This is a genomic window from Arthrobacter oryzae, from assembly GCF_003634095.1.
Taxonomy (GTDB): domain Bacteria; phylum Actinomycetota; class Actinomycetes; order Actinomycetales; family Micrococcaceae; genus Arthrobacter; species Arthrobacter oryzae.
The window spans coordinates 55,817-113,487 of the sequence record NZ_RBIR01000009.1 but is presented as its reverse complement, the minus strand read 5'-3'; the positions used below and the strand labels follow the sequence as shown (position 1 = coordinate 113,487).

Annotated in this window: 52 protein-coding genes (1 of these 52 cut by a window edge); 29 read left to right on the top strand and 23 right to left on the bottom strand. The window is 64.5% G+C overall.

Going from position 1 to position 57,671, the window contains the following annotated elements:
* The 3 genes from C8D78_RS16835 to C8D78_RS16825 form a co-directional block, all read left to right on the top strand.
* On the top strand, window positions 1–4 hold the 3' portion of the coding sequence (locus C8D78_RS16835) for a TIGR03086 family metal-binding protein (RefSeq protein WP_120955011.1). The gene continues 974 nt to the left of window position 1, outside the view; 4 of the gene's 978 nt are visible here — the last part of the coding sequence; the start codon falls outside the window, past its left edge; the stop codon is at window positions 2–4.
* Between the two features lie 32 nt (window positions 5–36).
* Window positions 37–474 (top strand): SRPBCC family protein, encoded by a 438-nt coding sequence (locus C8D78_RS16830; protein WP_120955010.1) that lies wholly within the window; start codon window positions 37–39, stop codon window positions 472–474.
* Window positions 475–602: 128 nt separating this feature from the next.
* Entirely contained in the window at window positions 603–929 is a 327-nt protein-coding gene (locus tag C8D78_RS16825; RefSeq protein ID WP_167467940.1) for a YciI family protein, read from the top strand.
* 221 nt (window positions 930–1,150) lie between these two features.
* Here C8D78_RS16825 and C8D78_RS16820 read toward each other — a convergent pair whose 3' ends face one another.
* The 3 genes from C8D78_RS16820 to C8D78_RS16810 are packed head-to-tail and all read right to left on the bottom strand — an operon-like array spanning window position 1,151 to window position 4,604.
* A complete protein-coding gene (locus C8D78_RS16820; RefSeq protein ID WP_120955008.1) occupies window positions 1,151–2,212 on the bottom strand; it encodes an NAD-dependent epimerase/dehydratase family protein in 1,062 nt (353 codons plus the stop codon).
* Window positions 2,209–3,090: an MTAP family purine nucleoside phosphorylase gene (locus tag C8D78_RS16815; RefSeq protein ID WP_120955007.1), complete on the bottom strand. Its 882-nt coding sequence runs from the start codon at window positions 3,088–3,090 to the stop codon at window positions 2,209–2,211. The genes C8D78_RS16820 and C8D78_RS16815 overlap by 4 nt, the downstream gene beginning before the upstream one ends.
* A gap of 50 nt (window positions 3,091–3,140) precedes the next feature.
* On the bottom strand, window positions 3,141–4,604 hold the full coding sequence (locus C8D78_RS16810; protein ID WP_167467939.1) for a glycosyltransferase family 87 protein: 1,464 nt from the start codon (window positions 4,602–4,604) through the stop codon (window positions 3,141–3,143).
* Between the two features lie 111 nt (window positions 4,605–4,715).
* On the opposite strand from C8D78_RS16810, the gene C8D78_RS16805 reads away from it, so the two are divergent.
* Together C8D78_RS16805 and C8D78_RS16800 are read left to right on the top strand one after the other, a co-directional pair.
* Window positions 4,716–5,888, top strand: coding sequence for a molybdopterin-dependent oxidoreductase (locus tag C8D78_RS16805; protein WP_120955005.1), 1,173 nt, complete (start codon window positions 4,716–4,718; stop codon window positions 5,886–5,888).
* A complete protein-coding gene (locus C8D78_RS16800; protein WP_120955004.1) occupies window positions 5,885–6,385 on the top strand; it encodes a hypothetical protein in 501 nt (166 codons plus the stop codon). The genes C8D78_RS16805 and C8D78_RS16800 overlap by 4 nt, the downstream gene beginning before the upstream one ends.
* Here C8D78_RS16800 and C8D78_RS16795 read toward each other — a convergent pair.
* From C8D78_RS16795 to C8D78_RS16760, 8 genes are all read right to left on the bottom strand, one after another.
* Window positions 6,325–7,029, bottom strand: a complete 705-nt coding sequence (locus tag C8D78_RS16795; RefSeq protein ID WP_120955003.1) for a class I SAM-dependent methyltransferase — start codon at window positions 7,027–7,029, stop codon at window positions 6,325–6,327. The genes C8D78_RS16800 and C8D78_RS16795 overlap by 61 nt on opposite strands.
* Window positions 7,029–7,697, bottom strand: a complete 669-nt coding sequence (locus C8D78_RS16790; RefSeq protein WP_244208456.1) for a TIGR04282 family arsenosugar biosynthesis glycosyltransferase — start codon at window positions 7,695–7,697, stop codon at window positions 7,029–7,031. Before C8D78_RS16790 ends, C8D78_RS16795 begins: the two co-directional genes overlap by 1 nt.
* Before the next feature lie 8 nt (window positions 7,698–7,705).
* Window positions 7,706–8,422 (bottom strand): glycosyltransferase family 2 protein, encoded by a 717-nt coding sequence (locus tag C8D78_RS16785; protein ID WP_208641996.1) that lies wholly within the window; start codon window positions 8,420–8,422, stop codon window positions 7,706–7,708.
* Between the two features lie 156 nt (window positions 8,423–8,578).
* Window positions 8,579–9,256 (bottom strand): hypothetical protein, encoded by a 678-nt coding sequence (locus C8D78_RS16780; protein ID WP_120955001.1) that lies wholly within the window; start codon window positions 9,254–9,256, stop codon window positions 8,579–8,581.
* A gap of 683 nt (window positions 9,257–9,939) precedes the next feature.
* Window positions 9,940–10,287 carry a DUF6510 family protein gene (locus tag C8D78_RS16775; protein ID WP_244208455.1) on the bottom strand — a complete coding sequence of 116 codons (348 nt, stop codon included), beginning with the start codon at window positions 10,285–10,287 and terminating at the stop codon, window positions 9,940–9,942.
* Window positions 10,284–11,021: an FAD-binding oxidoreductase gene (locus C8D78_RS16770; protein WP_120955000.1), complete on the bottom strand. Its 738-nt coding sequence runs from the start codon at window positions 11,019–11,021 to the stop codon at window positions 10,284–10,286. The genes C8D78_RS16775 and C8D78_RS16770 overlap by 4 nt, the downstream gene beginning before the upstream one ends.
* A gap of 10 nt (window positions 11,022–11,031) precedes the next feature.
* The gene (locus C8D78_RS16765; protein ID WP_482762624.1) at window positions 11,032–11,535 is read right to left on the bottom strand and encodes a molybdopterin-dependent oxidoreductase; all 504 of its coding nucleotides are present in this window, start codon (window positions 11,533–11,535) and stop codon (window positions 11,032–11,034) included.
* Window positions 11,536–11,829: 294 nt separating this feature from the next.
* Entirely contained in the window at window positions 11,830–12,426 is a 597-nt protein-coding gene (locus C8D78_RS16760; protein WP_120954998.1) for a CGNR zinc finger domain-containing protein, read from the bottom strand.
* Window positions 12,427–12,530: 104 nt separating this feature from the next.
* Here C8D78_RS16760 and C8D78_RS16755 point away from each other — a divergent pair, with 104 nt between their 5' ends.
* From C8D78_RS16755 to C8D78_RS16735, 5 genes are read left to right on the top strand one after another with little or no spacing between them, the layout of a single operon-like run.
* Entirely contained in the window at window positions 12,531–13,400 is an 870-nt protein-coding gene (locus C8D78_RS16755) for an alpha/beta fold hydrolase (RefSeq protein WP_120954997.1), read from the top strand.
* A 15-nt stretch (window positions 13,401–13,415) separates the two neighbouring features.
* Entirely contained in the window at window positions 13,416–14,348 is a 933-nt protein-coding gene (locus tag C8D78_RS16750; protein ID WP_244208454.1) for a pyridoxamine 5'-phosphate oxidase family protein, read from the top strand.
* A 12-nt stretch (window positions 14,349–14,360) separates the two neighbouring features.
* Window positions 14,361–14,648 carry a DUF1348 family protein gene (locus tag C8D78_RS16745; RefSeq protein ID WP_120954996.1) on the top strand — a complete coding sequence of 96 codons (288 nt, stop codon included), beginning with the start codon at window positions 14,361–14,363 and terminating at the stop codon, window positions 14,646–14,648.
* A gap of 5 nt (window positions 14,649–14,653) precedes the next feature.
* The gene (locus tag C8D78_RS16740; RefSeq protein ID WP_147429630.1) at window positions 14,654–15,310 is read left to right on the top strand and encodes a DNA-3-methyladenine glycosylase family protein; all 657 of its coding nucleotides are present in this window, start codon (window positions 14,654–14,656) and stop codon (window positions 15,308–15,310) included.
* Window positions 15,307–15,720 carry a nuclear transport factor 2-like protein gene (locus C8D78_RS16735; RefSeq protein ID WP_120954994.1) on the top strand — a complete coding sequence of 138 codons (414 nt, stop codon included), beginning with the start codon at window positions 15,307–15,309 and terminating at the stop codon, window positions 15,718–15,720. Before C8D78_RS16740 ends, C8D78_RS16735 begins: the two co-directional genes overlap by 4 nt.
* 600 nt (window positions 15,721–16,320) lie before the next feature.
* Here C8D78_RS16735 and C8D78_RS19995 read toward each other — a convergent pair.
* A complete protein-coding gene (locus tag C8D78_RS19995) occupies window positions 16,321–16,464 on the bottom strand; it encodes a hypothetical protein (RefSeq protein ID WP_244208453.1) in 144 nt (47 codons plus the stop codon).
* Complete coding sequence (locus tag C8D78_RS19990) at window positions 16,465–16,611, bottom strand: hypothetical protein (protein ID WP_244208452.1); 147 nt, start codon at window positions 16,609–16,611, stop codon at window positions 16,465–16,467. It abuts the gene before it with no gap.
* A 1,058-nt stretch (window positions 16,612–17,669) separates the two neighbouring features.
* On the opposite strand from C8D78_RS19990, the gene C8D78_RS16720 reads away from it, so the two are divergent.
* Complete coding sequence (locus C8D78_RS16720) at window positions 17,670–19,058, top strand: FAD-binding oxidoreductase (RefSeq protein WP_120954992.1); 1,389 nt, start codon at window positions 17,670–17,672, stop codon at window positions 19,056–19,058.
* A 1,017-nt stretch (window positions 19,059–20,075) separates the two neighbouring features.
* On the opposite strand, the gene C8D78_RS16715 is transcribed toward C8D78_RS16720, so the two are convergent.
* Window positions 20,076–21,194, bottom strand: a complete 1,119-nt coding sequence (locus C8D78_RS16715; RefSeq protein WP_120954991.1) for an alkaline phosphatase family protein — start codon at window positions 21,192–21,194, stop codon at window positions 20,076–20,078.
* Entirely contained in the window at window positions 21,187–21,609 is a 423-nt protein-coding gene (locus tag C8D78_RS19850; RefSeq protein WP_208641994.1) for a S8/S53 family peptidase, read from the bottom strand. The genes C8D78_RS16715 and C8D78_RS19850 overlap by 8 nt, the downstream gene beginning before the upstream one ends.
* Window positions 21,610–21,813: 204 nt before the next feature.
* On the opposite strand from C8D78_RS19850, the gene C8D78_RS16705 reads away from it, so the two are divergent.
* From C8D78_RS16705 to C8D78_RS16690, 4 genes are all read left to right on the top strand, one after another.
* The gene (locus C8D78_RS16705) at window positions 21,814–22,596 is read left to right on the top strand and encodes a C1 family peptidase (protein ID WP_120954990.1); all 783 of its coding nucleotides are present in this window, start codon (window positions 21,814–21,816) and stop codon (window positions 22,594–22,596) included.
* 54 nt (window positions 22,597–22,650) lie between these two features.
* Window positions 22,651–22,971 (top strand): protease inhibitor I42 family protein, encoded by a 321-nt coding sequence (locus C8D78_RS20150; RefSeq protein WP_120954989.1) that lies wholly within the window; start codon window positions 22,651–22,653, stop codon window positions 22,969–22,971.
* Between the two features lie 521 nt (window positions 22,972–23,492).
* A complete protein-coding gene (locus C8D78_RS16695) occupies window positions 23,493–24,254 on the top strand; it encodes a hypothetical protein (protein ID WP_208641993.1) in 762 nt (253 codons plus the stop codon).
* An 881-nt stretch (window positions 24,255–25,135) separates the two neighbouring features.
* On the top strand, window positions 25,136–29,665 hold the full coding sequence (locus tag C8D78_RS16690) for an nSTAND1 domain-containing NTPase (RefSeq protein WP_120954987.1): 4,530 nt from the start codon (window positions 25,136–25,138) through the stop codon (window positions 29,663–29,665).
* A 531-nt stretch (window positions 29,666–30,196) separates the two neighbouring features.
* Here C8D78_RS16690 and C8D78_RS16685 read toward each other — a convergent pair.
* Window positions 30,197–31,102, bottom strand: coding sequence for a DUF4231 domain-containing protein (locus tag C8D78_RS16685; protein WP_120954986.1), 906 nt, complete (start codon window positions 31,100–31,102; stop codon window positions 30,197–30,199).
* Complete coding sequence (locus C8D78_RS16680) at window positions 31,099–31,809, bottom strand: hypothetical protein (protein ID WP_147429624.1); 711 nt, start codon at window positions 31,807–31,809, stop codon at window positions 31,099–31,101. The genes C8D78_RS16685 and C8D78_RS16680 overlap by 4 nt, the downstream gene beginning before the upstream one ends.
* An 861-nt stretch (window positions 31,810–32,670) precedes the next feature.
* On the opposite strand from C8D78_RS16680, the gene C8D78_RS16675 reads away from it, so the two are divergent.
* Window positions 32,671–33,186, top strand: coding sequence for a bacterial transcriptional activator domain-containing protein (locus C8D78_RS16675; RefSeq protein WP_244208451.1), 516 nt, complete (start codon window positions 32,671–32,673; stop codon window positions 33,184–33,186).
* A gap of 32 nt (window positions 33,187–33,218) precedes the next feature.
* Here the strand turns inward: C8D78_RS16675 and C8D78_RS16670 are convergent, their stop codons facing one another.
* The 3 genes from C8D78_RS16670 to C8D78_RS16660 form a co-directional block, all read right to left on the bottom strand.
* Entirely contained in the window at window positions 33,219–33,464 is a 246-nt protein-coding gene (locus C8D78_RS16670; RefSeq protein ID WP_208641992.1) for a hypothetical protein, read from the bottom strand.
* A gap of 786 nt (window positions 33,465–34,250) precedes the next feature.
* Window positions 34,251–35,231 carry an aldo/keto reductase gene (locus C8D78_RS16665; RefSeq protein ID WP_120954982.1) on the bottom strand — a complete coding sequence of 327 codons (981 nt, stop codon included), beginning with the start codon at window positions 35,229–35,231 and terminating at the stop codon, window positions 34,251–34,253.
* 83 nt (window positions 35,232–35,314) lie between these two features.
* Entirely contained in the window at window positions 35,315–36,196 is an 882-nt protein-coding gene (locus C8D78_RS16660; RefSeq protein WP_120954981.1) for an aldo/keto reductase, read from the bottom strand.
* Between the two features lie 167 nt (window positions 36,197–36,363).
* Between C8D78_RS16660 and C8D78_RS16655 the strand changes: the two genes are divergently transcribed.
* The gene (locus C8D78_RS16655) at window positions 36,364–37,263 is read left to right on the top strand and encodes a helix-turn-helix transcriptional regulator (protein WP_120954980.1); all 900 of its coding nucleotides are present in this window, start codon (window positions 36,364–36,366) and stop codon (window positions 37,261–37,263) included.
* Between the two features lie 686 nt (window positions 37,264–37,949).
* Here C8D78_RS16655 and C8D78_RS16650 read toward each other — a convergent pair.
* Together C8D78_RS16650 and C8D78_RS16645 are read right to left on the bottom strand one after the other, a co-directional pair.
* Window positions 37,950–38,711: a phosphotransferase gene (locus tag C8D78_RS16650; RefSeq protein ID WP_244208450.1), complete on the bottom strand. Its 762-nt coding sequence runs from the start codon at window positions 38,709–38,711 to the stop codon at window positions 37,950–37,952.
* Window positions 38,712–39,938: 1,227 nt separating this feature from the next.
* Entirely contained in the window at window positions 39,939–40,085 is a 147-nt protein-coding gene (locus tag C8D78_RS16645; RefSeq protein WP_120954979.1) for a lmo0937 family membrane protein, read from the bottom strand.
* A gap of 400 nt (window positions 40,086–40,485) precedes the next feature.
* On the opposite strand from C8D78_RS16645, the gene C8D78_RS16640 reads away from it, so the two are divergent.
* The 11 genes from C8D78_RS16640 (at window position 40,486) to C8D78_RS16590 (ending at window position 52,924) form a co-directional block, all read left to right on the top strand.
* On the top strand, window positions 40,486–41,235 hold the full coding sequence (locus C8D78_RS16640) for an IclR family transcriptional regulator (RefSeq protein ID WP_120954978.1): 750 nt from the start codon (window positions 40,486–40,488) through the stop codon (window positions 41,233–41,235).
* A gap of 114 nt (window positions 41,236–41,349) precedes the next feature.
* Window positions 41,350–42,540 (top strand): 4-hydroxybenzoate 3-monooxygenase, encoded by a 1,191-nt coding sequence (locus tag C8D78_RS16635; RefSeq protein ID WP_120954977.1) that lies wholly within the window; start codon window positions 41,350–41,352, stop codon window positions 42,538–42,540.
* Between the two features lie 165 nt (window positions 42,541–42,705).
* Entirely contained in the window at window positions 42,706–43,500 is a 795-nt protein-coding gene (locus tag C8D78_RS16630; protein ID WP_120954976.1) for an IclR family transcriptional regulator, read from the top strand.
* 153 nt (window positions 43,501–43,653) lie between these two features.
* Window positions 43,654–44,931, top strand: coding sequence for a cytochrome P450 (locus C8D78_RS16625; protein ID WP_120954975.1), 1,278 nt, complete (start codon window positions 43,654–43,656; stop codon window positions 44,929–44,931).
* 5 nt (window positions 44,932–44,936) lie between these two features.
* Window positions 44,937–46,130 carry a PEP/pyruvate-binding domain-containing protein gene (locus tag C8D78_RS16620; RefSeq protein WP_120954974.1) on the top strand — a complete coding sequence of 398 codons (1,194 nt, stop codon included), beginning with the start codon at window positions 44,937–44,939 and terminating at the stop codon, window positions 46,128–46,130.
* Between the two features lie 68 nt (window positions 46,131–46,198).
* The gene (locus C8D78_RS16615) at window positions 46,199–48,085 is read left to right on the top strand and encodes a PEP-utilizing enzyme (RefSeq protein WP_116765385.1); all 1,887 of its coding nucleotides are present in this window, start codon (window positions 46,199–46,201) and stop codon (window positions 48,083–48,085) included.
* A gap of 22 nt (window positions 48,086–48,107) precedes the next feature.
* Window positions 48,108–48,881, top strand: a complete 774-nt coding sequence (locus C8D78_RS16610) for an SDR family NAD(P)-dependent oxidoreductase (protein WP_091255243.1) — start codon at window positions 48,108–48,110, stop codon at window positions 48,879–48,881.
* A gap of 59 nt (window positions 48,882–48,940) precedes the next feature.
* The gene (locus C8D78_RS16605; RefSeq protein ID WP_120954973.1) at window positions 48,941–49,261 is read left to right on the top strand and encodes a 2Fe-2S iron-sulfur cluster-binding protein; all 321 of its coding nucleotides are present in this window, start codon (window positions 48,941–48,943) and stop codon (window positions 49,259–49,261) included.
* 2 nt (window positions 49,262–49,263) lie between these two features.
* Complete coding sequence (locus C8D78_RS16600; RefSeq protein ID WP_120954972.1) at window positions 49,264–50,601, top strand: NAD(P)/FAD-dependent oxidoreductase; 1,338 nt, start codon at window positions 49,264–49,266, stop codon at window positions 50,599–50,601.
* A gap of 32 nt (window positions 50,602–50,633) precedes the next feature.
* Window positions 50,634–51,410, top strand: coding sequence for an HD domain-containing protein (locus C8D78_RS16595; protein ID WP_120954971.1), 777 nt, complete (start codon window positions 50,634–50,636; stop codon window positions 51,408–51,410).
* On the top strand, window positions 51,407–52,924 hold the full coding sequence (locus C8D78_RS16590) for an aldehyde dehydrogenase family protein (RefSeq protein ID WP_120954970.1): 1,518 nt from the start codon (window positions 51,407–51,409) through the stop codon (window positions 52,922–52,924). The genes C8D78_RS16595 and C8D78_RS16590 overlap by 4 nt, the downstream gene beginning before the upstream one ends.
* Window positions 52,925–52,955: 31 nt before the next feature.
* Here C8D78_RS16590 and C8D78_RS16585 read toward each other — a convergent pair whose 3' ends face one another.
* Window positions 52,956–54,404 (bottom strand): DUF2252 domain-containing protein, encoded by a 1,449-nt coding sequence (locus C8D78_RS16585; RefSeq protein WP_244208449.1) that lies wholly within the window; start codon window positions 54,402–54,404, stop codon window positions 52,956–52,958.
* Between the two features lie 917 nt (window positions 54,405–55,321).
* On the opposite strand from C8D78_RS16585, the gene C8D78_RS16580 reads away from it, so the two are divergent.
* Window positions 55,322–57,671, top strand: a 2,350-nt coding sequence (locus tag C8D78_RS16580) for a beta strand repeat-containing protein (RefSeq protein ID WP_208641991.1), incomplete at its 3' end; no start/stop codon positions are given.

The following is a 57,671-nucleotide window of genomic DNA, read 5'->3' as shown; positions in this document are numbered from 1 at the left end:
CTGATGCTCCGCCTTCGCCAGCAGAAGGAAAAGACAATGGTTGACGTACTGACAGAGATTGTCATCCACCGGCCGCGCGGGGTTGTGGCCAGCTATGCCTCCAACCCTGAGAATGCCCCCGAGTGGTATACGAACATCAAGGCGGTCGACTGGGAAACCGCACCGCCCCTGACGGTCGGATCCCGGGTGGCTTTCCGGGCTCACTTCCTGGGCCGGGACCTGGACTACGTTTACGAATTCACCGAGCTGGACCCGGGCGCGAGGCTGGTCATGCAGACAGCCCAGGGCCCGTTCCCCATGCAGACCACCTACACCTGGGCGGACGCAGACGACTCCTCTACCCGCATGGCACTGCGCAACACCGGCAAGCCAGCGGGATTCTCCGCCGTCGTGAACCTCGTCATGGCCCCGATGATGCGCCGGGCGATGCAGAAAGACCTCGCCAAGCTGAAACAGATCCTGGAGGCCGCCTGACTGCCATGCGTGCGCGCACTACACGGCCCGCCCCGAGGAAGCCCTGCCCGGTATGATTCGCGCCGGCAGGCAGGCCGAAGCCCAGCGCCAGGCCTTACGAACAGCGAACAACGATGAAAGGACATGTCATGAGCAAGTTCATCTATCTCTACAAGGGTCCGGCCACACCGATGGACCAGTTCACCAAGGAACAGTCTGAGGCACAGATGGCCGCCTGGGGCGCCTGGATGGAGAAGACAGGCCCAGCCCTGCTCGAGGCGGGTGCGCCGTTCGCGCCATCCCGTACCGCTTTGGTAGACGACGGCACCGTGGCGGAAGCCTCGGACCTCAATGGCTACTCGATCGTGGAAGCAGAAAGCCTCGCGGGGGCCAGGGCACTGGCTGACGGCCACCCGTTCCTGTCCGACGGGAACGGAAAGTTCACCTTGGAGATTTTCGAGCTCGGGGAGATGTAGTCTCACAGCCGACCTGCCCCGCCGTCCGGGACGAATGCGGGAACCGCCGTCCCCGACGGCGCCCAGGGGAAGCCCCACGCTGGATCCGGGATCGGACCCCTCAATTGCGGCTTGGTGGATCCACCGCTAATGGCGCCGCACTGACAGCCTCACAGAGTCTGAAAGTGCGTCGTCATTCGAGGTTGGGCCCATGAGGCGGCGTATCGCGACACAGGTCCTTGTCAGCCGGGTTCGCCGCGCAGGGGAGCTGTGGCGAATTCACGCATGCCTGATTCAAAGCCAATGGTCGGTTCCCAGCCCAGTTCGGCCTTGATCCGCTCCGAGGACGCGGTGATGTGGCGAACGTCCCCCAGCCTGTATTCGCCGGTCACGATCGGGGCCGGTCCGGCGCTGAAAATACTCAGCGCCGTGGCAACATCGCCTATGGTGTGCACTTCGGAGGCGCCGACGTTGTAGGCCCTGAATGCGGCAGCGCCGCCCGCCGACAGCGTCTCGGCGGCGACGATGTTCGCGGTGGCGACGTCCCTGACGTGTATGAAGCTGCGCCGCTGGGCGCCGTCTTCGAAGACCCGGGGCGCCTTACCGCGGGCCAGGGCGGAGCGGAACAGCGACGCGACGCCGGCGTAGGGTGTGTCGCGGGGCATCCGGGGACCGTAGACGTTGTGGTAACGCAGGGCGATCGCTGCGCCACCGGTGCTGCGTGCCCACGCGGCGGCGAGATGCTCCTGGCTGACCTTTGATGCCGCATAGACATTCCGCGGATCCAGAGGAGCGTCCTCGGTGACCATGGCCGGATGAAGGATCGCGCCGGACACCGGGTTACGGGGGTCGTAGATCCCGGTGCGCAGATCGGCCTCGGCGCGCGGTCCTGGTCTGACCGCCACGCCGGTTTCAGAGTCGGTGTAGGCCCCCTCGCCGTAGACCACCATCGAGGAAGCAAGGACCAACCGGGGGATGCCTTGACGTTCCATGGCGGCGAGCAGGACCGCGGTGGCGTAGTCGTTGTTTCGGATGTAGTCCGGCGCGTCAGCGAAGCTGATGCCGAGCCCGACCTTCGCGGCCTGGTGGCAGACGGTGTCGATCCCCTCGAGTGCACGGTCCGCCGTGTCCGGGTCCGTGAGATCGCCAGTCAGCAGCTCCACCCGCGGGTCAAGGGCCGGCGGCCCCGGGTGGAGGCCCGGGTCCAGGGAGTCCAGGACCCGGACAGACCATCCCCGGGCGAGGGCGGCGTCGACGATATGCGAACCGATGAACCCGGCACCGCCGGTGACGAGGAGCCTCACCGGGCGGATACGGACTCGCGTGCGGCCGGGAGTGCCATGATCCTGGCGACGGCGGTTCGATCCATCAGCGGGCGGGGGGCGTAGTCCTCGCTGATCGCCGCGATGGTGTCCTCAAGCACGGCGAGGATGCCGCGCTGGGCCTCCTTCAGCCGGGCAAAGACGGCCTCGGCGGTCACCGGTTCCGATCCGTCGTGACCGGTGTCCGAATCCGTGATGAAGGCCAGATTGGCAAAGCCCATGTTCAACTCTGCGGCCAGCACGGGTTCGGGGTATTGGGTCATGCTGATGATGTCGGCACCGCCGCTGACGTACCACTGCGACTCGGCCTTCGTGGAAAAACGGGGTCCGTTGATCACCACCACCGTTCCTTGCGGGGCGTAGGGGAGACCGCGTGCCGCTAGCGCTGCCTCCAGATGCGAACGCAGCGTCGGGCAGAACGGTTCCGAGGCCGGCAGATGCTGAACGCCGGCCGGGGGGACGCCGTCGGTCACCGTGCCGTCGTAGAAGGTATCGGCGCGTCCCCAGGTGCGGTCGATCAACTGGTCGGTCACGACGAAGGTCTCAGGACCAAAGCCTTCCCGCAGCCCGCCCACCGCCGAGGAGGAAAGCACTGCCTGGACGCCGAGGCTCTTGAGCGCCCAGAGGTTGGCCCGGTAGTTGATCTTCTGGGGCGGGAGCGAGTGGTCGCTGGCGTGACGGGGAAGGAACGCCACGGTTCGCCCGCCCACGTCGGCCAGCGTCACAGGACCCGACGGCGGCCCGTAGGGGGTCCGGACGTCGAGGGTCGCGCGCACAGTTGCCCCGGCGAGCTGGTAGGTGCCCGAACCGCCGATGATGCCGATGCGGGCGTGGTCCGTCCCGGGAATTGGTGTGTCCATGATGTAATCCTGCCATTCCTCGGAGTCTGTACGTGACGGTCCTGTGCCGGTCACCGGGCTGCGGGGTCCGGTGCCCCGGTCGTGAGTCCGGTGACGGCAGCCAGCCGCAGCTCGTCGCGGCGCCGCAGCCAGGTACCTCCGGCGATGGCCGCGGCGGCCAGGAGCAGGGCGCTCTGGTTAAGTGGCTCGCTCCAGGGGCCGGCCGGGACCATGTAGATGACGTCCAGGGCGAGGATCACCCCCACGTACTCCCACCGCCGGCTCAGAACGATGAACGGCAGCAGCATGAGCCCGTACCAGGGGTAGTTGGGGCTGACAATGAGCAAGGTCAGCCCGATCATGACGGTCTGCTGTTCCCAGACGCTCCCCGCACGGGTGCGCCGCAGCACCGCCAGAGCGACGACGGCCAGGGCCGCGGCGCTGAGCACCGGCGGCCAGGGGCCGGCGGAGACAAGCTGTGCCAGACCGAATCGGATGCCGCCGCTCTGGCTGTAATTCTCCTCCTTGAGGTAGCCGGGCAAAAAGCCCAGGACACCGGCCCCGGCGATCGCCACGTAGGGAACGTAGAGCAGCACGAATGTGGCCAGCGCCGCTGTGATGAACCTGGCCGGGCGCCGCCACAGCAGCGCGGGGGCGGCAACTACCGGAATGAGCTTCGTTGCGACCGCGGCACCGAAGGCTGCCCCCGAGCGGATCGGTTTGCCGCCCAGAAGCAGCATCCCGGCGGCAAGGATCAATGCTCCGCCCAGCACATCGACGTGCGCGTTGTTGACCGCTTCGAGCTGCACGAACGGGCTCCACCCCCACACGGCAGCCAGGTACGGCGGTGATCCGCGGCTGGCCAGCGAGCGGAGCAGCATCAAGGCAACCGCTACGCTGATCAGCAGGCCGCCCAGCTGCAGCGGCAGATATCCGACCGTGTCCGGAACGGTGGCGCGGACGCCCAGAAAGTACAGTTCGGCCGTGGGCGGGTAGATCGTGGGAACGTGTGGGCGGTTGATTGCCGTGCACAGCGGGTCCCCGGAAGGATAGCCGGATGCGGCGACGGATTCCGTCCCGAACAGGTCCCTGGCACACACGGGCTTGCCGTCGGGGCCCGTGGAACCCGGGGCGAACAGCCAGCCGGGACGAAGCCTGCTGAGCGTTTCATCGATGGGCACATACGAGTAGGGGGAGATTCCCGCTTTTTGAACGATGCCGTCCCACGCATACCGGGCCGAATCGTTGCTGGTCCGGGGCGGGGCGCTCACGGCAACGAGGCCGAGCAGGACCGTTCCGGCGATGATGACGGCCCCCACTTGACGCCGCGGAACGTGCCGCAGCAGGCCGACGGCGGCAATGAGGGTCAGCCATGAGAGGCAGGTTGCGATAATCTGCGCCGTTTCGAGCGGGTTTCCGGGGACCACCATCCACCACAGCAGGGCCGCACCTGTGATGAACACGAGCGGAAGGAGCACGAAGACCTTCATGCTGCTGCCGGTTGTCCGGATGGGTTCTGTTGCAATGACGCTCACTCTCCGATCCTGCCCCATATCTGACGCCGCACTTGCATCCGACAGGAGGTTTTCCGCGAATCGTAAGGTCTGGCGGCACCCTGCGACCCGAATTGATGATGTGATCTACCTATGGAAAAGCTCACCAACGCGCTGGCCGCCAGGTTCGCCTCGCCCACGCGCAGTACCCGGCTCACCGTGGTCCTGGGGCGCTGGCTGGGGCTTAGCTTCACTATCTGTTTCCTGACCGGGCTCTTCAGCCACGGGCTGCAGGAGCCGCCGTCGTGGATGTTCTTCCCCACCAGCCCCGTCTGGATCTATCAGCTGACGCAGGGAATCCACGTCACCACGGGCATCGCTGCCATTCCGTTGCTGCTGGCCAAATTGTGGTCGGTCTATCCGGAGCTGCTGAAATGGCCGCCGGTCAAGTCCGTGGCGCACGGCTTGGAGCGGGCATCCATTGCGTTGTTCATCGCCTCTTCGCTGCTGCAGCTGACGACGGGCCTGATTAACACCTATAAGTGGTATCCGTGGCCTTTCCCCTTCCGTCAAACCCACTACTGGCTGGCCTGGGTGATCTGGGGGTCGCTGCTGCTCCATATCGCCGTGAAACTTCCTTTGATCATCGAGCATTGGCGTACCCGGTCCGGGACCGCCGCCGGCGCCTCTGCACCGGTGACTGACGACGGCGGGGCACCCCAGGAGCCTGGCCGCTGGTCCAGACGCGCTTTCCTGGCCGCCGTCGGCGTCACCACGGGCGCCGTCGTGCTCACGACGGCCGGGCAGTCCTTTTCCTGGCTGGACCCGTTCAACCTTTTTGCACCGCGGAAGATGGGAACCGGCCCGCAGGCCGTTCCGGTGAACCGCACCGCCGCCGATGCCAAGGTCGCCGACCTGGCCGGGGCAAAGGACTGGACGCTCACGGTGAGCTATCAGGACACCAACCGCAGCCTGAGCCTCGCGGAGCTCCTGGCCCTGCCCCAGTATGAGCACGAACTTCCCATCGCCTGTGTTGAGGGCTGGAGCCAGACGGCCATCTGGCGGGGCGTGCGTATCCGGGACCTGGTCGCCTTTGTCGGCGCGCCGCCGTCCTCCTCCCTCCGGGTCACAAGCCTCGAACCGGAGGGCGCGTACCGGACGATGGACATGCCCGCAACGTACGCACAGGACGAACGGACCCTGGTGGCCCTGGAACTGAACGGACAGACGCTCGATCTGGACCATGGGTATCCGGCGCGCATCATCGCCCCCGGACGCCCCGGCGTCCTGCAAACAAAGTGGCTGAACACTGTGGAGGTCCTGTGAAACCCGAGATGCCGACGAAAGCCGAAAAAACCGCCGGGGCCGGAAACGCCGTGAAGATCTTGAGAATCGTCCTAGGCGCCGCGGGTGCGGCGTTGATCGGCTACGGGCTCCTGGGCCTGCCGACCCAGCTTGGACCCCCGCAGCTGCTCGGGCTCCTGGTGTGGATGGCGGTGGCCGTCCTTTTGCACGACGGCGTCATCGTGCCGGTCTCCACCGTGGCCGGTGGGGGCCTCACCCGGCTGGGGTCGGGGCTGCGCCCGGCGTCTGCCGCCGTCCTACGCGGCGCCCTGATGACCGGGGTCGTGGTGACCGTGATCGCGGGGATTTTGTTGAAGGCGCAGTCTGTGGCCCGCAATACCAGTGCCCTGGAAGGGGACTATGCCGCCCACCTGCTCTGGTTCTGGGTGGTTCTGGCCGGCCTGGCCGCCGTCCTTGCCTACGGGATCGAACGGACCGGCCCCGGCCGGGGCGAGAGGGAGCAAAAAACGCGGCCTTGAAACCGCCGGATGGCTGTGACGGACCAGCCGCCGGCCTGCGCCCGGGATACCAGGCCGGCCGTGCCCGTCCGAGCCCAGGCGAACGCCTCGCTTCGGTTCCCGTGCTGGTCTTCGAGCACGGCCGAGTAGGCGGTGTCGATGTGTTCGTCGGCTTCGACTTCGACCAGCAATGTCCCGGTCAGGGCGATGAGCTGCCGGCAGCGGCCTAACAGGGCGCCGACGTTTCCCCCGATTCCGATGTTGCCGTCGAGCAGGATGACGGACTGCCAATGGCCCGACTGCGGAACCGGGGCGAATATGGACTGTTCGAGGGCGCGGGCACCCCGGTCGCGCGCCAGGCCGACCGCTCCGGCGCTGGTGTCGATGCCCAGGGCGGCCAGGCCGAGCGTCCGGGCGGCGGCCAGGAGCCGTCCCGGCCCGCACCCAACGTCGAGGACCGGGCCCCGAAGGCTCTGCAGCAGCGACAGCTCCGCCGTGCTGGCGTCCTCGCACCAGTTGCGGACATCAAACGTCACCGGCTCGTCCGGATCGTGTCCGCTTTCCGGACGGAGGGTGAGGGTTCCGGTCCCGGTCAGCAGGGCACGCGCGTAGGGCTCGCTTTCGCCCTGGCCGAAAGAGGCGGCCGGCGCCTCAGCGGTGGGCATCACAGCAGGGCCTGCGCTTCTTGCCGGGGGCGCTTCACCCAGGCGGCTGTTTGGGCCACCGCTTCGGCGAAGGCGCTGCCCGGAATCTCGGCCGCGATCTGCAGGGCGTCACTGAAGTGGTCCATGTCGCGCAGTTCCGGAAGAATTCCGACTGTGAGCCCGGCCGCTGTGAGCCGGGCGAGCTGTCGGGCCCCGGTGCTCGCCGTTGACATAGGCACGCCCCGGATCAGGTTACCGTCCGGCCGGCGCAGCGCCAGTGCCCAGAATCCGCCATCGGTTGCCGGGCCGATCCAGGCCTCGTGCCGGGCGTGCGTGGTGGACCAGTCATCGAGCAGCGGCGCCAGATGGTCCGGGGAGAATTGCGGGGTGTCCATGCCGATAATGAGCAGTGGACCGCTGACGGCGTCGCAGATGGCGGCCAGCCGCTCATCCAGGCCTCCGGATGCCTGCGGCAGAACCGTGAATCCGGCGGCGTTCTGCGCGGTGGGCGTGCCGTCGATCACCAGCAGCTGGCGGCCGGCCGGGAGGCTGCGCACCGAATCCAGGGTGCGGCTGAGGCTCAATTGCGCCAATTGAGCCGCGCCTTCGGGCGGCAGCGGCGGACTGAGCCGGGTCTTGACCCGTCCCGGCACGCACTCTTTGGCGATTACTGCCACTGTCAAGTCCATGCTTATCCTCATATACGTTCTTCGCGGCGGCCGGTCATCCGGACCGGTCCCGATGGCAGCAACGATTTTGCCGCCCTGAGCTGGGCAGACATGTCTTTCACCGCGGTAACCGTTCCGCGGATGGTCCCGGTGACTTTCGATTTGCCGGTCCGCGGGGCATACGGCACGGGGATCTCCGCAATCCGCCAACTGCGAAGGCTCGCCTTGAGGAACATTTCCAGGGGGTAGCCGCTGCGCCGGTCCGCCAGGTCCAGGGAAACCAGCGCTTCGCGGCGTGCTGCCCGCATCGGTCCAAGATCGGTCACGTGTTCCCCGGTCAAGCGGCGGATCCGCGAGGCCAGCACGCGGTTGGCGATGCGGGCGTGCAGGGGCCACGAGCCGGGTTCCGGCTGGCGGCTTCCCAGCACCAGATCCGCGCTTCCGTCCATTACGAGGGCGAGGAGCGCCGGGAGCCGCGCCGGATCCAGTGAACCGTCGCAGTCACAGAAGGCCACGAATTCCGCCGTCGCCGCGAGCAGCCCGGCATGGGCGGCCGCCCCGAAACCCCGCTGGTCCTCCCGGACCACGGTCGCCCCCAGGCTCTGCGCTAGCTCGCCGGACCCGTCCGTGGAACCGTTGTCCACGACGATGGCCCGGTACCCGTCCGGCAGACGGGACAGAACCCAGGGCAGGGCGCCCCGTTCGTTCAGGCACGGCAGCACCACATCAACCATGGATCCGGTCATTTCAAACACCCTTCAAGGCTACGGATCCGGCAGCGCCGCTGCGCCCCGAAATCCTTACGGTATGCGGACGGAAAAGTGCCGCGGACCCCCAAGGGAGGAGCCGCGGCACTTCCCGCCGGTGCAGAACAATCCATCCGGCAGGTTATTTCGGAGGAGTTACTTGGTGTTGACGGTGATCTTTGCGATGCCAACGAGCATGTCGGCCTTCACGGCGTCGGTCTTGAAGGTCTTGTTCAGCAGGCCTGCGGCGGTGTCCGAGACCAGGACGCGGGTGCCTTCAAGGATGGCGGTGTCCCCGGCCTTTGCCAGCGGCTTCAGGGTGGAGCCGTCCAGGTTGAAGATGTAGGCCTGCTTGGCGGCAACCGTACCGTTGACCGCAACGTCGCCGTAGAGCTTGGAGGTGCCCGGGTCGATGGTGAAGTTGGTCAGGTCAACCTTGGTGTCCCCGGAAGTCAGGGAGAAACCGGATCCTGCGTGGTTGATCAGACCCTGGACGTAGGGGCGGTAGTCCTTGGCGGGGTCGTAGTAGTCGACCTTGCCGCCGGTGATCGGGAAGACCAGGGACCCGTCGGTCAGCTTCGCGGTGCCGATCACGCCAGGGGTGAGCTTCAGGGTCTTCAAAGCCGCGGCGAAGGAGGCGTCCAACTTCACCGCGGTGGACACCCCGGTCAGGGCCGGGATGGAGGCCAGCGGCTTGGGCATCTCGGCCGCAGCCGAAGCGGATGAGGAGGCCGGCGTGCTGGAGGCATTGCTGGCCGGGCCGCACGCTGCGAGGGAGAACATGAGGGAACCGGCAGCCGCGACGCCCAGGAAAGTCTTGATTGATGTACGCATGGGAGTACTCCTATAACTTGTGGATCGGTGTGGGCCAGCCCTCCCGACCGTGGATCGGGTAGTGCATTCTTGGCGGGGGGCCGGAGGTTGTCTGTCAGGAGTACTTCGACATCGACCACCCCTCTGGATGGGTGTGTCTGGGAATGATGCCATTCCGTTACATGAAGCACGCCCGTCGGGGCCATGCATCGCCTCAGCGCCCCCAAGGCAGCAGGAGTCCCTCCCGGCCGCACGTCCACGCGAACGGCCCCATCTGACCGGAAACAAGCTTCGTGGCGATCGCGCATCCTTAGACGCGCGATCGAAGAATGTCCATCACATCTGGCGCGTCCGGGGCTGCCCCCGAAAAGTCTGGCAACCCGACTCACCGCGGGGACCTCGGCCTGACAGCGGCCGGTCTCGCCGGCCTGATCCTCCATTGCGCTTCGATGTTCTTCGAACCGCTCGTCAGCGTCCTTCCGAGGACCACGGCCGTGATCACCCAGATCAACGAGATAGGCCGGCTGCTGCGGGTGCGACGAGCCGAGGGTGTGCACCCTCCGCCGCACGCGTCCCCGGCCGCGCCCGGGCCGGGCATCTCCTGGAAGACGCGGGGCGAGGGGCCCGATGCGAATCATCAGCAGAGGCCCCTGCTGCCCCGCTATCTCAGGACGACTGCAGGGAAGCCTTCCAAGAGGTACGCGCTAGCGCTCCCGATCGATCTGCAGATAACTCAGTCCGCTGACATCGAGCCAGAATTTGGTGGGGGTCTCTACGAGTCGCAGCAGGACGCCCCCGCAGGAACTGCAGCGCACAACGATTCCCGGGGCGTCGGCATAGACCGCTGCTTCCCCGAAGACCCTGACAGCGCCACAGTTCTTGCATCGACCGATCGCTGCAACGATGTCAATGCGGAACACTTCCCACAGCGGTCCCGCCGCCGCGTTCCCGTCAAGATGAGGTATTGGATTGCCTGCCGTTCCGGCGATGTCCTGGTCCTCGAGGCGCGGGTCCTCAGGACCAGGGGAAGCCGAGCCGTTGTTACCACTCACCGGATTCCTCCCGTTCCGCCGAAGCGTTCCGTTTTGATCGAGGCGGCCGGATAGCCCGCCCCCACCAGCCATTCGGTGACCGTTTCGACAAATACTGTCTGACCACAGATGAAGACGTCGGGGGCAGTGTCCGCCGGTAGGATGCTTGCCAGCAGCGTTTCAGCGGTGAGCCGTTTCGGAGTCGTGGGCCAGCCCTCGGGCACCTTGCGTGTGTAGAAATAGTCGACGGCGAGCTTGGGAGATTCCTGGCCCAAAGTGAGCAGTTCCTCCCGATAAAACCCCGACTCCGGGGATTTGAGCGAGTACAGCAACCGGAACTGTGAAGGATTCTCGGAGGCCTCATGGGCGCGGATCATGGACATGAGCGGGACGATGCCGGATCCTCCGGCGATCAACTGAACCGGGTTCGGGTCCGTCGGCCGCCAGACGAACCAGCCGCCGACGGGGCCGCGGATCTCCAACTGGTCTCCGACCATCAGATCTCTGACCAGATAGGGGGAGACCTCTCCGCTGGCCAATTCGTCGACCGTGATTTCCAGGATTTCGTCCATGCCGGCTGTTGCCACGGAGTAGGACCGAACTGCGGTGTAGCCGTCGTCCGCCGTGAGCCGGATATCGATGTGTTGGCCGGCAAGATTGCCGTTCAGACCGTCCACGCGCAACCCGATGGTTCGGGATGATTCCGTTTCGGGAACCCCGCTGACGACATCGGCGACACGCCACAGGGTGCTCATGGTGCCGGCCTCATGAGTAGCGCTCCTCGCGCCACGGGTCGCCGTAGATGTGGTACCCGTTGGATTCCCAGAATCCGGGAACATCGTGCGGCATTAGTTCGAGGCCATTGATCCACTTTGCACTCTTCCAGAAGTACAAGTGGGGTATCAGCAGGCGCGCAGGTCCGCCGTGGGCCCGTTCCAGAGGTTCGCCGTCGAATTCCCAGGCCACCCATGCCTGGCCGTCGAGAAGGTCCTGCAGCGGGACGTTGGTCGTATAGCCGCCGTAGGAGTGGGCCGTCGTGAACTCCGACGTTGTCTCCACATCCTCGAACAAGGTGTCCAGGGACACCCCGCGCCAGGAGGTGCCCAGCTTGGACCAACTGGTCACGCAGTGAATGTCCGAGCGGATATCAACCTGCGGCAGCGCCATAAGATCATCCCAGGACCAGGTGCGGCGCTGCCCCGTCTCGGTTGTAATGAAGAATTCCCAGTCCGCCGGGGAGACATACGGTGCCGGGCCTGCTGTCAGCACGGGAAAGCTTCCCGTCTCGTATTGCCCGGGGGGTAGCGCGGGATTGCCTGTCCGCCTTTTTCCATGAAATCCAGACGAGATGATTCCCATCATGTACCTCCGATGCGGAGCTCCGCCGGTCAGCTTTGATCGGTTCCCCAACGATAGGGCAACGGCAGGGCAGGGTCCAGACTGCGAACACTCCCGGTCCCGTCAGAAGCCTCCGCGAAACCCGCCCATCAAGAATCAAGGTGACGAAGCACGTCCTTGGAGACGAGTCGCAGCCGGTGTCGTCCACACCCGGGGTGTCGATGGTTACTCCTGCGGGGTGGTCTGGCGAATGCGCTGATAGTGGCGTGCGGCGCGGGCACGATTCCCGCAGGCGATCGAGCACCACTCACGGCGGTGGTGGGTCTTAACGAAGTAGAGGACACAGCCGGGGGCCTGGCACGCACGAAGTCGATCTGCGTCCGGGCCGCCGAACAGGTTGACGGCTTCGGTTGCGATTCCAGCTAGAGCGGCGGGCACGGCGGACGTCGCAGTGCTGGTTCGACGGAACGCGTTGTTTTGGATTTGTAGCTGCGGAATAGGCAGACGCCTGGCGGCAGTGTTGAGAACATCGACCGCCCGAGAGGCGTCTGTCATGTGGGAGACCGCGGTGGGACGAGTGTCCTCGGTTTGGATGGCGGCGAGCAGCCGGAGGGAGTCACGGAGTGCCCGGGCTTCTGCCAGCTCATTGGATGTGGCGGAGGCAGTTCCCTCGTCGACGCCAACGGCCTCCATCCAAGCTTCGAGGCCGGACGCCGTCTCGAGGTCATCGTGGAGGCCGTCAGTGTCGGCCCAGATCGTTCCCATCAAGCGGACAGAGACGGGTTCCTGCGGGAGGACCCACGTACGCGCTGGTCTAGTCATGCCACCAACTTATCACGGGTAATTCGTATTGCATCCGTTAGGCGGATGTGATAGAACTTCTAACGTATCAATCATGTATTACCCGTTAGGCATGAGGAGTCATTATGACTGTGAGGTACCGTTCGGCCGACGTTGACGGCCACAACGTGTTCTACCGGGAGGCCGGGGAGCCTGGCGCGCCCAAGATCGTGCTGTTCGGCGGGTTCTCGTCGTCCTCCCACCAGTGGCGGGATCTCATCCCTGGCCTCGCCGCCCGTGGCTTCCACGTCGTCTCTCCGGACTATCCCGGTTTCGGAAACACCACGTCCCCGGCCGGATTCGACTACACCTTCGAGAACCTGTCCGAGGTGATCGAGAAGTGGCTGATCCAGATCGGATTCACTTCCTTCGGCCTCTACCACCAGGACTACGGCGGACCGATCGGCAACCGCATCGTCGGCCGTCACCCCGAGTGGCTGCAGTGGCAGATCGTGCAGAACAGCAACGCCTATGACGAGGGCTTCACCGAAGCCTGGGACGGCATCCGGTTCAAGCTCTGGACGGACCGCAACACCGAGACCGAGGACGCGCTGCGCCCCTTCCTGACCACCGAGGGCGTCAAGTCCATCTACCTCGGCGGCCACCCCGACCCGGAGCTCATCTCCCCAGACAACTGGACCGTGGACGTGGCGTTCCTGGACCTGCCCGGTCGCCGGGATGTTCAGCTCGACCTGCTGGAGGACTACAAGACCAACCCGCCCCTGTACCCGACGTGGCAAAAGGCGCTGCGCGACAACCAGCCGCGCACGATCATCTTCTGGGGCCAAGGTGACGTGTTCTTCACCCCCGCGGGAGGAGAGGCTTACCTGCGCGATCTGCCCGACGCCGAACTGCACCGCCTCGACGCCGGCCACTTCGCCGTTGAGGACCACGTCGAGTACATCGCCGACAACATCACCCGCTTCTTCCACGAACGCGTCGAGCAGTCGGCGTAACGGCAAGAGAATCAGATGAACATGCAGGACAGTCAGCTCACCGACTGGGGATTCCACGACGGTGAGTTGACCGTGCAGCAACGGGCGGGTGTTCGGGCGGATGCCGAACGTCTGACAGGGATGCTCGCACCCGTCGGGCTGCGCGGCGGAGTTGTCGGGTTCCTGGCCGACCGAACCTTCGCGGTCATCACCGCACGAGATGATGCCGGGAGCCTGTGGAGCTCACCCCTGATCGGGGAACCCGGGTTCCTGACGGTGACCTCCCCGACGACACTGCGCATCCGAACGAACGTGGCAGAAGGTGATCCGCTGGACGCGGCACCCGCCGGTCAACCTGTGGCCTTGGTGGTGATGGAATTCCCGGCCCGGCGCCGCTTGCGCATCAACGGCACCCTCACCGGCTCCGACAATGACGGCTTGACCGTGGAGGTTGAACAGGCGTACGGCAACTGCCCGCAATACATCCAACAACGCATCCTTGCCCCTATCCTGGGGAGTCGACCGGACTTGGAAGAGCCGCGCAGCGATGTAGAACTCTCGGGAGAGGATGCTGCCCAGATCAAAGCGGCCGACACCTTCTTCCTCGGCACCACCCATCCGACGCGCGGAAAGGACGCCTCACACCGCGGCGGACCTGCTGGGTTCGTCCGCCTGGAAAGCAACGACGTCTGGTGGCCGGACTACCCCGGCAACAATATGTTCAACAGCTTCGGGAACCTCACTATCGACCCCACGGCAGCGCTCCTGTTCGTGGACTTTGACAGCGGCCGGACACTGCAACTGTCCGGGTCCGCCAGCATCGAGTGGGATCACCGCGGTGAAGCCGGTGATGACGGGCACACCGGGCGTCGAGCCCGCTTCCACACCGAACGCCTCGTGGCCGGTCACCTGCCCGGCATCAGGCAAACCGAACACCGCTCCTATCCTCGCAACCCCGCAATCACCTGAAAGCAGAATCAGATGACCGAGACACGCCCACCGCTCCCACCGTTCGGGATGAACACCGCGCTGCAAAGGGTGCGGGCCGCCGAGGATGCATGGAACACCCGTGACCCGGAAGAGGTCGCCCTCGCCCACAAACCCGATTCGGTGCGGCGGAACCGCGACACCTTCGTGACCGGTCGGGTACTCGAGTTCCCGGCGCGGAACTGGGAGAAGGAGCAGGATCATGCGCTCCGCAAAGGGCTCTGGAATTTCCGCGGCAACCGCATCGCCGTCCGATTCCAGTACGAGTGGCACGACAGGTGACCACTATGACTGGCACAGACGGAAACGAGAAGCGGGTGGCCGCGTATATCGCCCTCGCCGCCAACGACCCGGTGCTGGCGGCGATGATCGAAACCCACGGCACCCCGGACCCCTTCGTGTGGAACGACGGAGGACGCACCGGCACCAGCAACTTCGCCGCAATGATGCTCCACATCATCGGCCAGCAAATCTCCATCACCGTCGCCTATACCCTTTACGACCGGATCGCCACCGCCACCGGTGGAATCCCCGACCCGGACACCGTCATCGCACTCGGTCCCGGCCGGCTCAGAGGCTTCGGGCTTTCCAATGCCAAAGCCCGCTACATCTTCGACCTCGCAGGCCGGGTGCGATCAGGGCAACTCGAGATCCAGCACATGGACGACCTCAGCGACGCAGAAGCAGTCACAGCCCTGACCGCCGTCACCGGGGTTGGCCTTTGGTCGGCGGAAATGTTCCTGATCCACCAGTTGCATCGGCAGGACATCCTGCCTGCCGGCGACATCGGCGTTCGCCGTGCAATCGCCCGCGCTTGGACCCTCAACGAGATACCGACCATTGACCAGGTTCGTCAGCGGGGACAAGGATGGGCACCGGGCCGCAGCTACGCCACCGCATTGCTCTGGCGCTCACTCACCATAACCGAAGGAACCCCAGCATGACCGACATCCCCACTGATGACTACAACGGAGCCACCCGCGTCGAATACCTCCTCGGCGCCCCCCTCCACGAGAACGCCGTCCGCCAATGGCCGCAGATGCGCGAAATCGTCCGAGGCCGCCAACTCATCGCAGACGTCGAAGGCAACTTCCCCGAACTCACCCTGGAAATCGGCCGGCGCCACCGACTGGGCACCACCACCATCGTCGTCGAATGGACCTGCAACTACGGCGACGGACGCCTCTACCGCAACGTCACCATTGGAGAACTCGTCGACGGCACAGTCACCCACATCACCGACTACTGGGGGGAACCGGTCGAGACCCCGGACTGGCGGAAGGGTATGACCGATCGGCTCGAAATGCCGGCAGATGGCGTCTGGAAAGACGCAGCCCACCTCGGCCGACACTGACTCGACAGGATCACCGGCAACCACGCCAGGTCCTTCCGCTGCTGGAGGGAGTTTAGGTCGAGACGGTCGCCCGCCCAGATGAGGGCCTCGCCGTCGATCACGCACCCGGGCGGGACCTGCTTCGCAAGGGCAGCAGCCAGGTCAGGGAACCACCGAGTCACGTCTTTGCCCTGACAGGACCACAGCCTCACGCCCGTCTCCGCGACTACGGCCGATACCCGAAAGACGTCCTATTCGGGTTCGTACCAGGAGCCGCCGGGAAACAGGTCCGGGCCGGGGACACGGTTCACGGGGTTGGCCATGGTCACGGAAGGCACGCGAAGGTCCGCCGGCCGGAGCCCTGACATGGCGGGCCGGGGAGATCAGTAGGGGCTCGAGAAAACCGGGACCTGGGCGGCCCCCCGAGTATCAGTGTCGCGTACCTCTGTCGCCGTCGCGGCGCCGGAGTCTGAGAAGACCACATGATGGGTTTGAGCGGTCGCCGTTTCGTCTGTCGCGCGAAAGGCCAGCGCTTCGGTCGTGGTCGTCATAGCCATCATTTGTACGGCATGACCGGCCGAAGCTGCCAGTCGACGCGCCCTTCCGTGTGCCGCTGAGCATCTACGTCCGCGGCATAAGGGTGAAGAACGACTTCGCATCGTCGGAGCCGAGAAGGTCGCGGTGGAAGGAGATGGCATCGACCGGGAAGGAGTTCACGAACAGGACGGCCACTGACGCGGAATGCACGACGGTGTACCGGGTCACTTATTCGAGCCATGACATCAGTCCGGTGTAGTGCTCAACGAGGAGTCCGTCGCCCAGGAGGCCGCGTTTCGCGAGTAACTCCTCGACTGCCGGCCACTGCCAATCCATGAGCTCATTGATCGCTGCTTCCACTGTTGGAGTGCTCATACCTCGATGGTGGCACCGGCTATCGACAATCAGAGGAACTCGCGCCGCGCGTGTCGTCATCCCGGCCGATCCATGCCTCAGCCCTGCTGCACTTTGATCCTTCGGCGGTCTTCCCGGGACGACCCGACGGCCCACCGGTACAACCTTCATGGCCGGAAGCGCTTGGAGCTGCATGACCCGCGCAACCGGGGGAGCGCGCTCGTGGCTGGTCCTGATCCGTCAATACGCAGCGTGATCGGCGGGACAAACGACACGGACAAGCCTCCTGATGCAGACCAATTAGTTCCGCAATTCGGTGACCCAGCGCGGCGTGTCGCTATGGCGCAACAAGGATCAGCGCACGTTGACCAGGCCAGCGGCTATGAGATCCGGGTGAGCGAAACCATGGGAGAGGGGCATCGTGATTCTCCTGATGAGACACGTGGTCCAACATGACGAAACATCGTCTATTAGCGGGATCTTCCTGCGATCGAAGGAGCTAGCGTGGGGCTTCGTCCTGATCCCGAAGCTGGCAAATTTGGGGTGGGTACAAAGTACACACTTTGGGCGTCGGACTCCGTCGTATGTGGGTCGGATCGGCCCGGATTCGTTATGTTTCCGGGTGAGCCCAGTGTTTGCGGAGGAGGGAATGCAGTTCGAGTCCCACCTCGGGCACGTGTTTTCCCTGTTCAGGGGCTTGTGAGCCGCTGAATGTGTACAAATCTCCTCTTATGGGCCCCTGCGGGGGCCCATTTTTGTTGGTTGCGACTCGTCTGGCGGCTCCTTCTCGTGGCGTGGAGAGCAGTGTGGCTGCATACTCCTTCATGACCGGAGGCGGTTGGAACTGCATGACCTGCTGAGAGCAAATCCTCGTGGTCAGCCCTGTCGGCAGCCGGAGCTCCTAGAATCTCTCGATATGTCCTCGATGTTGTCCTCGAGCATCGGGTTGGGACCGGGCGAACCGATCACTGCGCGAGCCCAATACCGATCACCGCCTCGGCGAGACCGGCGCCAAGTATCGGGCCATTGACATCTCCAGCCGACGGGCACAATATCGCCTCAACGATTGGGGGTTCACGATGCCTGAAGAACCAGACGGCAACGTTTGGGGAGCCCACGATGCGGACGTAACTCGGCGGCTCGCCGCCAGCTTCCGTGGAGAACTGCTGACCCCGGGTGATAGAGGCTATGGCAGGACCCGCCGCGTATTCAACGGCATGATCGATCGTAGGCCGTCGGTGATACTGCGGTGTTCTGGGGTGGCCGACGTGATGCAGGGTGTGCGCGTCGCGCGCGAGCAGGAATGGCCCGTTTCCATCCGTGGTGGGGGACACGGCGTGGCTGGCAACGCGGTGTGTGACGGCGGCCTGATGCTCGACTTGTCCGGTATGAAAGGTATGCACGTCGACCCTGTCCGGCGCATGGCCCAGGGACAGACAGGACTGTTGTTGGGCGAATTTGACCATGAGACCCAGGCGTTTGGGCTAGCCACGACGCTAGGGGTCGTCTCCTTGACCGGCATTGCCGGACTTACACTTGGCGGCGGACTCGGGTGGCTCAACGGAAAATACGGGCTGGCTTGTGACAATGTGCTTGCCGCCGACGTTGTTACCGCCGACGGCGAGTTCCTTACCGCGGACGCTTCCGAGAACGAGGACCTCTACTGGGCATTGCGCGGGGGCGGCGGGAATTTCGGGGTAGTGACTGCCCTGACTTATCAGTTGCACCCTGTGACAACCGTTCTCGCCGGCGGACTGACCTTTCCGGCAGAACAGGCTCATGATGCACTGCGCTTCTACCATCAGTTCGCGAGCGGGGCGCCGGACGAGTTGTCCATGGGTGGCTCTGTGTCCCGCGACCCCGAGGGTCACGTCACCGTCTCTATCACCGCATGCTACTGCGGCCCACTGGACGAAGGGGAGAGGGTTCTCAGCCCGTTGCGAGGCTTCGGGCGGCCGTTGGGAGGAGAAATCGTGCCGCTTCCGTACGAGGCACTCCAGTGCGGAGCGGACGTCAGTTTTCCCCGCGGCCGCCAACACTACTGGAAGTCCAGCTACCTCCGTGATCTCACGGACGAAGCGATCGACGTACTGCTGGACTTCGCGGCGACGATCCCGTCGCCCTTTACCGGGATCGGGCTGCAGCAGATGACCGGTGTGGCCAGCCGGGTGGATCCACGGGCTACCGCGTTCGCCCACCGCGACCGCCAGTATGATTTCCTGATCCTGTCCCAGTGGGAGGATCCAGTCGATTCTGACCGCAACATCGAATGGACCCGCCGCTTCTTCGAAGCGATGAGCCCGCACCTCAAAGAAGCGGTGTACGTGAACAACCTCGGAGACCAGGAACACGACCGGGTTCGGGCCGCATACGGTGTCAATTACGACCAGCTGGCCGCCGTAAAGGCACGCTATGATCCCGAGAACATCTTCCGCCTGAACCACAACATTGCCCCGGCGGTCCGATAGCCGCGAGCCAGGAACTTCAGTGACCGGTGCCTGACAAGCCTGTCGGTGCTCTGTGCTTAGCCGAGCTCGTGGCGCACCGAAGATCGCTTCAACTATTGGGCCTTTGATCAAGCGTTTCTGGCTGTTGCTATCCTCAGCGTTACCTAGGGTCCAGTATCGGCTGGCACTTCAAGGCATCGAAGGCGATATGGCATGGCGTCGTCGGCAGGCAAATTTGGGGTGTGTACATTGTCCACATTTGGGGCCTCGGATCGGATCGTATGTGGGCCGGACTGGGCCGGATTCCGCACATTTTCGCGGGAGTCCAGTGTTTGTGGGGGAGGGAATGCAGTTCGAGTCCCACCTCGGGCACGTGTTTTCCCTGTTCAGGGGCTTGTGGGCCGCTGAGTGTGTACAAAGCTTTATGGGCCCCTGCGGGGGCCCATTTTTTTGGTGGCCGTTGCGGTCTGGCGGCTCCTTCTCGTGGCTTGGAAGACAGCGGTGTTGCTGCGTACTCCTTCATGGCTGGGAGCGCTTGGAACTGCCTGACTAGCGGTGACTTGGGATAAAGCTCCCCTGGTCATTCCCGTCGGCAGCCGATTCTTGGGAAACTCTCGTCATGTACTCAAGCATCGGGTGGGGACCGGTGTCAGCCTCAGGAGTGTTGGACGATGGCCCGCGCCCGGGAAGCGCCGGTGCTTCGGTTCGTGCGGGCGGGTATGTCGGTCGTGGTAGTGGACTCGAACATTGCCTAACTCCTCTATCTTTTGAGTGATTTCCAGATCGGAAAGCGACGAGTTCTTCTGCCGGTGCCAGCACGATACCGGCTCCGGTCCCAGTGATGCCCGTGTCGAGGCCATATCTGCCAATACGCCGGATAACGTTCTTAGCCGCGAGTCGACTGGCTGCCACCAAGCCAGGAACGACCACCAATCAGTCCGTCCGTGGGTGCCGCCCCCATGAGCGCGGATGACGCGGGCTTCCGCGTGCCGTTGGGCCGGCTGTTCCTGCTCTGTCTACTCGGATGCACGGTGGTCCTCAAAGGGTTACGTCGTTGGGCGGCGGTAGAGTTGATCCGTTTCGCAGCAAGACGCGGCCGACCGGCTCGGACGGGCCGGGCGAGGGAGGGAGCGGCCGGGGCTGCGGTGTCGGATTGGGCGGATCTGGCAGAGTGATTCTTGACCCGGGTGATGGCGGCGGCGGTTGCTGGAGCGCGAGGTCTGTGACGTCCGCGAGGCCTTCGCTGGAGTCCACGCGGGGAACGCCGAGCGCCGGCAGGCCCAGGAGTTGAATGACGGTTTTGGGGACGTCCACGTGGGAGGACCATCGGCTGTCGATTACTTGCTTCACCTGCCCGCCGAAAACCAGCAACGGCACGCGGGGCCCATAGGCCAGCTGCACGCCGTCGCTGGTGTGCTCGACATTCGGGGTAGCCACATGGTCATCCCAGCCGCCCCAGTCGTCCCAAGTCAGGAAGAATACGGTCTCCTGCCAGCCGCCGGATTGGACGACGGCATCGACGCTCTCCCAGATCTTGGTCATCCCGATCGAGACGTCGGCAAGGGGATGCTCGTCTTCGGGGGAGTTGTGCCAAACGTAGCTGAGGGCCGGCAGTTCCCCGGCTTGGGCGTCACGGACGAAGTGTGATGACGGCATCAGGTTGGGTGAGCCCTTTAGCTGTTGGTAGAAGCCGGCAGGGTAGTCGCTGCTGCCGGTATAGCACCTCCAGCTGAGGCCATTCTCGTTCGCGAGCCCGGGCACCGACGGCAGATCCCACAGAGGTGGAGGCTGCCGACGGGAAGGGTTCTTCAGCGTTGGGCTCTGTCCTCCGACCAGCAGCAGATGATTGGGAGTCGAGTTCGTACCGAATCCCGAGCAATGGTTTTCGAAGAATGCACCGGTCAGCGCCAGGTAAGCGTAGAAGGGCAGGTCTTTGACCGTATCGAACTGAGTGTGGCTCGCTGTCTCTCTACCAGTCAGCCACCGATCATAAGAAACGCGGTCGTGGCGGGGATCCGCCAGCGGCGGGTTGGACTGGACCGGCCAACCAGTGGCGACATTGGCGCCGTACGGGGCAAGGCCACCGAAGTAGTTGTCGGTCGTGTGGTTCTCCTGGATGAAGACAACCACTCTCTTGATACGGGTGGGGCTACTCATTGTTTGTCCTCTCACTTGTGACCCCTAGTGGAGGCTCGCTGGCGAGCCAAGGCCCGTGCACGCATCCCATCCGGGACCCGGTGTCGTAACCCGCCGTCGCTTCTATTGCGCCGGTGGCGGCGATAGCGTTGGAGCCCTCGGTTATGTCCTGGAGCGCCGAGTCGTCCAGAGAGTAGAGCCATTCGTTGTCTATGCGCTGAGGGCCACCGGGGAGTTGAAGGAGTCTTGCCGCAAGGCTGCTCCACAGCGGGGCTACAGCGCTCGTTCCGCCGACGACGGCAGGGCCGCCGTTGACGTAGATCTGGTAGCCCGTCGCGATGTCGGCGTTGCCGGCGACGTCGGGGCCACCGCGACCGATGCGGCCGTCATTCGACTCATATTGGCCCAAAACTTTGAGCATGTCATCACTAAACAAAGCCCATCGTTACTTGCGCGTTACTGGACATGCAGGGTGAGAGGTGGTGCCGGTTTTTTCGAAGGAAACGTGGGCTCATCACCCTTTATCGTGGCGCGCCGTTCGCTGCTAACTGCAGGACGGTAACGTGCGCGTAACGCTCGCCTGCCTATGGTTTCAACTTGCGGCCAAAGAGGTCAGCAGAATTTCTGGAGGTAAGCAGTTATGACAGATGTAGCAGCGCCATCCGAAATAGTGAAAGGTTACGGATGGAAGCCGGACCCGCCCGACCAGCGGGATCGATTGTATGCGGCGCCTCCCCCCGTTCAAGAAACCCTTCCGGCAAGCGTGGATCTGAGGCCGCAGTGCCCTCCCGTTTATGATCAGGGTCGTTTGGGGAGCTGCACCGCAAATGGCATTGCGGGCGCCATGGCGTTTGACGCCATTAAACAGGGCATCGCCGGTTACTCGTCGCCTTCGCGATTGTTCATCTACTACAACGAGCGAGAGCTGGAGGGCACCGTTGACACCGATTCCGGCGCTTATATACGCGACGGCGTGAAGAGCGTCACGAAGCAAGGCGCCTGCTTCGAAACCGCGTGGCCGTACGACATCACGAAATTTGCTATTAAGCCTTCTGATGACTGCTACCAGAAGGCACTGGATCATCAAAGCCTCGAGTACTCCAGGGTGGCCAGGGATTTGACTCAGATGAAGGGGTGCCTGGCCGAGGGCTATCCGTTTGTATTTGGTTTCACGGTCTATGAGAGCTTTGAGAGTCCCGCTGTGGATGCTTCGGGGACGGTTCCGATGCCCCTTCACACAGAAGCGGTTCTGGGTGGGCACTGTGTTGTTGCGGTCGGGTATGACGACGCGTCGGCCCGTTTCGAGATCCGCAATTCATGGGGTACCGGCTGGGGGGATCAGGGGTACGGCACGATGCCGTACGCGTATCTGCTCTCGCGTGGTTTGGCCAGCGATTTTTGGACCATTCGGAGGGTCGAATGAGCCATCGCTAGATATCATCTCCGTCGATCGACCCTACAAGGGACCGGAGTGGCCATGGGCGACGTGGTGATAGGGAACCCCACCGACGGGTACGTGTGCAGCATGACAACGAGCGACCAGCTCGTTGTCATGCTGCCCGTCAACCCATCAACCGGTTTCCGATGGACCGCTGAGGCACGCGGTGATTTGGTCAGCGCCGGAATGTCGGAGCGGACCCAGGGCAGTCCGGGCGGAGGAAGTCCCCGGGGCTTTGTGTTTCGGGCACTGCGGACGGGAACCGCAGAGCTCGCCTTTAAGTTATGGCGTCCTTGGGAAGGGGACGCATCAACGATCCAACGGATCGGCATCACCGTCACGATCACGCCGCAACAGTAGGCCGTGTCATGGCGATCCTCGCCACACTAGTGCCGGAGTAGAACAAGGTGAATTTCAGTTGACCAAGGAGGTCGGGCAGGGCGGGCTGATCTAGAGCTATCGCGTGTGTGCCTCTTCTTTGAGGGACTTGACCGGTAGTCACTTAGGGTCGCACTCAGGCCCACTGCATTGGTGGGGCATCCCACAACTGTGGACACGACCACTCGCACCCGTGGGCAGAATTCGAGGGGTAACGCCCCAGTAACGCTCTCCGTTGTTTACTAGTTCCCTCCGACTCGCCCGCAAGGCATGGAACGGGACGTCCAGTCGTCTCCATCTTCGTTGCTGCGTCATACTTGCTCCCTGCCAGGGAGCGTACTTCTTGTCGAAGAGGATGGTGAGCTGACATGGAGAATATGGAGGAGAACACGGCTCTCGTAAAGACAGATGGACTAAAAACGTCCGGGGGCGCAGAGCGTTCTGACCGCGCTATCGCCGACCTTCCTCCGGGGGCACCGGCGGCACCCCCACCTATGGGAGCCTTGCTGCCAGCGTCGCAGGATCCCGGGGGCAAAATTCCGCGGATCAGCAGCCTTGCTTCTTCTCTTATCCTGGCATGGCTATTGCTTGCGACGACAGGTGGTGTATTAGCATTGCTGCTCCTGTGGCCCTTGGCGGAGCAGGTGCAGCAATCCGTTCGCCAGGGGCCGCCCGCGCCGCCCCTATCGGCCTTTCCACAGTCGACAGTCTTGGGCCTGACATTTTCCCTGACTCCTGACGTTTGCATAATTCTGCTCGCATTGCTCTGCGGGACGCTCGGTAGCATCGTGCATGCACTGACGAGGCTCGCGCAGGCCGCTACTGGTAAGACCGGAAAACGCAGCTTCATGCGGAGACGGGACGCCACCTGGTTCATCGTTGCACCGTTCCAAGGTGGGCTCCTTGCGTTCTTTGTCGTCTCGGCGATCGCCGCCGGACTATTCACCGCAGGTTCAACATCGGGTGCGGGCAGTCTTAGCCTCTTCACTGTCGCATCGGTCGCGGGATTGACCGGACTGTTCACCAAACGCATGACAGTGAGACTTGCCTTGCTCATCAATCGGGTGACGGACAATCAGAGCCAGGCAGAAGCGATTCAGAAGGCAGCCTCAGGGACAACCCAGCAGATCACCGGGCAGGTAAACTCTCCAGTCGGTTCCGAAGACGGCAATCACGCCCAATCGGCAAAAGGAACGGTCGTCGCGGGGCAGGCGTCTCCCGCTCCGGTCCCGCCAAACGGACAAGAGCCGGTGCGCGAACTCTAGTGCGAGCCTGCTGGCCGCACGGTTGTCGGGCGCTTCCGAGAACCGGAAAAGCAGCGGGCCGGCATTTACGGGACAGCCTGGCAGGTGGTGTCCGGGCCGCCTGGCCGGGAGGTCAGCCAACGGGTCACCCTACTTCGGGACATGAAGTGGATACGGACCCCCAGCCGCAGTTCTTCCCCGAAGAGTGTGCGCCAAAAAGGGCAGGCTCTTCAGCCTCGCCCGGGAAGGAGTCGGAACCGCCGAGCCGCTGGTGACCGCCGCGAGCGTCGCCGTGCCGCCACCTCCCCTGCGGCCGCCTCGCCACACCGCAGCTGGGGATCCTGGTTAAGGCGCCGAACGTCTGCCGATGGCAGACGTTCAGGACCGGTACGGCCAGCTAAGCTGACCGGGGGCAGTAGCGGGCAGTGACGTGCCGGGCCATCGTCCATGGAGGGCGGCGATATCCGCCATGCCTGCCAGTTACGCGCCATTTCTCGGGGTCGTAACGAAGCCGTAACGCACCTTCGCTATACCGGGAATATGGATGCTTTTTGGGAGCCACTAGGCGTTGTCGTCGGTTGCCCTCCGGCTATCGGCGGGAAGATCGTACTGCCCACTGAAGAATCCTCCGCGGCCACTCCTATTGAGCGGAAGCGCCTATATCTTGCTCGGCTTGCTGCGACCCGCCAGTTGTGGTCTCTTGCTCGGCTTGCTGCGACCCCCCAGTTGTGGTCTCTTGCTCGGTGGGCTCCTTCCTACGCCTGCGAAGACCTTGACGATCACACAACACGGTCTTCGATTTCTAACTACGAAATGCAACTGCTCGCACAACGGTTTTTTTGCCCAATATCACCTCCGAGAGCTGCTGAGGAGGAAGTGGGGACCAGCGTGGGGGAGTTCATATGTCACGCATCTTCTTGAGCCATTCGAGCCGGGACACGCGTCAGGCTGTCGCATTGAAGCGCTGGCTGGTAGAGCAGGACCCCGGCCTGACCGATGAAATCTTCTTGGATCTCGATCCGGTCACCGGGATACAGCCGGGCGAGCGGTGGAAGGAAGCACTACGCCGATCCAACGCGCGCTGCGAGGCGGTGATTTGCCTACTCTCGGCCCGCTGGGAAGCATCTTCCGAATGCAGGACCGAATTCCGTACGGCGGAGTCGCTGAACAAATTGATCTTGTGTGCCCGGCTGGAGCCCATGTCTGCAGCCGGAATCACAGGGGAGTGGCAGCGTTGCGACCTATTCGGGGACGGTCAGACCACCCAGGTCGCGATTGAGGGCACAGATAGTTTCGTCTCCTTTCAGACGGAGGGCCTGCATCGACTCCTTCGCGGTCTGCGCCGCGCCGGGATCGGCGCAGAACATTTTGTGTGGCCCCCACCGACTGATCCGGAGCGGGCTCCGTATCGGGGCTGGGAACCCCTGGAAGAGATGGACGCCGCGGTGTTCTTTGGCCGGGACGGTCAGATCGTTCGTGGCCTGGATGCGCTACGCGGGATGCGCAGTTCAGGTATCGAATCGTTGTTCGTGATCCTGGGTCCTTCCGGCGCCGGGAAGTCCTCTTTCTTGCGGGCCGGTCTGCTGCCGCGGCTACGGCGGGACGACAGACATTTTGTGGTGCTCGATATTATGCGCCCGGAACGTAACACTCTGACCGGCGAGAGGGGATTCGCGCACTCAATCCATGCACTGCGAAGCAGCCTTGGGCTGGACCGGCCAGTACTGGCAGAAATTAAGGAGGCTTGCGAAGCTACCGACGCCGAACGGCTTCGGGGGTGGCTGGCAGAGGCCAGAGAAGCTGCAGCATCCCGGCTGCCTGTGGAGGCGGCAGCGATGTCCCCGCCTACTCTCGTGTTGCCGCTAGATCAGGCCGAAGAACTGTTTAGCGTGGACGCCGGTCGGCAAGCCACTCAGTTCCTCGAACTACTTGGACTGTTGTTGCTCACTCGTGAAGGGACCGCCCCGGCCCTGATTGTGGCCGGTACTATTCGCGCCGACCGGTACGAGCTGCTGCAAACCGCGCCGGCCTTGACGGGACTTGGAAGCCGTGTCTTCGATGAACTCAAACCGATGCCCGTAGCCGAGTTCAAGGAGGTTATCCGCGGTCCCGCCGCACGGGCCACGTCAGCAGGACGCCCCCTATCTGTGCAGCCCGTCCTTGTTGACCGGCTTCTGTCCGATTCCGCCGAGGGCGCAGATACACTGCCGCTGCTCTCACTGACCCTGGCCCGGTTATATGCCGATTACGAAGGGGCTGGGGAGCTGACCTTGGACGGATATGAGGCCATGGGTGGAATGAACAGCGTTGTGCAGACGGAGATTGACTCCCTGCTTTCGGGTGACCCGGTTGTGCGCCAGTCCCAGCTGGCGCGGCTGCACACGGCCTTCATTCCATGGTTGGCGACCATCAACCCAGAAAGCGATCAGCCAATGCGCCGGGTCGCGCGCTTGAAGGACCTGCCGGCAGACGCCAGCTGGCTCATTGATACGTTGGTTGCCCGGCGTCTGCTGGTCAAAGACGAACGGGATGGCGAGATCGTCGTAGAGGTTGCACTGGAAAGTCTGCTACGCCAGTGGACGGAACTGGCCGAGTGGCTCGCCACCGAGCGGGAAGACCTTAAAGAGGCCGACAATCTTGAACGAGCCGCAGATGCATGGGAGAGAAGCGGCTGCAGCGATGCATGGTTGCTTGAAGGTGACCGGCTCGCCGCTGCGGAGTTCCTGGCCGCGAAGACGGGGTTCCGCAGCCGCTTAGACAACGCTCAGGGGATCCTGAGTGCCTCCAGAAGGCGGGAAAACGATCGAATTGCCGAAGTACACCAGCGGCAGCAAGCCGAAATTAAGGCGGCTAGGGATAAGCAAGAAGCAGCGGAGACGCACGCCGCGTTGCTTCGGAAAAGCGCCCACACGCTGAAAGCGGTCTTGACCGTTGTGGTTCTGGTTGCAATGGTTGCGGCTGCAGGATTCGTGAGGGCCTCTATCGCCGAGCATGAGGCCACGGCGCGCGCTCGTGAGGCAACAGCCCGGCGGTTGGCAGCCGAAGGCCAGTCCATGCTCGCTGGTGCGCGCCCAGGGGGAGAGGTGCGCGGCATGGAACAAATGCTTGCCGCAGAGGCTCTGATGCCGACGGCAGAAGGCGAAAGTGCCATCATCAGCGCTGTCGTAAGGCAACGATATGTCCAAAAGATCGCAGATGACGGCGCATTCGTCGGAGGGGTGGGATTCAGCCCGGATGGCCGTCAGATTGTTTCCGGAGACGCCGAAGGCAGAGTGCGGCTGTGGGATGCGAACACAGGAATGCCCCTTGGGGAACCGATGACGGGATACCGGGGTCCAGCAAACAGTGTGGCGTTCAGCCCGGACGGCTTGCGTGTCGTCTCGGCAAGCGCCGACGGGACGGTGCAGTTATGGGATGCGCACACGAGAGCATCGGTGGGGAAGCCCATGGCCGGGCACGTGGGTGCGGTGAACAGTGTGGCGTTTAGCCCGGACGGCCGGCGCATCGTTACGGGAGGTGCTGATGGCACGGTGCGATTGTGGGATGCGAGTGAGGGAGCCGCCGCCGCCAAGCCCATGACAGGGCACGTCGGCGCGGTGAAAAGTGTCGCATTCAGCCCGGACGGCCTGCATGTGGTCTCGGGAGGTGCTGATGGCACGGTGCGGTTGTGGGATGCGAATACGGGAGCGCCCGCCGGGGCACCCATGGCCGGGCACGGGGGTGCGGTAAACAGTGTGGCGTTCAGCCCGGACGGCCACCTGATCGTCTCGGCAGGCGCCGACCGCACAGTGCGGTTGTGGGACGCGGGCACCGCACTGCAGATCGGAAGACCTATGACCGGACATAGGAATTGGATATTGGCCGTCGCGTTCAGCCCGGACGGCCGGCGGATCGTGTCCGGCAGCGCAGACTACACAGTGCAGTTGTGGGACGTGGCGACCCGAGAACCCGTGGGGGAGCCGATGGCCGGCCACGGGGAAGAAGTGGCCAGCGTGGCGTTCAGCCCGGATGGCAGGCGGGTCGTCTCCGGCATGGGTGACGGCACCCTGCGGGTGTGGGATGCGGGAACGGCGCCTCCGATCAAAGACCAAGGCGCCGTGAACAGCCTGGCATTCAGCCCGACCGGCGACCGGATCGTCTCCGCGGGCGGGGACGGCATGGTGCGGTTGTGGGATGCGGACACTGGTGCCCCCGTTGGGGGGCCGATGGCCGGGCACGAGGGCGGCGTGAACAGTGTGGCGTTCAGCCCGGACGGGCGGCGGATTGTCTCCGGGGGCGGGGACGGCATGGTGCGGTTGTGGGATGCGGGCACTGGTGCGCCCGTGGGAGGGCCCATGGCCGGACATGAGGGTGGCGTGAACAGTGTGGCTTTCAGCCCGGACGGGCGGCGGATTGTCTCCGGGGGCGCCGATCGCATGGTGCGGTTGTGGGATGCCGGCACTGGTGCGCCCGTGAGGGGGCCCATGGCCGGGCACGAGGGCGGCGTGAACAGTGTGGCTTTCAGCCCGGACGGGCGGCGGATTGTCTCCGGGGGCGCCGATCGCATGGTGCGGTTGTGGGATGCCGGCACTGGTGCGCCCGTGAGGGGGCCCATGGCCGGACATGAGGGTGGCGTGAACAGTGTGGCTTTCAGCCCGGACGGGCGGCGGATTGTCTCCGGGGGCGCCGATCGCATGGTGCGGTTGTGGGATGCCGGCACTGGTGCGCCCGTGGGAGGGCCCATGGCCGGACATGAGAGTGCCGTGAACAGCGTGGCGTTCAGCCCGGACGGGCGGCGGATCGTCTCGGGAAGCGCTGACAGTACAGTGCGGTTATGGGAGGCGGGCAGCGAAACGCCTGTAGGAGAGCCTATGGCCGGACACTGGGATGCCGTGAACAGCGTGGCGTTCAGCCCCGACGGTCTTCGTGTCATGTCCGGGAGCCGAGACAGCACTATGCGATCCTGGCCGTCCCCTTTGGTGTGGTCCACCGCGCTGTGCGCCAAGCTCACCCAGAACCTCAGCCGCGAACAATGGCTCGAATGGGTGTCAATGGATGCGGACTACATCGAAATCTGTCCCGGGTTGCCCTTACCCCTTGGTCCACAGCCCTCTGAGGGAACGGTGGGGCAACCGACGCAAGGGAACAGTCCTAGTCTGCACATTGAAATTTACGACAAGATCACAGCAATGGCACCTCAGGTTCCGTATCTGCCCACTCCGAGGACCGGCGTCGTCGGCTGGGGGTTCTTGGAGCGGCGACTAGAGGCAGCGCCGAACATGGTCGAGGTCCGCCAACGACGCAACGGCTACAAGAAAGACCGATGTACTCCTTCTGCGAACTGGCGAGGTGCCCTGAGCCTGCTTTCGCACGGTACATCTTGCTCCTGGAAGGTGACTGGAGCGGTCGGGAAAAGCATAGCGCGATCCATGCCGAGGATTCCCGTTTTGTGAGGGAAGACTTCAGAGACGCAAATCGCATCCGTTGGGCCTACCAGGAACGAATGGATGAAACTGTCCAATCTTCGTGGCAGTACAAAACTGACCAGCGTGGGAAGCATATGCAACGCGCTGACCGGAGATGTCTATATTTATCCCAAAATTTGGACATTGAGTTCCGTACGTTGCGCCTTAGGGCCGTGGGTCGTTGTTTGACCCACGGCCGGTGGATCCGGACGGCAAGCGCCGGACGGGATCGTCCTCCGCGCTGCCGTTGACTGGGTCGCCGGGATCAGACGCATGCCTGCCGGATCCAGCCTTGGGGCACCAGTGCAAGAGGCCATGACCCACCGCGCCCTACCGGTCGTCCGCAACCGAACGGCAAAGCCGAATGGTTCACCCTCAGGGAGGCTGGGTCGTCAAGAACGCCCACTACTTGCTTGGACCTTTCCATACCCGTGATCCGCCATATGCTGACCCGACCGAGCCGCATGGGACTGTCTCAAGGGGAACCGATAGATGTACCGGCCTGAGCGGATTTCTTTCTCACTCGTTCTGAGGGGTGGTGCCGGTGTCGTCGGTGTTCCATCGGGTCATCCATCCCTGGTTTTCGACTGAGATGACGTTCTCGCAGGCGTCGATAAACTCCGCGTCTGTTCCCGGGGCGTCCTTGTGGCCATCACGCAGGTTTTCAAGCTGTTGGGCGGTCCGGAGGTATTCGATGATGAGGTGGTCGTACCGGGCTGCGGTTATGTGGGCAGTCAGGGACGCGCCCGCCGTGGTGGCCACGGGGACCCAAGCGCCTAGTGCGGAGAGACCGTAGCCGGTGGCGAGGGCAGAAAGGATCACTGTAGCGACGCCCAACGTCGTACCGACGGCGCGCAGACGCCGGACGCGTGTATCGTAGATCGCCGCTTTGGGCCGGTAGAAGCCGTTGATCTGAGCCTCAAGCCGTTCTGTGATGTAGTCCCCGACGTTCGCCACAGCGGGGAGGGGTTTGCGGTCAGCGGTGATCCCTGCGGTGTGATGTTGCAGGTCGGCCACATCCTCTAGAAGACGAGCGGTCCGGCTGTTCAGTTCGGCGTCCCGGTCGATGGCGTGAGCAACAGTCGAGCCACCGGCGAGGTCGGAGTAGACCTCTGTCTTGAGCTGTTCGGCGGCCGAGCGAGCCCGCGTCCAGGCCCGGACCTTATCTGTTGTGGCGCGGCGCTGGAGCATAGTGGCAAACCCGGCGCATGTTGTGGCGGCGACACCTGCGGCCCGGCCCGCCTCCGGGACTAGGGCCGACACTTGGGATGCGACCACGGCCAGCACGGCCGCCGCGAGTCCCAGGGCGAGAGCACCGGCGCGGGACCGATCCAAGCGCTGCTTTAGGCGGCTGGCGGTGAGGGACCAGATGCAATGCTGATCCCAGGCTCGTGCAAGGGCCGGACGGACGGCGGGGCCGATCATGACAGCGGGTTCTTCAGGGCCGGGTCTAGGGCGCTGGCGGTGGGATGGGCTGGGAGGACCGTGAGCAGGGCGGCGAGGCCGGCTTGGGCGTCGGCCGCGTGCCGGAGCTGGTGCCCTCTGGTGACTGACTCCGCGGGCTGGGTTATGGAGTGTGAATGTGCTCCGTCAATGCCTAGATCAAGGATCTCCCACACAACATTCTTGTCGAATGCCGTGAATGACGGACGGGCCGCGTCGGACTTTACCGTGCTTACTGACTTTGTAGCCCGCCTTCCTATCTTAAAGGGCGGCCAGATGCGGAAGGTCGCCTGTCCGGCGGGGTTCTTTTCTGCTTGGTCGAGCGACACCTGTTCACGGATGACTTCGGGTTCCGGCCACGGAAGAACGTGTTGCCGGTGTGTCTTGGACGTATTGGTCCCCTGGATGACTGACCAATTGCCGACCCGGGACTTCGCCTCATCGATCAGTTCGGTCAGCTGCGGCCGGCCCTTTTCCCTGCCGCCTTTGAATTCAAGTTTCGCATCCACGATCACACCGACGGCGTCGCAGGCAGGAGCTTCACCGCGTGGGCGGGCTGAATGATTTGCTTTTCTCTCCTGCTCGAGGATGCGAAGAAGGGGAATGGCGATGACAATCCTGTCCAAGACCTTCGCTGTGAACGAAGCACTAGTTAGATTTTCCGGATCGCCATCTGGCAATTCGTCCACGTTGATTACCCTCCTGGCTGCGATGACCCGATGATTGTGCATCAGGACCCGGGACCATCTCAGTGGACAGCATCGGCGTTACGACGGCGTTACAGTAAGCCCAATACGGCGTAGTGCCGCTTTGCGTCGTCATGGGGTTCTGATGTTGGAAGGTAACCGCTTCCGGTTCCCAGCATGAGTAGCTGCGCCCAACGGAAGGGGGCAGCGCCGGGGCGCAGGCAGTCGAGCTGGGGCCGATATGCGATGAAGCTGGGGCGGGCTCGTGCCTCAGTTGGTCGACTCCTTGCCCGGCGGCGCCGTCCCGGGGCGTGGAGTGACCCCGTCCGATGCCACGTCGGCCGTGAGCGGCGACGACGAGGTAAATCCGGAACCGGATGCCCGCGGGCAATATCCGAAGGACCTTATGTCAACGGTGTGGATTAGATAATCCGCGGCATTCGGAGCGAAATATCCTATTGATGGAGAATCGTCGTTTAACAGAGCCTCTTGGCCCGTATTCCAGGGATAGTTCAATCGGTTCGGTTGTGCCCGAGTTCTCTGAGTGCCCGTCTCGCGTGAGCTCGCTTCACAAAACGGTCAGATGCTCCGGGCCATTGACATCCCCTGCCGAAATGCGGATCCTCGTGGCTAGAACTGTTCCAGCTCGCAGTCACGCTGGATTTGGGGGTACCAATGGGAAGCGGCGACTTTTGCCATTTTCAGCTAAGCCTGTTTCAGTCGTGGAAACTCCGCAGGGACTCGTGCATTGTGCATGTTGCGGCGCGCCAGCAGCGGCTCATCACTGCCCTGGCCATTAATGGTCCCCGCCCGCGAAGCTACTTGGTCGGGCTCCTGTGGCCGGAGAGTCCCGAGAGTCGGGCCATGGAGAGCCTGCGGGTGAGCATGCACCTAGTCTCACGGCAGGTTCCGGGCCTGCTGGTGAACGAGGGCGCCGAACTTTCCCTTAGCGATTTGGTGGACGTCGACTTGCACCGGGTCCGGTCCTGCGTTCGAGAGTTAAGCCAAACCGGGCTCAACGGCAACGCCGCATGGGCCCTGAACCTGCTGCGTGATGCCGAACTGCTCCCAGGTTGGTATGACGATTGGGTGCTCTTTGAACAGAGCAGGTTGCGGCAGGATCGGCTCCACGCGTTCCACGTTATTGCCCGCGGGTCGCTGGCGCGCTGCGACTTTGAGGTTGCCTTGGAAGCATCGGAGGCAGCACTTGAACTTGAACCGCTCTATGAAAGTGCGGTTGGACTTCTCATTCAGGCTCACAGGCAGCAGGGCAACAACGCTGCCGCGCTTCGGGCCTTCGAAAAGTATCGAGCGAAGTTGAACGAGGACATGGGCCTTGCACCGTCGGAGGCCATTCAGCGCCTTGTCTCAGAAATTTAGGTACAGTCAGGCCGCAAACAAACGCGAGAGATCTAGACGTTGCCAGGAGGAAGAGGTTGGTCTAACAGCCACTGGCGTACAACGCTTAGGACCTCGTCCGGATTAGCAGTGGAGACAGTGGTCGGCTCATCGCCCGGGGCTTGGCTGTAGCTTATCCGGGCGCGAAAGTCGGGCGTCTGGTCGGGCTCGTGCCAGGTGCGGATGACCAGCGTGCCCAGGCCTGGCATCGCCGGGTCTGATTCGTCGGATATTCGTGACGGACGATCATCGTTGATCATGGCATTTGACCTTACTCTCCATCAGCGACCAACCACATGATGGAAGATCGTGGACTTTCCATGGCCGAGTCCCGTCGTTTATCAACCTCTAGCAACTATGGGCGATTCGGCCATGGAAGGCACTTAAGCACCGGAAGTCCCGGCTGCTTTGATCCTGCTGGACAGAATTCAGGAATCAATCCCACGTTTGTTCAAGATTTACTCAAGTTTGCCTAGTGAGAACGCGAGGCCACGAAAAGTCGTTCCATGGGCAGTCTGGGAAACGACACTGCTTGTCGGGCCGGGCTGACGGTCACCATAGGGAGTGGGTCAGCAATGCTCTGAACTGGCCAATTTGGCGTGGGTACATTGTCCACACTTCGGGCTTCGGGCCGGGCCATATGTGCGCCGGATCGGGCCGGATTCCGCATGTTTCCGCGGGAGCCGTGTGTTTGCAGGGGAGGGAATGCAGTTCGAGTCCCACCTCGGGCACGTGTTTTCCTTGTTCAGGGGCTTGTGGGCCGCTGAATGTGTACAAATATCCTTTATGGGCCCCTGCGGGGGCTCATTTTTGTTGGTGGTCGTTGCGGTCTGGCGGCTCCTTCTCGTGGCTTGACAGCGGTGTTGCTGCTTACTCCTTCATGGCTGGGAGCGCTTTGAACTGCATGACCTGCTTTGACTTGGGGATCAAATCTTCAAGGTCATCCCGGTCGGCCACCGCCCCACCTAGACCTGGGTTGAGTGCGGTCGTCCCGCCGCCGAACGTGTTTGGCTCGATGGCGGGACGTGGTGCTGATCGTTATCGGATTAGAAGAACGTCGGCTCGCGGGGCGTGTAGGGAGCCTCCAGCGCGGCCACTTCCTGGTCGCTGAGCGTCAGCTCGAGGGCTGCGGCCGCGTCTGTGAGGTGCTTTGCCTTCGTCGCCCCGATGATCGGGGTATTGACGACGGGGTTCTTCAGCACCCAGGCCAGCGCGACGGTTGCCATCGCGATGCCCCGTTCGGTGGCGATGCGTTCAACGGCGTCGACTATTGCTTTGTCGGAGTCGAGGAACAGCGGCCGGCCGAACTGGTCCTGGGCAGGGGTGGACGCCGCCCGGGTGCTGGATTTGTCACCCCAGGGGCGTGCGACGATACCGCCGCCGAGGGGGCTCCAGACCATGTTGCCGACGCCCTGGTCGGTGAGGAGACCGTGCATTTCGCGTTCTTCCTCGCGCTGGATCAGGTTGTACTGGTCCTGCATCGAGACGAACTTGGTCCAGCCGTTCTGCCCGGCCGCGCTCTGCATCTTGGCGAACTGCCAGGCCCACATGGACGAGGCGCCGAGATAGCGGACCTTGCCGGCCTGGACGACGTCGTGCAGCGCTTCCATCGTCTCCTCCACGTCGACCTCGGGGTCGAAGCGGTGGATCTGCATCAGGTCCACGTAATCGGTGCCGAGCCGGGCGAGGGAGCCGTCGACCTGCTTGAGGATCGCCTTGCGGCTCAGGCCGCCGCCAGTCGGGCCTTCGTGCATCGGCCAGTAGATCTTGGTCGCCAGGATTGTCTGTTCGCGGCTGCTGTATTCGCGCATGGCCCGGCCGACGATTTCTTCTGAACTGCCCATGCCGTAGACGTTCGCAGTGTCCCAGAAGTTGATGCCGAGTTCCACGGCCTGCCGGAACAGGGGTGCGGCCGCCTCGCCGTCGAGGGCCCAGTCCTGGAACTGGTTGGGAGTCCCGAAGCTCATGCACCCCAGTGTGAGGCGGCTGACTTTGAGGTCGGATGTGCCGAGTTGGGTGTATTCCATCGTGTGTTTCCTGTCAGAAGGTGGAGAAGAAGGTTGGATATATACCGGGCCCCCGAATTTCAGTTCGGGGTTGGGCATGTGGATCAGGCTTCGGGGATGGGGAAGGCGTGCTCGGTGAGGTTGATGAAGTCGGCCTCGGGTCCGCCGCGCACACCAGTGTCGAGGGCGTCGATGGCGGCGAGCTGGCCGGCGGTGAGGTCGAAGTCGAAGACGTCGAAGTTCTCGGCGATGCGGGCGGCCTTGGTCGACTTCGGGACTGCGGCGCGGCCTTCCTGGAGGTGCCAGCGGAGCATGACCTGGGCCGGGGACTTGCCGTGCTGTTCGGCGATGTCCTGCAGGGTTGCGTCGTCGAAGGTGCTCTTGGCGGCGCCGCCGTAGGAGGTGATGCCGCCGATCGGGGACCAGGCCTGGGTGAGGATCCCGTGCTTCGCGTTCAGGGCCTGGAGCTCGTTCTGCTGGAAGTAGGGGTGGAGTTCGATCTGGTTCACGGCCGGCACGACCGTCGTTGCGGCGAGCAGTTGCTCGAGGTGCTCGCGCATGAAGTTGCTGATTCCGATCGCACGGATCTTGCCGTCTGCGAGGAGCTTCTCGAGCGCACGGTAGGCGTCGATCGTGAGGTTGAAGGCCGACGGCAGCGGCTGGTGCAGCAGGACCAGGTCGATATGGTCCACGCCGAGCTTCGCGGCGCTCTTCCCGAACCCGTGCAGGGTCGCGTCGTAGCCGTAGTCGCTGATCCAGATCTTGGTCTCGATGAAGACCTCGTCACGGGAGAGCCCTGAGTTGCGGATGCCTTCGCCGACCTGTGCTTCGTTGCCGTACGCGGCAGCGGTGTCGATGAGGCGGTAGCCGGCGTGCAGGGCTTCCTCGACGGCCGTGGTGGTTTCGTCGGGCGGGGTTTGGAAGACGCCGAGTCCGATAGCGGGAAGGTCCACGCCGTTGTTCAAAGTGATCACGTTGTTGGTCATGCCTTCAACGGTAGGCAGGAAACCGGCCCGGGTGAGAGCCCCTGGTGTTATCCCCCAGGAGCTGCCGTCGACGCCGACGGGCACACCGGGGCCGCAAGGGCCCCGCGGGCCGGGGGATAACGGCAGGGACTCCCACTCCCGCCGTGGACCCGCCTAGCCTTGAGGGTATGGATACCCGCAATGACGTGCAGAAGTTCCTCACCGCACTGCGCGCCCGCATCACCCCGGAGGTGGCGGGCTTGACCGTGTTCGGCGGGGAACGCCGCGTCCCCGGCCTGCGCCGCGAGGAAGTCGCCCAGCTCGCCGGGGTCAGCACCGCCTACTACACGAGGATGGAACGCGGAGACCTGAGCGGGGTGTCCGAGAGCGTGCTGTTCGCCCTCGTCCGGGCGCTGCAACTGAACGAGGCCGAAACCGCGCACCTGTTCGATCTGGCGCGTGCGGCAACCGGGCCCCGCCGGGCACCCCGGACGAAACCCCAACCCCGGGTGTCGCCGCGGGTCGCTCAGCTGATCGACGCGATGGGCGATGTTCCCGCGATAGCGATGACCCGGCTCGGGGACCCGGTCGCGTCCAACCCCTTGGGCCGGGCACTGTTCCCGGACCTCTTCCCGCCGGGAAAACCGGCGCTCAACAGCGCCCGCTACATGTTCCTGGATGAACGCTCCCGGGTGTTCTACCCGGACTGGGAGACAACCGCACTCGAGGCCGTGTCAGGGATGCGGCTCCTCGCCGGCCAGGATCCCACCGACAAAGCCCTGATGGCACTGGTCGGTGAGCTCGCGACCCGCAGCAACGAGTTCCGCACCTGGTGGGGAGGACACACCGTACGGACCCACTCCACCGGAACCAAGCACATCCACCACCCCGTCGTGGGCGACATGACCCTCGGCTACGAAGCCCTCGCCATAACATCGACCCCCGGCCTCGTCCTCATGACCTACCTCGCCGAACCAGCCACCCCGTCCGCGGACGCCATGAACCTGCTGCGCAGCTGGACCGCGAACGAAGCCCGCACCGGGGAGACGGCCCGCACGAGCCGCAAGGTGGCCGGTGATCTTCCATGAGTTCGTGGTCCCGTTCCGTTCGTTGCCAGCCCAGTGGCATGCTGTGGTTGAGGAAGAGGCTGGCAGGCATTGGGAAGCGCTGACCACGAGCCAACGGGCGGCGGTGGCTAAAAGGGCGAGTACTGATCAGCTGACGTTCCGGGCCCGGTGATGTGGGAAAAAAGAAGTGTGTACAAAGTACACGCCTTGGGCTTGGGATCGTGACGCAAGTGGACCGGACCGGGCCGGTTTCCACATGTTTTCGCGGGAGTCCAGTGTTTGCGGGGGAGGGAATGCAGTTCGAGTCCCTCCTCGGGCATGTGTTTTCCCTGTTCAGGGGCTTGTGAGCCTCTGAGTGTGTACAAATGTCCCTTTTATGGGCCCCTGCGGGGGCCCATTTTGTTGGTGGCGGCTGGTCTGGCGGCTCCTTATCGTGGCTTGGAAGACAGCGGGGTTGCTGCGTACTCCTTCATGGCCGGGAGCGCTTGGACCTGGATGACTTGCTGAGACTTGGGGATCAAATCTTCGTGGTTAACCCGGCGGTCGCCGGGTACGGGTGGTCGATGGCGATCTACGAGCGGAAGTCGGTGCGTTGAGCCCAAGCCTCACCGGACAACAGGCGGCGGCCGCGAGTTCATCGCAGACGCCGGTTCCGTTCACACGTACAGGCCGCCGGCTTGCTGCGGCGTTGCAAGGGCTTACGGAGGCTATGCCTGAGTGGGCTGATATTGCTTTGCCCGTTCGTCGAGAACGGCGGTGGCCATGTCTAGGCGCCCGGGGCGCGGAACCAACGCCTCACGGAGCCAGAGCGAGTCCGAGTAGGCATGGAACCGGTCCGGATTGACGTGCAGTTCCTGGGCTACGGCCATCACCTGAAGGTGAGCTGTATGGTAGCATGCCCGAGACATGTGGTTCCGCCGCCTTCGCAGTTCCAAGCGCATGTCCATACTGGCCAGATCAAGGGCCGCCTCAGCCTGGGCTCCCTCGTCAAAATCCAACAACCCGAGCGGGGACCGGCCCCCGGCGACGATGATCTGTTCGCCGTGCAGGTCTCCATGGGACCACACCAGCGGATCCGGTGCCGTCCCAAGCAAATTCCTCGTCACATCCTCTGCCACGGCCCGCAAGGCACTGGCTTGCGGCGACATTTCCGGTACGTTTTCGAAGTGGCGCAGCCAGCGGTTCACGCACCGCCGCAAATCCGCCGCTTCCACCTCCGCTGAGCGGAGCGGCAGGCTGTCCAGGAAGCTGCGGGCTGCTCTGCCGTGCGGGAGGCTTAGCTGGGCGATCCACGAGCGAGCCCACTTCTCCCATTCCCACGCAAACGATTCATCGCTAGCGGCGGAGTCATTCTCACCCAGCTGGTACAGGGTCGGTCCCTGGAGCGTGCTGAGAACGAGGACATCCTCGGAGCTGCGAAGGATCCTGGGGGTGGTGAAGGCGCCGGCGGCGTCCAAGAAAGTGGCCACGTGTGCGCAACGTTCGGCGGATGCGATGGCCTGCCCTGGCCGGAAGATCTTGATGTGACAGCCCTCCGCGCGGACCACGGCCCGCCTGTGTGGCCGATAAGCAATCAGTTCGCCCTGCTGTGCTTTGGCACGCAAGGCCGGCAGTTCAGGATCGTCCGGCGGCACGAGTTCAAAGCGCCCGTGACGCAGATAGGCCCCACGGAGGGGCGGTCCCGGCCTTGGCTCAGGACCTCCAGTACGTAGTCTCCTGGTCTCCTGTCGAACCAGGCCCGGCGGACGCGCCAAGTTGTGCCGGTGGCTTCGTCGAGGTATTGCTGGACGGGTAAGTACCAACTCATCGAATCAGCTCCAGTGGTGGAAGTGCCACTTCAGATTGTGTGAGCTAGCTTGAACGAAGAGTATGAGGCCCAGATGAAGGGCGCATTAAGGAACCCTCATGAAGGGACTCGCCGTCGGATCGCCATGGCCAAGTTGGACCGGCTGCAGGGTGATTTCGATGACCGGGCCTCAGCGCGGCGACGGTCGCTTAGTGTCCCTAGAGGAAGAGCAAGTCATAGGTGGAGGAGCGACAAACCGCAGCACGAAGAGGCCTACGGCGTTGACCTGCTCATCGGAGAAATTCTGGCAGTGGTGCCGTTAGCCAGATCTAGACGCGGTGCATTGGGTGAGTACAAAGTACACACTTGGGCTTCGGATCGAGTCGTACTGGGACGGGACCGGGCCGGATCCCTCATGTTTTCGGGACTTCCCAGTGACCGCAAGGGCGGGAATTCAGTTCGATTCCCACCTCGGGCACGTGTTTTCCCTGTTCAGGGGCTTGTGGGCTGCTGAATGTGTACAAATCTCCTTTTATGGGCCCCGGCGGGGCCCATTTTGGTTGGTGCCCGTTGCGGTCTGGCGGCTCCTTGTCGTGACGAGGAGAGCGGTGTTGCTGCTTACTCCCTCATGTGGCGGGAGCGCCTGGAACTGTATGACTTACTGAAACCTGGGATGAAAATCGTCTGGATCATTCGACATGGCCGCGGGAAGGCGGAGGGATTCCGGTCTTTGGCCGGACCAGCTGCGGGCTGTGATCGAGGATCCCGCCAGGGAACGAAAAGGACCGTGGCTTCAGTTGTCACCATGCTAGAGGGCCCCGGAACGGCTGCGTTCCGGGGCCCTCTCTTCAAGCCGGCGACATACCGTTACCTTCGCACCCGCCGGCGGGGGGAAGCCCGGTTTTCATACTTAGACGCGGGACCTGCCACGGATGAAGTGGAAGACCAGTACGACCACTGCAACAACCAAGAGTATGTGAATCAACCCGCCGCCGATGCCGGCGATCAGGCCGAGAAGCCAGAGTACAGCGATAATGATGGCTATCCAGAGCAACATGAGAGTCTCCTTAGTTAGTCTGCGGATGAAAACGCTCGTCCAGCAGGAATCGATCGCCGTCCAACGGACGGCTCTCCAAGAAATACTAAGCGTACTGTCAAATTTCGTTACAGAGGCAGAGGCAGAGGCAGAGGCAGAGGGAGGCTTCAAAGGGGTCCGCACGGCGCCCGTGGAACAGCGGGTGCGAATGAGCCGAAAAGGAACTCTTCGCCCGGATGGAAAGCATCGGCCACGAGGTCGAGAGCCGCGGCACCGGTACCGGCAGCAGCCGGCTCAGGGACCAGGGCCTGACCGCAGAAGGCGGTGGTGATCGATAGCCGAAAACCTATGCAATTTGCGCCTGCCTCGCACCCTGACTCCGCTAGAATGCCCCTAAACCATTGACCGGAAGTGGGAAGGTGTGGCCAACTCGGCATCTGGGGAGTCGGTGATAGATCGGGTAGTGAGGCTCATATCCGCTTTTCCTGACGGCCCCGGCGGTCTTCAGCTGTCTGAGCTTGCGCGGCGGTCCGGCTTGCCACTCACAACAGCCCACCGCTTAGTGCACCAGCTGGCAGTCCACGGTCTGCTCGAAACCGAGCCGGGTGGATCAGTGCAACTCGGGCTGCGGCTTTGGGAACTGGTGAACCGCAACTCGCCCACTCTGGCACTCCGCCAGGCGGCTATGCCCTTCATGGAGGACATCCAACAAGTCCTGAACCAAAACGTAAACCTTGCAGTGCTCGACGGTTGGGATGCGCTCTTTGTCGAGCGACTCTCGCGGCGCGGCTCCGTCGCCAACAGGGCGAAGGTGGCCGGTCGGATGCCAATCCACATCACCTCGGCCGGGCTCGCGCTGATGGCATATCAGGACAAAGCGGTCCAAGCCGAGTACCTGGACCAGTTCTCGGACCCCGCCGGGCAAGTGACCCGTGACACCGTCCGCGCTCTCATCAGTGAGACTGCACATCAAGGCTTTGCGCAGTTGGCGGGGGTCGTTGACCCCGGCACATGGGGGATTGCTGTTCCCATACTGGACGGCAGACTGCGCGCGGTAGCCGCGCTGGGGGTAGTCGTCCCCTTGCAGGAGGTGCGGTTGCAGGCGCTCGTTCCTGTTCTGCAAACAGCGGCACGAGGCATAGCCCGGGGACTCAACGACCCCAACACGTGAACCACATTCCGTTGAGCGGAAACGGCGTTACGGAGATCCCCACCTCGGCTACAGACTGGTACCAGACGCACCCGACAGGCCGCCCCGGCCTCCGCAACGAAGCGAGAACCAGTCATGGCAGCACGCAAGACCATCACGACCCAGGTAGCCATTATGGGCGCAGGCCCCGCCGGACTGATGCTCTCCCACCTGTTGACCAAGGCCGGCATCGAATCCACGGTTATAGAAGTCCGAAGCCATCAGGAAATCTCCGAGACCGTCCGGGCCGGCATCCTCGAGCACGGCACGGTGAACATGCTGGTGGACAGCGGAGTATCCGACCGGGTGCTGCGCGATGGCGACCGGCACGACGGCATCGAGCTGCGCTTCAACGGCGAAAGCCACCGCATCGACTTCAAGGAACTGGTAGGGGAATCGGTGTGGCTGTACCCGCAGACGGACGTCTTCCTGGACCTCGCCGCGCGCAGGAGGGCCGAGGGCGGCGACGTCCGATACAGCGTCACGGACACTTCCGTCCACGACCTTGAGGGCAAACCCAAGGTCTGGTTCACCGACGACGACGGTGTGGACTACGAAATCAGGGCAGACTTCCTGGTGGGCGCGGACGGCTCCCGCAGCCACTGCCGTGCTCAGATTCCCGAGGCACGCCGCAAAAGGTACTTCCACGAGTACCCCTTCGCCTGGTTCGGCATCCTGGCGGAGGCGCCGCGCAGTTCCGATGAGCTGATTTACGCCAACTCGTCCAATGGGTTCGCCCTGATCAGCCAGCGCACCGAGACGGTCCAGCGGATGTACTTCCAGTGCGATCCCAAGGAAAACGTCGCGGAGTGGGACGACGACCGGATCTGGGCCGAGTTCCGCAGCCGGGTCAACGGCAACGGCTTCGACCTCAAGGAGGGGCCGGTCCTCGAGAAGATGGTGCTGCCGTTCCGCAGTTTCGTTCAGGCACCAATGAGGCACGGCAACGTCTTCCTGGCGGGCGATGCCGCGCACACCGTGCCGCCCACCGGCGCCAAGGGCCTGAATCTGGCCATCCACGACGTGAGAATTCTCTTCGAAGGACTCGACAGCCACTACAATTCAGGGTCCGACCGGCTGCTGGAGACCTACAGCGACCGCGCTTTGGAGCGGGTGTGGAAGGCGCAGCAGTTCTCCTACTGGATGACCACCATGCTGCACACTCCAGTCGACGCCGATGATTTTTCCCGAGCACGGCAGCTGGGCGAGCTGAACTCCGTTGTATCCTCACGTCACGGCATGGCCTATTTGGCAGAGGCCTACACGGGCTGGCCCGGAGGCCGATAGCCCGGGCCGCATTCACGGCACCCGGCAATATTTCCTGCCTGTGCCGCGCTGGAATCAGCCCTTTTTTGGCAGCGGCGCCTCCCGACGAGGGATGCGCAAATGAAATGGGCCACGTCTAAACTCAATTCGGACGCACTAAGGAGCGCCACCACTGAGGAGGTCACGATGGCCGGCGGCAGCCGCGAACCCGGACGCACCGTGACGTCCAAGGTGCTGGCCATCCTGGAAGCCTTCGAGAAATCCCGCGGCGCCCTGAGCCTGACGGACATCGCCGAGAAGTCCGGGCTGCCGCTAAGCACCACGCACCGGCTGGTCAATGAGCTGACTGTCTGGGGCTTCCTCTCCCGGGAGCCCAACGGCCGGTACCAGCTGGGCATCCGACTGTGGGAGCTCGCCCAAAACACCGGGCGGCAACTGCGCGATGCTGCCCGTCCGTACGTTCAGGACCTCTTTTCCTTGACCGGCGAGACCGCGCACCTTGCGGTGCGGGCAGGCCACGAGGTTCTCTACATCGACAGGGTCTACGGCTCCAAGCGGGTGCCGCGGGCGTCCCGGGTGGGCGGCCGGCTGCCCATGCACGCGACCGCCGTTGGGAAGGTCATCCTCGCCTTTGAGGAGGACTGGGTCCGCGACGCTTACCTGAACCGGCAGCTCGAACGGCACACTGCCCACACCCACGTTGACCCGCAGAAGCTGGCTGCCGAACTTGCGCAGATCCGGGAGCAGGGGTACGCCACCACTCTGGAAGAGGTCCGGCTGGGATCCTGCTCGATCGCCGTCCCAGTCTTCCATACCGGCAGGATCGGCGCCGCGATCGGGTTGGTGCTCCCCACCAACCAGGCCGCCACGATGACCCGCCACCTGCCGGTCCTGAGAGGCATCGCGGCGCAGATCGAGCGCGCCACGGCCCGGATCCCGCTGGAAACGCTGCTGGGCAGCCATGTCACGGGAACGCACTGAACCGGCCTCTGCAGCAGCCGGCCTTCCACGAACTAGTTTCCGCTCAGTGGAAGCCAACCCTGTCGGTCGTCAGTGATGCGGGCCACACTGGTGAGTAAGAACCCGCGGCAAGCAGTGGCGCTGCCGGCGGGACCGGAAAACCAAGGAGCCCAGATGTCATCGTCGACTGAAACGGCCGGCCGCTGTCCCTTCGGGCACGGCGCCGAAGCCCCCGCCGGGCACCACGGCTACGAGCCGTTCCAGATGAAGGATCCCTTCCCGGCCTACGCCGAACTCCGGGCCGAGCAGCCCGTCATGTTCGACGAGCGGATCGGCCTCTACGTCGTCTCCCGCTATGACGACATCAAGGCCGTCTTCGAGGACTGGGAGACGTTCTCCAGCGAAAACGCCCAGGCGCCCGTCCGTGAACGCGGCGCCGCGGCCAAGAAGATCATGGACGATGGCGGCTTCACCGCCTACTCGGGCCTCTCCGCCCGCCGCCCGCCGGAGCACACCCGCATCCGCGCTGTGGTCCAGAAGGCCTTTACGCCTCGCCGCTACAAGGCCCTGGAGCCCTTCATCCGGCAGAACGTCGTCGAGCTGCTCGAGAAGATGCTCGCGCGGCCGGAACACCGCGGCGACATGGTCAAGGACCTCGCCTATGACGTCCCCACCATCACCATCCTGACCCTGATCGGCGCCGACGTCTCCCAGGTGGACACCTTCAAGCGCTGGAGCGATTCCCGTGCCGCCATGACGTGGGGCGACCTTAGCGACGAGGAACAGATCCCGCACGCCCACAACCTCGTGGAGTACTGGCAGGAGTGCCTGCGCCTGGTCAGGGTCGCCCACGAGGAAGGCGGCGATAACCTCACCGCTGACCTGGTCAAGGCGCAGCAGGACGGCGCCGAAATCTCCGACCACGAGATCGCTTCCGTCCTTTACAGCCTGCTCTTCGCCGGCCACGAGACCACCACCACCCTGATCTCCAACGCCCTCCGCGAACTGCTGGCCCGACCCGAGCAGTGGCAGCAGCTTGTGGAGGATTCCAAGAAGATCCCCGCCGCCATCGACGAGGTGCTGCGCTACGCCGGCTCGATCGTCGGTTGGCGCCGCAAGGCCCTCAAGGACACCGAAGTCGGCGGGGTCGCGATCAAGGAAGGCGCCCAGCTGCTGCTCCTGATGGGCTCGGCCAACCGGGACGACACGAAGTTTGACGCCGGCGAGGACTTTGACATCACCCGGCCCAACGCCCGCGAGCATCTCTCCTTCGGGTTCGGCATCCACTACTGCCTGGGCAACATGCTCGCCAAGCTCCAGGCCAAAATCGCCCTCGAAGAAGTGGCCCGGCTCGCCCCGGAGCTGCAGCTGGAGAACCCGGAAGCCATCGCCTTCCGCGAAAACCTCTCCTTCCGCGTCCCCGAGACCGTCCCCGTCAGCTGGAAGGCCTGAGAAATATGCACAGCAACGAATACATCCAGTTCTTCGACGGCGGCATCGACCCGAAGCTCGAAAACCTCGGCGGCAAAGGCGCCTCGCTGGTCACCATGACCTCCGCCGGCATGCCCGTCCCGCCCGGCTTCGTGGTCACCACCGCCCAGTTCGACGCCTTCATGGAGGAAGCCGGCATCACCCGGGATATCCATGAACTCCTCGCCGGCCTGGACCCTGAGGATATGGCCCAGGTGGACAAGGTCGCCGCCGCCATCCGCGAGGACATCCTCTCCCGCCCGGTGCCGCAGGCCCTGCGCGAACTCACCGTCACCGCGTACGAGTCCCTGATGTCCCGCTTCGAGGCGCCGGTCCCGGTGGCCGTCCGCTCCAGCGCCACCGCGGAGGATCTCCCGGACGCCTCTTTCGCCGGCCAGCAGGACACCTACCTCTGGCTCGACGGCGTCAAGGCGGTCACCGAGCACATCCGCCAGTGCTGGGCCTCCCTCTTCACCTCCCGCGCCATCATTTACCGGCTCAAGAACAACATTCCCAACGAGGGCCTCTCAATGGCCGTGGTGGTGCAGAAGATGGTCAACGCGCGCGTCTCCGGCGTCGCGATCACCATGGACCCCACCAACGGCGACCGCTCCAAGATCACCATCGACTCCTCCTACGGCGTCGGGGAGATGGTGGTTTCGGGCCAAGTCACGCCGGATAACATCATGCTGGACAAGGTCACCCTGGCCGTCGTCTCCGAACACCTCGGCGACAAGCACGCCGAACTCGTCCCGGATGCCGCGGCCGGCCGTCTGGTGGAGCGTGAGGTCGACGCCGAACGCCGCGGCCGCCGCAGCCTCACCGATGCCGAGCTCACCGCCGTCGCGCAGATGGCCAAGCGTGCGGAGAAACACTACAAGTGCCCGCAGGACATCGAATGGGCCCTCGACGCGGACCTGCCGGACGGCGAAAACCTGCTCCTGCTGCAGTCCCGCCCGGAAACCGTGCACTCTTCCAAGCCGATTGCGGTCAGCCAAAGTGTCCCGTCCTCGGCCGTTGCCGGCGGCTACTTCAGCGGACTCAGCCCCGCGCCCTCCGCCGCCGCACCCGCTGCCACGACGCCGCCGGCCGGCAACGCGCCGTCGTCCGCCACGCCGTCGTCCGGTTCAGGATTCAACCTCGGCAGCATCACGGCCTCGCTGCTGAAGCCCTCTTTTTAGACGTTTTGACCCCTATAGTCCGCTCCGTCACCCAGGCTCAACGCCGAGCCCGTATTGAAAGGACCGCCATGTCCCTGAAGTCCTTCCCCAAGCCCTCCGAGCTTCCGGTTCCCGCCGGCGCCGAGGGCTGGGAAAAGATCTACCCGTACTATCTGGTCTTCCAGGACAAGCTCAAGGAACAGGAGGACGCCAAGTTCTGGTTCTGCGACAGCCAGCACTGGCCTACCGTGTTCAAGCCCTTCGAGACAATCGGCGGCGAGTTCGCGGTCAAATGCCTGGGCCAGTACAACGCCCGGCACCTGATGATTCCCAACGCGAACGGCATCGAGTTCCGCATCCACCTTGGCTACCTCTACATGTCGCCCATCCCGGTCCCGGCAGACCAGATCGCCGCCCGCGTGCCCCTGTTCGAACAGCGCGTGGGCCACTACTTCCAGAACTGGGAACAGCTCCTCAAGCAGTGGCACGTCAAGGTCAAGGGAACCATCGACGAAATGGAAACCATCTCCTTCCCCAGGCTCCCGGACATGGTCCCCATGGAGGACATCCTCTCCGGCAAGGGCAAAGACGGCTCCGAGAAGCTGCTGGAAAGCTACGACCGGCTGATCCAGCTGGCCTACCAGAACTGGCAGTACCACTTCGAGTTCCTCAACCTCGGCTACATCGCATACCTGGACTTCTTCAACTTCTGCAAGCAGGTGTTCCCCAACATCCCGGACCAGTCCATCGCCACCATGGTGCAGGGCGTGGACATGGAGCTCTTCCGCCCGGATGACGAGCTCAAGCAGCTCGCCAAGCTCGCCGTCGAACTCGGGCTGCAGTCCCACTTTGGTAACACCGACGACGTCGACGCCACCCTAGGAGCCGTCGCCGCCGCCCCCGGCGGGGACCGCTGGATGGCCCAGTACGAGGGCGCGAAGGACCCGTGGTTCAACTTCACCGTAGGCAACGGCTTCTACGGCCACGACAAGTACTGGAACGAACACCAGGAAATCCCGCTCGGCTACATCGCGGACTACATCCGCCGGGTGGACGACGGCCAGGAAATCATGCGCCCGGTCGAGGCGCTGATCACCGAACGCGACCGCATCATCGAGGAATACCGGGACCTCCTGGAAGGCGAAAACCAGGCCCTCTTCGACGCCAAGCGCGGGCTCGCCGCCACCGCCTACCCGTACGTGGAGAACCACAACTTCTACATCGAGCACTGGACCATGGGCGTCTTCTGGCGCAAGATCCGTGAACTCAGCCGCATGATGCAGGCCGAGGGCTTCTGGACCGAACCGGACGACCTCCTCTATCTGGGCCGCAACGAGGTCCGTGACGCCCTGTTCGACCTCGTTACCGGCTGGGGCGTCGGCGCCAAGCCGATCGGCCCCGACTACTGGCCGGAGGAGATCGAGCGACGCCGCGGAATCGTGGACGCGCTCAAGACCGCCCGGCCGGCCCCGGCGCTGAACACCCCGCCGGAATCCATCACCGAACCCTTCACCCGGATGCTCTGGGGCATCACCACCGAGCAGGTCCAGCAGTGGCTGGGCGCCGGAGAAGCGGTCGAAGGCGGCGGCCTGCGCGGCATGGCGGCCTCGCCCGGCGTCGTGGAAGGCCTGGCCCGCGTTGTCACCGACGCGGACCAGCTCTCCGAGGTGCAGCAGGGAGAAATCCTCGTCGCCACCGTCACGGCGCCGTCCTGGGGCCCGATCTTCGGCAAGATCAAGGCCACCGTCACGGACATCGGCGGCATGATGAGCCACGCGGCCATCGTCTGCCGCGAATACGGTCTCCCGGCCGTGACCGGGACCGGATCGGCGTCCACCACCATCAAGACCGGCCAGCGGCTGCGGGTGGACGGGACCAAGGGCACCGTCCAGATCCTCGACGCGCTGATTCCCGATACCGGGGAACCAGAGCTCCAGGTCGCCGGGCCCGGGGCCCACAGCCATAGCCATGTCTGACCAGCGGATGAATGACTCGAACATGCCTGCTGCGGAATATGACGGTGCGGGCCGGCCTGCCCGCACCGTCCTGATCACCGGCGCCGCCGGCGGCTTGGGCCGGGCGTTCGCGCTCGGCTTCGGCCGCCGCGGCTACCGCGTGGCCGTGGCGGACGTGAACCTGGATGGCGCGGAGGAAACGGCCAAGCTGGTACTGGACACCGGGGCTGAGGCGGCCGCCTTCCACGCCGACGTCACCAGCCTCGACTCCACGGAGGCCCTCGCGAAAAGCTGCGCGGACTTCGGCAACGGGAGCATCGACGTCGTACTTAACAACGCCGCCGTGTATGCGGGGGTGACCCGCAGCCCGTTCGAGGACATCGATCCGGCCGAGTGGGACCTCGTAATGAACGTGAACCTCAAGGGGCCCTGGCTCGTGACCCGGGCGGCCAGCCCGTACCTGCCCGAGGGCGGCCGCGTCATCAACCTCTCCAGCGCCACGATCTTCAGCGGTTCGGAACAGTGGCTGCACTACGTCGCCTCCAAGGGCGGCGTGGTGGCCCTGACCCGGGTGATGGCCAAGGAACTGGGCCGGCGGGGGATCACGGTCAACGCGATCGCTCCCGGCTTCACCCTCACCGAGGCCAGCTACGGGCTGATGGAGAACGCGGAGAACTACGGGGTGGACCGCGGCGCTATCAAGCGGGCCAGCCAGCCGGAGGACATCGTGGGCGCGGCGCTCTTCCTGGCCGGGCCGGACAGCTCCTACTACACGGGCCAGACCATGGTGGTCGACGGCGGCCGCCAGTTCATCTGACTCTGCCCTTTTTGCCAACTTCCCGACTTCAACCCCAAGTTCATCCCCAAGGAGGACCAATGCCAACGGTTCATTTCACTGACGCCGAGGGCGCCGTCCGCGACGTCCAGGGCAACGCCGGCGACTCCGTCATGGAGACCGCGGTGCGCAACGGCGTCCCCGGCATCGTCGCCGAATGCGGCGGCTCGCTGTCCTGCGCCACCTGCCACGTCTTCGTCCGCGAGGACTGCCTCTCACAGCTCCCGCCGATGGAGGACATGGAGGATGAGATGCTCTACGGCACCGCCGTGGACCGCGAGGACAACTCACGGCTGTCCTGCCAGCTCCGCCTCACCGACGAGCTCGAACTCTTCGTCACCACCCCGGAAGCACAGGTATAGCCATGAGCACCAACGCGGTTGAGCAGGCCGCCCCGGCGGCGGCAGCCGAGGACGCGGCGACGTCGGGCACCCCGGCCCGCACGGGGCTGCTGATCATCGGGGCGAGCCAGTCCGGCGTCCAGCTCGCGGTATCCCTGCGCGCCCTCGGCTTCGACGAGCACATCACGTTGCTCGGCGATGAGGACCACCGCCCGTACCAGCGCCCGGCCCTGTCCAAGGAGTTCCTGCAGGGCACTGTGGAGAGCGAATCGTTGATCTTCCGGTCCAATGAGTACTGGGCCGAACACAACGTGGACCTGGTCAAGGGCGAATATATCGTCAAGATCGACAAGGAAGCGGACGGCTCCGGCGTCGCGCATTCCTCCTCCGGCAGGCAGTTCCCGTTCAAGCGGCTGGCCCTCACCGTGGGCGCCCGGGCCCGGAAGCTGGAAATTGAGGGCGGGGACCTTGAGGGCGTGTTGTACCTGCGCAACGCCGACGACGCCCTGGCCCTGAAGGCCCGGGTAGGGGACGCCACGGATGTGGTGGTGATCGGTGGCGGTTTCATCGGCCTTGAAGCCGCGTCCAGCCTCCAGAAGATGGGCAAGAACGTCACCGTGCTCGAATTCGGCCCGCGCCTGGTGGGCCGTGCCGTCGGCGAGGAGACCGCCGGGTACTTCCTGCAGGCACACCGCGCCCGCGGCCTGGACATCCGGCTCGCCACGAGCGCCAAACGCTTCACCGCGAACGACGCCCCGGGAGGCGGTGGCCGGGCGGTGGCCGGCGTCGAACTCCAGGACGGTACCGTGCTGCCCGCGCAGATCGTGCTGATCGGGATCGGCGTCATTCCCAACACCCAGCTGGCCGAACAGCTCGGCCTGGCCGTGGACAACGGGATCGTCGTGGACCGCTTCGCGCTGGCCTCGGACGGCACCACGGTAGCGATCGGCGACTGCGCCAACATGCCCAATCCGGTGCCCGGCTCGGCGCCGGGGGAGCGGATCCGGCTGGAAAGTGTCAACAACGCGATCGAACACGCCAAGGTGGCGGCCTACTCGCTCACCGGCCGGCGCGAGGAATACGCCGGCATCCCGTGGTTCTGGTCCAATCAGGCCGACCTCAAACTCCAGATCGCCGGCCTCTGCAACGGCTACGACCAGACCGTGCTGCGGCGGGACGAGGAACGCGGAAAGTTTAGCGTCCTCTACTACCGCCAGGGCCGGATCATCGCCGCGGATTGCGTCAATGCGCCGCTGGACTTCATGGCCGTGAAGAACGCCCTGGCCAAGGGCCAGAACATCCCCGCCGGGGCTGCCGCCGATCCGGCGACACCCCTCAAGACGATCACGACGGACAGCTAGCCCTGCGGCTGGCCGCCCCCCGAAGGAGCATTATGACCACCCCCAAGACTCCGGTTGACGACGCCGGCGGCGCAGCCGGGACTGCTGCCGCCCATCGGGCCGACGTCAATCCCGCGGCTGTTGATTCCGCGACTGCGGATTTTGCCGCCGCGTACCCGGTCCGGCCCGTTCCGGCGGCGGGACCGGTGGACACCGCCCCGATCGCCACGACGCCGGCTGCGCTGGAGGAACTCGACCCACTGTGGCGTGCCGTGGTGCACGAGACCCGTACCCGCGGCAACGACATCCACCTGCCGATCTCCCTCGCCTTCGCCGAGCGGCTCTGCCGGGCGTACCCCGATGCCGATGCCGAACTTGTCCGCGTGGCCACACTGCTGCACGACACCGGCTGGGCCCACGTGGACGAATCGCGGATCATCTCCGAGGGCTTCGCCGGCGACTGGCGCAAGGCCGCGATCCGCTACGAACACGAAAAACAGGGCTGCGATGTCGCCCGCCGCGTGCTCCCGGGCCTGGGCTACTCTCCTGAGTTCGTTAAGCGGGTCTGTGACATCATCGACGGCCACGACACCCGCCCCGCGGCCCACTCGCTGGAGGATGCGTTGATGCGCGACGCGGACCGGCTGTGGCGCTTCGACCACGCCGGGATCGCCCTGGCCTCGTCCTGGTTCGGGATGGACCCGGCCACCTACACGGACAGGCTGACCGCGGAAATCGTGCCCGAACTCATTACCCAGGCGGCGTATGACATGGCCGTCGCGGACCTGGCCCGCTCCACCGCCCTGCTCAAGACCGCGGTGATCCGATGACTGCGGCTACCCACGACGCTCCCGCACTGGCCGCACGCGCTGCACTGACCCTGCCGCACACCCACGTGGACAGCATCTTCATCGACGGGGCTTGGACGCCGGCCCGGGGCACCGGCCGCAACGCGGTCACCGACCCGGCCACCGGCGAAGTCTGGGGCTCCGTCCCGGACGGCACACCGGGGGACGTGGACGCCGCCGTCGGCTCCGCCCAACGCGCCTTCCAGGGCGAGTGGCCGCGGCTCGCGCCCTCCGAGCGGGCCGCCTATCTGGTGCGCATCGCCGAGGAAGTGGAGAAACGCGCCGACGAGCTTTCGCTCACCAACACCCGGGAGAACGGCTCGCCAGTCTCCGAATCCTCCGGCGCGGCAGCGAACGCCGCGGGCATCTTCCGGTACTTCGCGACCCTCGCTAGCTATCTCGAGCGTGATGACGTGCGCCCCTTCCCGCGCGGCGGTGGCGAATCCGTAGTCCGACGCGATCCCATCGGCGTGTGCGCGCTGATCGCGCCCTGGAACTTCCCCATCAACCTCGTGGTCATCAAACTGGCCCCCGCGCTGCTGGCCGGCTGCACCGTGGTGATCAAACCGGCGTCGCCCACCCCGTTGTCCCTCCGGGTGATCATCGACGCCGTGACCGCCGCCGGAGTTCCGGCCGGCGTGGTCAACCTCGTCACCGGCTCCGGCCGGCTGGGCGACGCGCTGGTCAAGCACCCTGGCGTGGACAAGGTGGCCTTCACGGGCTCCACGCCGGTGGGCCGGAAGATCGCCGCCGCCTGCGGGGAACTGCTGCGTCCCGTCACCCTGGAACTCGGGGGGAAATCGAGCGCGGTTGTGATGCCGGACGCGGATCTGGACGCCATGTCCAAGGTCCTGATCCGCTCCTCCATGCGCAACACCGGGCAGACCTGCTACATCTCCACCCGCATCCTTGCCCCGGCCAGCCGGTACGAGGAAGTAGTGGACATGGTCACCAACACCATCGCGGCCGGCAAACAGGGAGACCCGCTGAACCCGGACACGGTCTTCGGACCCTGCGCCACCGCGTCGCAGTATCGGACCGTGCTGGAGTATGTGGAATCGGGGCTGGCCGAAGGCGCCCGCGCCACCACGGGCGGACGCGCGGCGTCACTGGGAGGCGGGCTGGAAGGCGGGTACTTTGTGGAACCCACCGTGTTCGCGGACGTCACCCCGGACATGCGCATCTCCCGCGAGGAGATTTTCGGCCCGGTCATCTGCATCCTGAAGTACAACGACGCCGGCGGCAGTGTCGATGAGGCGGTTGCGCTGGCGAACAACACGGAGTTCGGCCTGGGCGGGCTGGTGTTCGGACGGGACCCGGAAGCCGCGCTGGCCGTGGCGGACCGGATGGACACCGGTTCCGTGGGCATCAACTTCTTCGCCTCCAACCATGCAGCCCCCTTTGGCGGCAGGCACGATTCCGGCCTCGGCACCGAGTATGGCATCGAGGGCCTGAATGCCTACCTGAGCTACAAGTCCATTCACCGCCGCGTGTAGGGCGCCGAGCCGACGACGGATCACGATGCGGTCAGTGCGCGGCCCGAAGGGCCTCATAGTCGAGCAGCGATTGCCGGGCGTAGCTGAACGACCAGTCGACAACAGCTTCGGTGGCGGCCTCGGATTTGCCCAGGTAACCGAGGATCTGGCCTGCCGCGGGGCTTTGCGCGTGGGCGCGTGCGAGCAGGAGTGCGCACGTGCGGACGTAGTCGAAGAACGGGACAAAGTCGAGTCCCGCCAGGTCGATCGATCCTTTCATGTCATGGAACTGGCGCACGTAGTAGTCGCGTCCGTCGTTCTGCAGATGCCCTAGGAAAGGATCCGACACTGCCTGCAGCACCCGTTGGAGCTGGACCACGCGGGTACCCTGACCATGCGCTGCCACATCCTGCGCGCTGCTGCTCGGCTGTGGGATGCCACCGTAACGTTGCAGCACTGACTGCCCGGCCTCCTTCACCTGGAGCAGCAGCGCATCCCCATCGGGGGACTGCAGCAACTGGAGGAAGCAACGGGTCCCGACGCTCCCGACGCCGACCACCCGGCGGGCCAGATCGGTGGGGGTGTACTGGGCCAAAACGGTGCCGACGTCGAGACTGACCGTGCGGCGGTATTCGGCGAACAGGCGCGGCACCACGTCGGTGTTCCGCACGGGCGCAGTCGTCATTGCCGGAGGCCGTTCAACGAAACGCAGGCGACCGTCGTGGTCCATCTGCGTGGTACGACGCACGGCCCGCTGGTTGGTGCGCTTCCTGGCCGTCCTGATCGCGTGGTGCAGCACCTTCTGGGCGTCCGAGCTCAGGAGGCTGCGGGCGAATTTGATGTTGCTGTGCATGTAGTAGCGCTCGTACGGGTTTCGTTCCAGCATCGTCGTCAGTGCGCTGCGGTACGCCCCTACGGTCCCTTGTGCTGCCTTGCGCACCTCGCGTTCCGTGTACTCGGCGTGCATTCCACCGACCACCACGCTCGTGACGAGCCGTTTGAGGTCCCAGTCCCATGGGGCTGCGCCGGCCTCGTCGAAGTCGTTGAGGTCGAAGACGAGTTTGCGTTCCGGGGAGGCATAAAAGCCGAAGTTGCTGATGTGCGCGTCACCGCATGCCGCGACCACGATCCCCGAGTGCGAGTCGCGGGCGAGGTCCATGGCCATCAGCCCGGCCGTCCCTCGGTAGAACGCGAAGGGGTTCTCGAGCATGCGCTCCATACGCAGGGGCACCAGTTCCTGGTTGCGGTCTTCGTTCTGTTCGCGGATATGAGCGACGGGGTCACGATGTGCCGTGCTCCGCTCGGCCAGTGCACTACGCGGCGTGGTCCGGCGCAGTTGGCGGCCGCGGGCATACGCATCGGCACGGCTCAACTGCAGCTCTTCGCGAGCCGGTGCGGAGTAGGACTCGGCAGGCATGAGGTCATTGTGGACGCCCGCACCCGCTTCCGCAACTACCCAGAGCGAGGTGGCGATCAGCCAACCCTTGTTGAACGCGTACAACGGTGGAACGGCCCCAGAAGCTCTCCGGGACCCCGGGGGAAGCGAGTAGTCCTGCCGGAAATACACGTACCGCCCAGTGTTGTCCCCGCTGCGGCCGGCACTTAGGCTCCTCACGAGGCCGCAATCCCGGCCAATTTATATGAGGCGGGCATCAGCCGGCCCCAGAATTTCGGCGCGGCACCGCGGCGATTTCCTTCGACAGTTCCACCAGCCCACCTTCGGCCATGCCGTAGACAAGATGCTATCCATGAACGGCTTCAATCCTCCCCAGTAGGTATGTCGTCCCTCCGGGGCCACGTGGAGAAGTACGGGCCGCACCGTTCGCAGGTACAGCACCTGCACCCACAGCACCGCATAAAGGGATCCCCATGAAAAGCCAGGGCCGCAAAGGAAAGTCTGCACGAAGAGTGCGGCGGCCGGCTTTGGCCGGTGCGCTTGCCACGGCGGCCCTCATGGTTTGTATGAGCCTCAGTTCGCCAGCCGGCGCCCAGGCCGCTGCGTCGCCCTGCAACCCCGCCGCCCCCGCTCCCACAAATACTGACCCCGGCTCAGTCGTTCTGGCCGACAATTTTGAAACCAACGACTTCAGTAAATGGACGACCGTCACCCAGTTAGGTGGCGCCACCGCCACCGTGCAATCGGCAATTTCCAACTCCCCCGCCTGTGCTGCTCGGATCAGTGTTACCGGAAATAGCGGCTCCGAGGCCAACGTGGTGAAGAATCTGCCGGCGCCGGCAAGTGAGGTTTGGGCCAGCGGCTGGTTTGACATCACCCGCGAAGGGAGCGCCTCGAATAACAACGTTCCCACCTTGCGCTTCTTCAACGGCAGTCAACGCATGCTTGATGTGTCGCGTCAGAACGGAACCGGCGACCTGTTTGTACGATGGCCTACCGGCTCCGGCTTCACCATCATTGGCGTGGGTCACATTACCGTCGGCCAAAAGTTTGCCCTGAAAATTCACCTCGTAATCAAAGGTGCGCAGAGCCAGGCCCAGGTATGGCAGGACGGCACAAAGCTCTTTGACCGCTCGAACAGCACGACCGGCTTCATCGATCTCGGTTCAAATACTTCGATGAATGTCCTCCAGCTGGGAGCAGAGCACGTGATGCAGGACGGCGACATGATCGCCGATGACATCATCCTGAAAACTGTGGTTCCCGGCCAGGCGGCGCCGGTGTTCACCGCCGCGTCGCCGCCGTCTACCGCCGCAGCCGGGACCCCCTACTCCTATACCTTTACTGCGTCCGGCACCCCGGCGCCGACGTTCCGGGTCTCCTCCGGGACCCTGCCGGCAGGGTTGTCCCTGAACGCCACGACCGGGGTCCTTTCCGGCACCCCGACCACGGCGGGGACCTCAACGTTCACGGTCACCGCGGCCAACGGGGTCAGCCCCGACGCCGTCACCGGGTCCCTCACGATCACCGTCAACCCCGGCCAGGCGGCGCCGGTGTTCACCGCCGCGTCGCCGCCGTCCACCGCCACGACCGGGACCCCCTACTCCTATACCTTTACTGCGTCCGGCACCCCGGCGCCGACGTTCCGGGTCTCCTCCGGGACCCTGCCGGCAGGGTTGTCCCTGAACGCCACGACCGGGGTCCTTTCCGGCACCCCGACCACGGCGGGGACCTCAACGTTCGCGGTCACCGCGGCCAACGGGGTCAGCCCCGACGCCGTCACCGGGTCCCTCACGATCACCGTCACCGCCGGCCAGGCCGCGCCGGCGGCCCCGAGCGGGGTCACCGCTACGGCCGGGGACGCCTCCGCAGCCGTGGCCTGGACCGCGCCGGCTAACGGGGGTTCGGCGATCACCTCCTACACGGTCACCCCGCACACCGGGACCACTACTTTGGCGCCGGTCACCATCGCCGGGACACCCCCGGCAACCGGCGCCACCATCACCGGGCTGACCAACGGCACCACCTACACCTTCACCGTCACGGCCACGAACGCGGTCGGCACGTCCCCGGCCTCGGCCGCCTCCAACTCCGTCACCCCCGCCGGGACCACCGGCGGGACAACAATCACGAACGGCGGATTCGAATCAGGCCTCACTGCCTGGAGCACCGGCGGCGTCAGAGCCCCCGTCGCATCGACCACCGCCCACACCGGAACCCGCTCCGCCCTCCTCGGACTGGCCTCGGGCACCGAACCCCTTGGAGACAGCAGCCTGTCCCAGACCATCACCGTCCCTGCCACGGGGACCTCGACTCTGTCCTTCTGGTACCAGCCCCACACCACCGACGACACCTGCACCGGCACCGCCTGCCGGTACGACTGGATGGAAGCACAAATCCGCTCCACCACCGGCGCCGTCCTGGGCAGCATCTTCAAACTCTGCAACAACAACGGCACGTGGACCCACGTCACCGCAGACCTCACCGCCTACAAAGGCCAGACCATCACCCTCTGGTTCAACACCCACCTCGACGGAGCCTCACCGGCAGATGACACCTGGATGTACCTCGACGACGCCACCGTCACCAACACCCAAACAACCGCGACGGCGCCGGCGGCCCCGAGCGGGGTCACCGCTACGGCCGGGGACGCCTCCGCAGCCGTGGCCTGGACCGCGCCGGCTAACGGGGGTTCGGCGATCACCTCCTACACGGTCACCCCGCACACCGGGACCACTACTTTGGCGCCGGTCACCATCGCCGGGACACCCCCGGCAACCGGCGCCACCATCACCGGGCTGACCAACGGCACCACCTACACCTTCACCGTCACGGCCACGAACGCGGTCGGCACGTCCCCGGCCTCGGCCGCCTCCAACTCCGTCACCCCCGCCGGGACCACCGGCGGGACAACAATCACGAACGGCGGATTCGAATCAGGCCTCACTGCCTGGAGCACCGGCGGCGTCAGAGCCCCCGTCGCATCGACCACCGCCCACACCGGAACCCGCTCCGCCCTCCTCGGACTGGCCTCGGGCACCGAACCCCTTGGAGACAGCAGCCTGTCCCAGACCATCACCGTCCCTGCCACGGGGACCTCGACTCTGTCCTTCTGGTACCAGCCCCACACCACCGACGACACCTGCACCGGCACCGCCTGCCGGTACGACTGGATGGAAGCACAAATCCGCTCCACCACCGGCGCCGTCCTGGGCAGCATCTTCAAACTCTGCAACAACAACGGCACGTGGACCCACGTCACCGCAGACCTCACCGCCTACAAAGGCCAGACCATCACCCTCTGGTTCAACACCCACCTCGACGGAGCCTCACCGGCAGATGACACCTGGATGTACCTCGACGACGCCACCC

Excerpts from the sequence above, each read along its gene's own strand:
- C8D78_RS16830 (WP_120955010.1), top strand. The coding sequence starts at position 37 with ATGGTTGACGTACTGACAGAGATTGTCATCCACCGGCCGCGCGGGGTT.
- C8D78_RS16825 (WP_167467940.1), top strand. The coding sequence starts at position 603 with ATGAGCAAGTTCATCTATCTCTACAAGGGTCCGGCCACACCGATGGAC.
- C8D78_RS16815 (WP_120955007.1), bottom strand. The coding sequence starts at position 3,090 with ATGGACACACCAATTCCCGGGACGGACCACGCCCGCATCGGCATCATC.
- C8D78_RS16805 (WP_120955005.1), top strand. The coding sequence starts at position 4,716 with ATGGAAAAGCTCACCAACGCGCTGGCCGCCAGGTTCGCCTCGCCCACG.
- C8D78_RS16795 (WP_120955003.1), bottom strand. The coding sequence starts at position 7,029 with ATGCCCACCGCTGAGGCGCCGGCCGCCTCTTTCGGCCAGGGCGAAAGC.
- C8D78_RS16790 (WP_244208456.1), bottom strand. The coding sequence starts at position 7,697 with ATGGACTTGACAGTGGCAGTAATCGCCAAAGAGTGCGTGCCGGGACGG.
- C8D78_RS16785 (WP_208641996.1), bottom strand. The coding sequence starts at position 8,422 with ATGACCGGATCCATGGTTGATGTGGTGCTGCCGTGCCTGAACGAACGG.
- C8D78_RS16780 (WP_120955001.1), bottom strand. The coding sequence starts at position 9,256 with ATGCGTACATCAATCAAGACTTTCCTGGGCGTCGCGGCTGCCGGTTCC.
- C8D78_RS16770 (WP_120955000.1), bottom strand. The coding sequence starts at position 11,021 with ATGAGCACCCTGTGGCGTGTCGCCGATGTCGTCAGCGGGGTTCCCGAA.
- C8D78_RS16760 (WP_120954998.1), bottom strand. The coding sequence starts at position 12,426 with ATGACTAGACCAGCGCGTACGTGGGTCCTCCCGCAGGAACCCGTCTCT.
- C8D78_RS16755 (WP_120954997.1), top strand. The coding sequence starts at position 12,531 with ATGACTGTGAGGTACCGTTCGGCCGACGTTGACGGCCACAACGTGTTC.
- C8D78_RS16750 (WP_244208454.1), top strand. The coding sequence starts at position 13,416 with ATGAACATGCAGGACAGTCAGCTCACCGACTGGGGATTCCACGACGGT.
- C8D78_RS16745 (WP_120954996.1), top strand. The coding sequence starts at position 14,361 with ATGACCGAGACACGCCCACCGCTCCCACCGTTCGGGATGAACACCGCG.
- C8D78_RS16740 (WP_147429630.1), top strand. The coding sequence starts at position 14,654 with ATGACTGGCACAGACGGAAACGAGAAGCGGGTGGCCGCGTATATCGCC.
- C8D78_RS16735 (WP_120954994.1), top strand. The coding sequence starts at position 15,307 with ATGACCGACATCCCCACTGATGACTACAACGGAGCCACCCGCGTCGAA.
- C8D78_RS19990 (WP_244208452.1), bottom strand. The coding sequence starts at position 16,611 with ATGAGCACTCCAACAGTGGAAGCAGCGATCAATGAGCTCATGGATTGG.
- C8D78_RS16720 (WP_120954992.1), top strand. The coding sequence starts at position 17,670 with ATGCCTGAAGAACCAGACGGCAACGTTTGGGGAGCCCACGATGCGGAC.
- C8D78_RS16715 (WP_120954991.1), bottom strand. The coding sequence starts at position 21,194 with ATGAGTAGCCCCACCCGTATCAAGAGAGTGGTTGTCTTCATCCAGGAG.
- C8D78_RS16705 (WP_120954990.1), top strand. The coding sequence starts at position 21,814 with ATGACAGATGTAGCAGCGCCATCCGAAATAGTGAAAGGTTACGGATGG.
- C8D78_RS20150 (WP_120954989.1), top strand. The coding sequence starts at position 22,651 with ATGGGCGACGTGGTGATAGGGAACCCCACCGACGGGTACGTGTGCAGC.
- C8D78_RS16690 (WP_120954987.1), top strand. The coding sequence starts at position 25,136 with ATGTCACGCATCTTCTTGAGCCATTCGAGCCGGGACACGCGTCAGGCT.
- C8D78_RS16685 (WP_120954986.1), bottom strand. The coding sequence starts at position 31,102 with ATGATCGGCCCCGCCGTCCGTCCGGCCCTTGCACGAGCCTGGGATCAG.
- C8D78_RS16675 (WP_244208451.1), top strand. The coding sequence starts at position 32,671 with ATGGAGAGCCTGCGGGTGAGCATGCACCTAGTCTCACGGCAGGTTCCG.
- C8D78_RS16670 (WP_208641992.1), bottom strand. The coding sequence starts at position 33,464 with ATGATCAACGATGATCGTCCGTCACGAATATCCGACGAATCAGACCCG.
- C8D78_RS16665 (WP_120954982.1), bottom strand. The coding sequence starts at position 35,231 with ATGGAATACACCCAACTCGGCACATCCGACCTCAAAGTCAGCCGCCTC.
- C8D78_RS16660 (WP_120954981.1), bottom strand. The coding sequence starts at position 36,196 with ATGACCAACAACGTGATCACTTTGAACAACGGCGTGGACCTTCCCGCT.
- C8D78_RS16655 (WP_120954980.1), top strand. The coding sequence starts at position 36,364 with ATGGATACCCGCAATGACGTGCAGAAGTTCCTCACCGCACTGCGCGCC.
- C8D78_RS16645 (WP_120954979.1), bottom strand. The coding sequence starts at position 40,085 with ATGTTGCTCTGGATAGCCATCATTATCGCTGTACTCTGGCTTCTCGGC.
- C8D78_RS16635 (WP_120954977.1), top strand. The coding sequence starts at position 41,350 with ATGGCAGCACGCAAGACCATCACGACCCAGGTAGCCATTATGGGCGCA.
- C8D78_RS16630 (WP_120954976.1), top strand. The coding sequence starts at position 42,706 with ATGGCCGGCGGCAGCCGCGAACCCGGACGCACCGTGACGTCCAAGGTG.
- C8D78_RS16625 (WP_120954975.1), top strand. The coding sequence starts at position 43,654 with ATGTCATCGTCGACTGAAACGGCCGGCCGCTGTCCCTTCGGGCACGGC.
- C8D78_RS16620 (WP_120954974.1), top strand. The coding sequence starts at position 44,937 with ATGCACAGCAACGAATACATCCAGTTCTTCGACGGCGGCATCGACCCG.
- C8D78_RS16615 (WP_116765385.1), top strand. The coding sequence starts at position 46,199 with ATGTCCCTGAAGTCCTTCCCCAAGCCCTCCGAGCTTCCGGTTCCCGCC.
- C8D78_RS16610 (WP_091255243.1), top strand. The coding sequence starts at position 48,108 with ATGCCTGCTGCGGAATATGACGGTGCGGGCCGGCCTGCCCGCACCGTC.
- C8D78_RS16605 (WP_120954973.1), top strand. The coding sequence starts at position 48,941 with ATGCCAACGGTTCATTTCACTGACGCCGAGGGCGCCGTCCGCGACGTC.
- C8D78_RS16600 (WP_120954972.1), top strand. The coding sequence starts at position 49,264 with ATGAGCACCAACGCGGTTGAGCAGGCCGCCCCGGCGGCGGCAGCCGAG.
- C8D78_RS16595 (WP_120954971.1), top strand. The coding sequence starts at position 50,634 with ATGACCACCCCCAAGACTCCGGTTGACGACGCCGGCGGCGCAGCCGGG.
- C8D78_RS16590 (WP_120954970.1), top strand. The coding sequence starts at position 51,407 with ATGACTGCGGCTACCCACGACGCTCCCGCACTGGCCGCACGCGCTGCA.